General features: G+C 42.7%; 54 protein-coding genes, 10 tRNA genes and 2 pseudogenes. 47 read left to right on the forward strand and 19 right to left on the reverse strand.

All coding sequences use genetic code 11. The features are described from left to right. Positions 1-29 precede the first annotated feature (29 nt). From BTO30_RS12890 to BTO30_RS12960, 15 genes are all read left to right on the forward strand, one after another. Positions 30-105 (forward strand) — tRNA-Leu (locus BTO30_RS12890). A gap of 16 nt (positions 106-121) precedes the next feature. Then, positions 122-195: transfer RNA gene (locus tag BTO30_RS12895), tRNA-Gly, on the forward strand. Between the two features lie 11 nt (positions 196-206). Beyond that, positions 207-280, forward strand: a tRNA-Ile gene (locus BTO30_RS12900). Between the two features lie 28 nt (positions 281-308). Beyond that, a tRNA-Tyr gene (locus tag BTO30_RS12905) sits at positions 309-392 on the forward strand. A 6-nt stretch (positions 393-398) separates the two neighbouring features. Then, a tRNA-Trp gene (locus tag BTO30_RS12910) sits at positions 399-472 on the forward strand. A 19-nt stretch (positions 473-491) separates the two neighbouring features. Next, a tRNA-His gene (locus BTO30_RS12915) sits at positions 492-567 on the forward strand. Positions 568-584: 17 nt separating this feature from the next. Further along, positions 585-659: transfer RNA gene (locus BTO30_RS12920), tRNA-Gln, on the forward strand. Between the two features lie 8 nt (positions 660-667). Next, positions 668-749, forward strand: a tRNA-Leu gene (locus BTO30_RS12925). Positions 750-819: 70 nt separating this feature from the next. After that, a tRNA-Gly gene (locus BTO30_RS12930) sits at positions 820-894 on the forward strand. A 12-nt stretch (positions 895-906) separates the two neighbouring features. Continuing rightward, positions 907-990, forward strand: a tRNA-Leu gene (locus BTO30_RS12935). A gap of 697 nt (positions 991-1687) precedes the next feature. Further along, positions 1688-3355 carry a glycoside hydrolase family 13 protein gene (locus BTO30_RS12940; RefSeq protein ID WP_075399141.1) on the forward strand — a complete coding sequence of 556 codons (1668 nt, stop codon included), beginning with the start codon at positions 1688-1690 and terminating at the stop codon, positions 3353-3355. 154 nt (positions 3356-3509) lie between these two features. Beyond that, the gene (locus BTO30_RS12945) at positions 3510-4031 is read left to right on the forward strand and encodes a hypothetical protein (RefSeq protein WP_075399142.1); all 522 of its coding nucleotides are present in this window, start codon (positions 3510-3512) and stop codon (positions 4029-4031) included. A 144-nt stretch (positions 4032-4175) separates the two neighbouring features. Then, the gene (locus BTO30_RS12950) at positions 4176-5288 is read left to right on the forward strand and encodes a DUF2642 domain-containing protein (RefSeq protein WP_075399143.1); all 1113 of its coding nucleotides are present in this window, start codon (positions 4176-4178) and stop codon (positions 5286-5288) included. 89 nt (positions 5289-5377) lie between these two features. Beyond that, positions 5378-6052 carry a hypothetical protein gene (locus BTO30_RS12955; protein WP_075399144.1) on the forward strand — a complete coding sequence of 225 codons (675 nt, stop codon included), beginning with the start codon at positions 5378-5380 and terminating at the stop codon, positions 6050-6052. Positions 6053-6221: 169 nt separating this feature from the next. Further along, positions 6222-7403 (forward strand): MFS transporter, encoded by a 1182-nt coding sequence (locus BTO30_RS12960; protein ID WP_075399145.1) that lies wholly within the window; start codon positions 6222-6224, stop codon positions 7401-7403. 114 nt (positions 7404-7517) lie between these two features. Here BTO30_RS12960 and BTO30_RS12965 read toward each other — a convergent pair whose 3' ends face one another. Then, positions 7518-8660: a zinc-dependent alcohol dehydrogenase gene (locus BTO30_RS12965; RefSeq protein WP_075399146.1), complete on the reverse strand. Its 1143-nt coding sequence runs from the start codon at positions 8658-8660 to the stop codon at positions 7518-7520. 125 nt (positions 8661-8785) lie between these two features. On the opposite strand from BTO30_RS12965, the gene BTO30_RS18035 reads away from it, so the two are divergent. Continuing rightward, a complete protein-coding gene (locus tag BTO30_RS18035; protein ID WP_143331970.1) occupies positions 8786-8884 on the forward strand; it encodes a DinB family protein in 99 nt (32 codons plus the stop codon). Positions 8885-9092: 208 nt separating this feature from the next. Here BTO30_RS18035 and hxlB read toward each other — a convergent pair whose 3' ends face one another. The 3 genes from hxlB to BTO30_RS12980 form a co-directional block, all read right to left on the reverse strand. Then, positions 9093-9650 (reverse strand): 6-phospho-3-hexuloisomerase, encoded by a 558-nt coding sequence (hxlB, locus tag BTO30_RS12970; protein ID WP_075399147.1) that lies wholly within the window; start codon positions 9648-9650, stop codon positions 9093-9095. A 2-nt stretch (positions 9651-9652) separates the two neighbouring features. Further along, positions 9653-10294, reverse strand: coding sequence for a 3-hexulose-6-phosphate synthase (gene hxlA, locus BTO30_RS12975; RefSeq protein ID WP_075399148.1), 642 nt, complete (start codon positions 10292-10294; stop codon positions 9653-9655). A 162-nt stretch (positions 10295-10456) separates the two neighbouring features. Further along, the gene (locus tag BTO30_RS12980; protein WP_075399149.1) at positions 10457-10831 is read right to left on the reverse strand and encodes a winged helix-turn-helix transcriptional regulator; all 375 of its coding nucleotides are present in this window, start codon (positions 10829-10831) and stop codon (positions 10457-10459) included. A gap of 252 nt (positions 10832-11083) precedes the next feature. Here BTO30_RS12980 and zwf point away from each other — a divergent pair, with 252 nt between their 5' ends. The 3 genes from zwf (at position 11084) to BTO30_RS12995 (ending at position 14749) form a co-directional block, all read left to right on the forward strand. Next, positions 11084-12520, forward strand: a complete 1437-nt coding sequence (zwf, locus tag BTO30_RS12985; protein WP_075399190.1) for a glucose-6-phosphate dehydrogenase — start codon at positions 11084-11086, stop codon at positions 12518-12520. Positions 12521-12542: 22 nt separating this feature from the next. Beyond that, positions 12543-13439, forward strand: coding sequence for a phosphogluconate dehydrogenase (NAD(+)-dependent, decarboxylating) (gnd, locus tag BTO30_RS12990; RefSeq protein ID WP_075399191.1), 897 nt, complete (start codon positions 12543-12545; stop codon positions 13437-13439). A gap of 338 nt (positions 13440-13777) precedes the next feature. After that, on the forward strand, positions 13778-14749 hold the full coding sequence (locus BTO30_RS12995) for a Gfo/Idh/MocA family protein (RefSeq protein ID WP_075399150.1): 972 nt from the start codon (positions 13778-13780) through the stop codon (positions 14747-14749). Between the two features lie 10 nt (positions 14750-14759). On the opposite strand, the gene BTO30_RS13000 is transcribed toward BTO30_RS12995, so the two are convergent. The 3 genes from BTO30_RS13000 to corA all read right to left on the reverse strand — a co-directional run bounded on the left by BTO30_RS13000 (position 14760) and on the right by corA (position 17169). Further along, the gene (locus BTO30_RS13000; RefSeq protein ID WP_143331969.1) at positions 14760-15497 is read right to left on the reverse strand and encodes a YqjF family protein; all 738 of its coding nucleotides are present in this window, start codon (positions 15495-15497) and stop codon (positions 14760-14762) included. A gap of 74 nt (positions 15498-15571) precedes the next feature. Further along, positions 15572-16024 (reverse strand): hypothetical protein, encoded by a 453-nt coding sequence (locus tag BTO30_RS13005; RefSeq protein ID WP_075399151.1) that lies wholly within the window; start codon positions 16022-16024, stop codon positions 15572-15574. 194 nt (positions 16025-16218) lie between these two features. Further along, positions 16219-17169, reverse strand: coding sequence for a magnesium/cobalt transporter CorA (gene corA / locus BTO30_RS13010; RefSeq protein WP_075399152.1), 951 nt, complete (start codon positions 17167-17169; stop codon positions 16219-16221). Positions 17170-17450: 281 nt separating this feature from the next. Here corA and BTO30_RS13015 point away from each other — a divergent pair, with 281 nt between their 5' ends. The 8 genes and pseudogenes from BTO30_RS13015 (at position 17451) to BTO30_RS13050 (ending at position 25884) form a co-directional block, all read left to right on the forward strand. Beyond that, positions 17451-18362 carry a catalase family peroxidase gene (locus tag BTO30_RS13015; RefSeq protein ID WP_075399153.1) on the forward strand — a complete coding sequence of 304 codons (912 nt, stop codon included), beginning with the start codon at positions 17451-17453 and terminating at the stop codon, positions 18360-18362. A 104-nt stretch (positions 18363-18466) separates the two neighbouring features. Continuing rightward, positions 18467-19873 (forward strand): N-acetylmuramoyl-L-alanine amidase, encoded by a 1407-nt coding sequence (locus BTO30_RS13020; protein WP_245796458.1) that lies wholly within the window; start codon positions 18467-18469, stop codon positions 19871-19873. Positions 19874-19997: 124 nt separating this feature from the next. Continuing rightward, a complete protein-coding gene (locus tag BTO30_RS13025) occupies positions 19998-20705 on the forward strand; it encodes an MBL fold metallo-hydrolase (protein ID WP_075399154.1) in 708 nt (235 codons plus the stop codon). Further along, positions 20705-21283 (forward strand): TetR/AcrR family transcriptional regulator, encoded by a 579-nt coding sequence (locus BTO30_RS13030; protein ID WP_075399155.1) that lies wholly within the window; start codon positions 20705-20707, stop codon positions 21281-21283. Before BTO30_RS13025 ends, BTO30_RS13030 begins: the two co-directional genes overlap by 1 nt. 120 nt (positions 21284-21403) lie before the next feature. Next, the gene (locus BTO30_RS13035; protein ID WP_075399156.1) at positions 21404-23539 is read left to right on the forward strand and encodes a type IA DNA topoisomerase; all 2136 of its coding nucleotides are present in this window, start codon (positions 21404-21406) and stop codon (positions 23537-23539) included. A gap of 88 nt (positions 23540-23627) precedes the next feature. Next, positions 23628-24002, forward strand: a pseudogene (locus BTO30_RS17950) (TAXI family TRAP transporter solute-binding subunit); the annotation flags it as partial. 84 nt (positions 24003-24086) lie between these two features. Next, positions 24087-24497 (forward strand): FadR/GntR family transcriptional regulator, encoded by a 411-nt coding sequence (locus tag BTO30_RS17955; RefSeq protein ID WP_342743414.1) that lies wholly within the window; start codon positions 24087-24089, stop codon positions 24495-24497. A gap of 190 nt (positions 24498-24687) precedes the next feature. Further along, positions 24688-25884, forward strand: a complete 1197-nt coding sequence (locus BTO30_RS13050; protein WP_075399157.1) for a class I SAM-dependent rRNA methyltransferase — start codon at positions 24688-24690, stop codon at positions 25882-25884. 146 nt (positions 25885-26030) lie between these two features. Here BTO30_RS13050 and BTO30_RS13055 read toward each other — a convergent pair whose 3' ends face one another. Then, positions 26031-26261, reverse strand: a complete 231-nt coding sequence (locus BTO30_RS13055) for an AbrB/MazE/SpoVT family DNA-binding domain-containing protein (RefSeq protein ID WP_075399158.1) — start codon at positions 26259-26261, stop codon at positions 26031-26033. A gap of 166 nt (positions 26262-26427) precedes the next feature. Here BTO30_RS13055 and BTO30_RS13060 point away from each other — a divergent pair, with 166 nt between their 5' ends. Continuing rightward, positions 26428-27150 (forward strand): glycerophosphodiester phosphodiesterase, encoded by a 723-nt coding sequence (locus tag BTO30_RS13060; RefSeq protein WP_075399159.1) that lies wholly within the window; start codon positions 26428-26430, stop codon positions 27148-27150. Positions 27151-27244: 94 nt separating this feature from the next. After that, entirely contained in the window at positions 27245-27610 is a 366-nt protein-coding gene (locus BTO30_RS13065; protein ID WP_075399160.1) for a hypothetical protein, read from the forward strand. A 183-nt stretch (positions 27611-27793) separates the two neighbouring features. On the opposite strand, the gene katA is transcribed toward BTO30_RS13065, so the two are convergent. Next, on the reverse strand, positions 27794-29251 hold the full coding sequence (katA, locus tag BTO30_RS13070; protein WP_245796462.1) for a catalase KatA: 1458 nt from the start codon (positions 29249-29251) through the stop codon (positions 27794-27796). A gap of 365 nt (positions 29252-29616) precedes the next feature. Next, complete coding sequence (locus BTO30_RS13075; RefSeq protein WP_075399162.1) at positions 29617-30912, reverse strand: SLC13 family permease; 1296 nt, start codon at positions 30910-30912, stop codon at positions 29617-29619. A 497-nt stretch (positions 30913-31409) separates the two neighbouring features. Between BTO30_RS13075 and BTO30_RS13080 the strand changes: the two genes are divergently transcribed. From BTO30_RS13080 to BTO30_RS13100, 5 genes are all read left to right on the forward strand, one after another. After that, positions 31410-33392: a TRAP transporter permease gene (locus tag BTO30_RS13080; protein WP_075399163.1), complete on the forward strand. Its 1983-nt coding sequence runs from the start codon at positions 31410-31412 to the stop codon at positions 33390-33392. Positions 33393-33438: 46 nt separating this feature from the next. Further along, complete coding sequence (locus BTO30_RS13085) at positions 33439-34452, forward strand: TAXI family TRAP transporter solute-binding subunit (protein ID WP_075399164.1); 1014 nt, start codon at positions 33439-33441, stop codon at positions 34450-34452. 121 nt (positions 34453-34573) lie between these two features. Then, complete coding sequence (locus tag BTO30_RS13090; protein ID WP_075399165.1) at positions 34574-35512, forward strand: DMT family transporter; 939 nt, start codon at positions 34574-34576, stop codon at positions 35510-35512. A 41-nt stretch (positions 35513-35553) separates the two neighbouring features. Continuing rightward, entirely contained in the window at positions 35554-36495 is a 942-nt protein-coding gene (locus BTO30_RS13095) for a DMT family transporter (protein WP_075399166.1), read from the forward strand. Between the two features lie 108 nt (positions 36496-36603). Beyond that, complete coding sequence (locus tag BTO30_RS13100; protein WP_075399167.1) at positions 36604-37386, forward strand: IclR family transcriptional regulator; 783 nt, start codon at positions 36604-36606, stop codon at positions 37384-37386. A 73-nt stretch (positions 37387-37459) separates the two neighbouring features. Here the strand turns inward: BTO30_RS13100 and BTO30_RS13105 are convergent, their stop codons facing one another. The 7 genes from BTO30_RS13105 to BTO30_RS13135 are packed head-to-tail and all read right to left on the reverse strand — an operon-like array spanning position 37460 to position 43524. Beyond that, complete coding sequence (locus BTO30_RS13105; protein ID WP_075399168.1) at positions 37460-38272, reverse strand: DODA-type extradiol aromatic ring-opening family dioxygenase; 813 nt, start codon at positions 38270-38272, stop codon at positions 37460-37462. A gap of 20 nt (positions 38273-38292) precedes the next feature. Further along, complete coding sequence (locus tag BTO30_RS13110; protein WP_075399169.1) at positions 38293-38487, reverse strand: 4-oxalocrotonate tautomerase; 195 nt, start codon at positions 38485-38487, stop codon at positions 38293-38295. Positions 38488-38500: 13 nt separating this feature from the next. Continuing rightward, positions 38501-39286 (reverse strand): 2-keto-4-pentenoate hydratase, encoded by a 786-nt coding sequence (locus BTO30_RS13115; RefSeq protein WP_075399170.1) that lies wholly within the window; start codon positions 39284-39286, stop codon positions 38501-38503. A gap of 11 nt (positions 39287-39297) precedes the next feature. Beyond that, positions 39298-40326 carry a 4-hydroxy-2-oxovalerate aldolase gene (dmpG, locus tag BTO30_RS13120; RefSeq protein WP_075399171.1) on the reverse strand — a complete coding sequence of 343 codons (1029 nt, stop codon included), beginning with the start codon at positions 40324-40326 and terminating at the stop codon, positions 39298-39300. A 25-nt stretch (positions 40327-40351) separates the two neighbouring features. Next, complete coding sequence (locus BTO30_RS13125; RefSeq protein WP_075399172.1) at positions 40352-41233, reverse strand: acetaldehyde dehydrogenase (acetylating); 882 nt, start codon at positions 41231-41233, stop codon at positions 40352-40354. A gap of 13 nt (positions 41234-41246) precedes the next feature. After that, complete coding sequence (locus tag BTO30_RS13130; protein WP_075399173.1) at positions 41247-42026, reverse strand: 2-keto-4-pentenoate hydratase; 780 nt, start codon at positions 42024-42026, stop codon at positions 41247-41249. Positions 42027-42042: 16 nt separating this feature from the next. Next, on the reverse strand, positions 42043-43524 hold the full coding sequence (locus tag BTO30_RS13135) for an aldehyde dehydrogenase (protein WP_075399194.1): 1482 nt from the start codon (positions 43522-43524) through the stop codon (positions 42043-42045). 225 nt (positions 43525-43749) lie between these two features. On the opposite strand from BTO30_RS13135, the gene BTO30_RS13140 reads away from it, so the two are divergent. The 11 genes from BTO30_RS13140 to BTO30_RS13190 all read left to right on the forward strand — a co-directional run bounded on the left by BTO30_RS13140 (position 43750) and on the right by BTO30_RS13190 (position 53285). Then, on the forward strand, positions 43750-44550 hold the full coding sequence (locus BTO30_RS13140) for an IclR family transcriptional regulator (RefSeq protein WP_075399174.1): 801 nt from the start codon (positions 43750-43752) through the stop codon (positions 44548-44550). 36 nt (positions 44551-44586) lie between these two features. Further along, the gene (locus BTO30_RS13145) at positions 44587-45531 is read left to right on the forward strand and encodes an amidohydrolase family protein (protein ID WP_075399175.1); all 945 of its coding nucleotides are present in this window, start codon (positions 44587-44589) and stop codon (positions 45529-45531) included. A 245-nt stretch (positions 45532-45776) separates the two neighbouring features. Further along, positions 45777-47033 (forward strand): aromatic ring-hydroxylating dioxygenase subunit alpha, encoded by a 1257-nt coding sequence (locus tag BTO30_RS13150; protein ID WP_075399176.1) that lies wholly within the window; start codon positions 45777-45779, stop codon positions 47031-47033. A 66-nt stretch (positions 47034-47099) separates the two neighbouring features. After that, positions 47100-47300 (forward strand): hypothetical protein, encoded by a 201-nt coding sequence (locus BTO30_RS13155; protein ID WP_075399177.1) that lies wholly within the window; start codon positions 47100-47102, stop codon positions 47298-47300. Positions 47301-47316: 16 nt separating this feature from the next. Beyond that, on the forward strand, positions 47317-48045 hold the full coding sequence (phtC, locus tag BTO30_RS13160) for a 3,4-dihydroxyphthalate decarboxylase (protein ID WP_075399178.1): 729 nt from the start codon (positions 47317-47319) through the stop codon (positions 48043-48045). Positions 48046-48067: 22 nt separating this feature from the next. After that, positions 48068-49279, forward strand: coding sequence for a Gfo/Idh/MocA family protein (locus BTO30_RS13165; RefSeq protein ID WP_075399179.1), 1212 nt, complete (start codon positions 48068-48070; stop codon positions 49277-49279). Positions 49280-49315: 36 nt separating this feature from the next. Continuing rightward, entirely contained in the window at positions 49316-50335 is a 1020-nt protein-coding gene (locus BTO30_RS13170) for an NAD(P)/FAD-dependent oxidoreductase (protein ID WP_075399180.1), read from the forward strand. A gap of 36 nt (positions 50336-50371) precedes the next feature. After that, positions 50372-50617, forward strand: coding sequence for a ferredoxin (locus BTO30_RS13175; RefSeq protein WP_075399181.1), 246 nt, complete (start codon positions 50372-50374; stop codon positions 50615-50617). Positions 50618-50835: 218 nt separating this feature from the next. Then, entirely contained in the window at positions 50836-51495 is a 660-nt protein-coding gene (locus tag BTO30_RS13180) for an isochorismatase family protein (protein ID WP_075399182.1), read from the forward strand. A gap of 46 nt (positions 51496-51541) precedes the next feature. After that, a complete protein-coding gene (locus BTO30_RS13185; RefSeq protein ID WP_075399183.1) occupies positions 51542-52261 on the forward strand; it encodes a class II aldolase/adducin family protein in 720 nt (239 codons plus the stop codon). A 127-nt stretch (positions 52262-52388) separates the two neighbouring features. Then, positions 52389-53285: a polysaccharide deacetylase family protein gene (locus tag BTO30_RS13190; protein WP_075399184.1), complete on the forward strand. Its 897-nt coding sequence runs from the start codon at positions 52389-52391 to the stop codon at positions 53283-53285. A gap of 79 nt (positions 53286-53364) precedes the next feature. Here BTO30_RS13190 and BTO30_RS13195 read toward each other — a convergent pair whose 3' ends face one another. Continuing rightward, positions 53365-53607, reverse strand: a complete 243-nt coding sequence (locus BTO30_RS13195) for a Rossmann-fold NAD(P)-binding domain-containing protein (protein WP_075399185.1) — start codon at positions 53605-53607, stop codon at positions 53365-53367. Between the two features lie 253 nt (positions 53608-53860). Between BTO30_RS13195 and BTO30_RS13200 the strand changes: the two genes are divergently transcribed. Then, positions 53861-55141, forward strand: coding sequence for a Rieske 2Fe-2S domain-containing protein (locus BTO30_RS13200; protein ID WP_075399186.1), 1281 nt, complete (start codon positions 53861-53863; stop codon positions 55139-55141). Positions 55142-55191: 50 nt separating this feature from the next. Next, complete coding sequence (locus BTO30_RS13205) at positions 55192-56286, forward strand: zinc-dependent alcohol dehydrogenase (protein ID WP_075399187.1); 1095 nt, start codon at positions 55192-55194, stop codon at positions 56284-56286. A 569-nt stretch (positions 56287-56855) separates the two neighbouring features. Here the strand turns inward: BTO30_RS13205 and BTO30_RS13215 are convergent. Beyond that, a pseudogene (locus BTO30_RS13215) lies at positions 56856-57485 on the reverse strand (TRAP transporter large permease subunit); the annotation flags it as partial. Positions 57486-57671: the final 186 nt, after the last annotated feature.

Here is a 57671-nt window from a genome sequence, read left to right on the forward strand (position 1 = left end):
GCGTCCAGTCCGGACCGCCATTTTATGATGGCTCACTAGCTCAGTTGGTCGAGCAAAGCACTTAAACTCCTTGGGTCGGCGGTTCGCTCCCGTCCTGAGCCACCATTCATCAAACCGCTATGCGGGTGTAGTTTAATGGTAAAACCTCAGCCTTCCAAGCTGATGTCGTGGGTTCGATTCCCATCACCCGCTCCATTATACATAATGGGCCTGTAGCTCAGCTGGTTAGAGCGCACGCCTGATAAGCGTGAGGTCGATGGTTCGAGTCCATTCAGGCCCATTTTTTATTTAATTTACTATCTTAAGACGGAGGGGTAGCGAAGTGGCTAAACGCGGCGGACTGTAAATCCGCTCCTTCGGGTTCGGCAGTTCGAATCTGCCCCCCTCCACCATTTTAAAGGGGCATAGTTTAACGGTAGAACAGAGGTCTCCAAAACCTCCGGTGTGGGTTCGATTCCTACTGCCCCTGCCAATTGAATAATGCTATAATGGCGGTCGTGGCGAAGTGGTTAACGCATCGGATTGTGGCTCCGACACTCGTGGGTTCGATTCCCATCGATCGCCCCATATTTCTTAAAAAAGATTGGGCTATAGCCAAGCGGTAAGGCAACGGACTTTGACTCCGTCATGCGTTGGTTCGAATCCAACTAGCCCAGCCACTTATCTTGCGGGTGTGGCGGAATTGGCAGACGCACCAGACTTAGGATCTGGCGCCGCAAGGCGTGGGGGTTCAAGTCCCTTCACCCGCATTTTTTAGTTTTATACCAAGAACGGTCACATCCTGTGTCAAATACAGAAGCGAGAACATCGTGTTCAAATGCGGAAGTAGTTCAGTGGTAGAACATCACCTTGCCAAGGTGGGGGTCGCGGGTTCGAATCCCGTCTTCCGCTCCATGATAAATCAACGCCGGCGTGGCGGAATTGGCAGACGCGCTGGACTCAAAATCCAGTTCCTTCACGGGAGTGCCGGTTCGACCCCGGCCGCCGGTATCTTAAAACATGTGCTTATTAAAAGAAGCGTTCACCTAGTTTAACAGACTAAGTGAACGCTTCTTTTTTATAAAGAAAAAACTCGAGATTCCTGCTCTTGTTTAAATATAGGTGTTATTTCACAGCCAAAACCTTCTTAGTGACATACCTAGCATGGATGATTCGCGTACTCTTATATTGCAAAGAGTCCTCTCATTGATTTTAACTGCGTTTTTAGTTACATTTGTTTTCAAGACGGCTGCTGATTTCCTGTGCCTATTCAAGTAATTGTTTGGCCTTTAGACAGATGCACGATCTCGACAAACTGATCCCTGTCTGCTTGGAGGCATCCCCAATGTTAAAATTAGTAAGAGAAAGATCCAACGCAGTGCTGTTGGCAGGGTAATATTGGAAAAAACATCGATGAATACAATTGGAAAAGGGTGGTGAAGAATAAGGAAGAAGGGATACGCCGGAAGTTATAAACGGCAGAATCCGACTCCAAATCGGAAAATTAAACCAACGAAATGAACAAGGAGATGTCTCGATGAATGTTTCGGACATCTCCTTCTTCTATAAATGTCGTATGACCCGGAATCATATGAAACGCCTTTATTGTTTGGAAGAATTATCGTCTTGCTGCTAAAAATTCTTTTTCCGGCATACCGTGTTAAAATACTCATATGCAATCATCCAATAGAGGAGTGAGGTTGTTGAAATGAAAAAAGTATGGTGGAAAGAAGCGGTGGCGTATCAAATTTATCCGCGCAGCTTTATGGATTCAAACGGTGATGGGATCGGGGATATTCAAGGGATTATTTCTAAGCTTGATTATTTAAAAGATCTCGGCATTGATGTGATTTGGATTTGTCCGATGTTTGAATCGCCGAATGACGATAATGGCTATGATATCAGTGACTATAAAAAAGTGATGGATGAATTTGGAACGATGTCCGATTTTGATGAGCTGTTAAAAGAAGTCCATGAGCGGGATATGAAGCTTATTCTTGACCTTGTCATCAACCATACGAGCGATGAGCATCCGTGGTTTATGGAATCCCGTTCGTCGAAAGACAATCCGAAGCGTGATTGGTACATTTGGCGGGATGGGAAAAATGGTGCGGAGCCAAACAACTGGGAAAGTATTTTTGGCGGCTCCGCGTGGGAGTATGATCCGCTGACCGAACAATATTTCCTTCATCTTTTTTCAAAAAAACAGCCCGATTTGAACTGGGAAAATGCTGAAGTTCGTCAAGCGTTGTATGAAACCGTTACGTGGTGGCTGGATAAAGGCATAGACGGATTTCGTGTCGACGCGATCAGCCATATTAAGAAAATTGACGGCTTAATTGACATGCCGAATCCAAATGAACTGCAATATGTGCCGTCATTTGACCATCACATGAACGTGAAAGGCATTCAGCCGCTTTTACAGGAATTGAAAGAAGAAACATTTGCGAAGTATGACATTATGACCGTCGGTGAAGCCAACGGTGTCACGGCAGAGGATGTCGAAGAATGGGTAGATGAGGAAAAAGGAAAGTTCAATATGATTTTCCAATTTGAGCATTTAGAGCTTTGGAATTCCGAATCGAAAACAGGTCTAGATATTCAAGGCTACAAAAGGGTCATGACGAAATGGCAAAAAGCGCTTGAAGGAAAAGGCTGGAATGCGCTCTTTATTGAAAATCATGATAAAGCCCGCGTTGTGTCGACTTGGGGCAATGATAAAGAATATTGGTGTGAAAGTGCGACGGCATTTGCGGCGGTATACTTCCTTATGCAGGGGACACCGTTTATTTATCAAGGACAGGAAATCGGTATGACAAATGTGAAGTATGATTCGATTGATGACTATAACGACGTAAGAACGGTCAATATGTACCGTCTTGGAATTGGAGCGGGGATTCATCACGAAGAAATGATGGAAATAATTTGGAATTCTAGCCGTGATAACTCACGTACACCCATGCAATGGTCGGCGGGAAACAACGCTGGATTCACAACCGGGACGCCGTGGCTGAAAATAAATAAGAACTATAAAAAAATTAATGTCGAAGCACAGGTTCAAGAGGAAAGCTCGATTCTTCATTTTTATAAAAAAATGATTCAGCTTAAAAAACAGAACGAGATTTTCACATACGGTACGTACGATATGTTATTAGAAAAGGACACGCGTGTTTTTGCTTATACGCGTACGTTCAATGAAGAAAAAATCATCGTTATCGCGAACTTGTCCTGCCAGCCGGCACCCGTTCAAAAGATGGACGGCGTGTCCTATGAGTATGTACGTTTAATGTTGAACAACTATAAGGTGCCTGAAGAAAATCCGCCAGGTGAACTCATATTGAATCCATACGAAACGAGAGTATATAAGCTGTCTTAACAAAAGAGCCGCCCTGAAAGTCAATGGGCCGCTCTTTTTTATTTTTAAACGTCAGGATAAGCGCTGACAGAAGGAACGGGCGAATGAAGCAGTACACTCTCCCTCTTCATGCATATAATTACAATGACTTTCTAAAACAGGAGGAGAGAAACGAATGAATAAAGAAATACTGAGTTCTTTAGTCGGCAAAACAGTAAAGGTAAACCGCGGCGGCCATGATTCCAGAGTCGGACAGCTGCTGGCAGTGGAGGAAGATTATTTTGTATTGCTCACTAAAGAAGACGGTGTTCTTTATTATAAAGGCCACCATGTCAAGAGTTTGACGGACAATACGAAAAAAGGACTCGAGTTCGATCTTGTCATCCCGGAGGATTTTGAATATACACAGGGTCAAACCTTTAAAGATGTACTGCATAGTTTGAAATATCACTGGGTCACGATCAATCGTGGCGGACATGAAAAGTATGAAGGGGTAATGGACGAAATTACTGACGAATATATTACCATTGTTTATAACGAAGAGGTCATTCGCGTGGCGATGTTCCATATACGCAATATCAGCTATGACATGAAAGTGGAAGGTCCTAACGAAGAAAAAGAGGAAACAGAGGAGAAGAATGAAGAGAAAAATAAAAAAGACAAAGATGGCGGCAAAACGGAAGAAGCAAGCGAGTAATTATTGTCCGTTATTTTCAGTATGAAGTGCCAAGAAGCCACTTTTGAATGAGAGATAGAGACGATTTTGTTTCCTTTTCTCCGATTCAATAAAGGTGGCTCTTGCCATTTAGAAAAAAAGGATAAACATGTGAGGGGGTTAGACATGTCCGGCCCTTATTTTTCAGAGACACTTACAGCACTTATCGGTTATTCGATCGGTGTTTTTTCCGGCGACGGCATCATCCTGAAAGGCAGTCTGGTTGATGTCAAACAGGATTATCTGATTTTACAGAATGAAAAAGGAGACTATTTTTATCATCACCTTGATCAAATTAAATCCGTTTCGAAAAATGCAAAAGACAGACAAACAAAGAAAATCACCCGTGACTTTTTGCGTGCGGAGAATTTACATGACATCTTGGAACAGTGTAAGTACAGCTGGGTCACGATTAACTGTCATAACGATCAAATGCTGACAGGGTTTCTCAGCAGTGTTTTTGAAGATCATCTCATTTTAATAAGCGGCGAAGAAACGATTATTATGCAAACAGCCTATATCAACAATATTTTTCAGGGATTTTATGAACGAACGGATTCCGATGCAGCAAATAATTCGCATGAAAATAAGGAAGCCGCAGACAATGAAACAGAAGATACAAAGGAATTAAATGAAAAAAAAGAACGTTCAGCCAGCCAGCAAGACGAGGAAAAAGACGTTCAAAATGAGGATCATGAAGAGAAAGAAGAGGAAGGTAAGGAGGAATGGGAAGCTTCATCTGAAAAAAAGGAAGAAAGAACGGAAGAGAAGTGTGCCGTAACAGCGGACGTTTCTCCAGCGAACAAAACCATCAGGATGAAAAAAGAGACCCCGTTTGATTTCAAGCTGTCGGGCAGAAAGCTGCGGCTGAACATCACGAAAGGCAAAAAAACGGCAGCCTCGGATTCTAAACCTTCCCATACAGATGATAAAAAGACACAGAGCCGTTCAGCGGACTTATCTCCAGAAAAGGATGCCTGCGTTCAAAAAAGCCGTCCGGTTAAAAAAATGAAAATCAATAAAAAAGACAGAAGCCCGCAGACGGAAGAAAAACAAAGTGCCGCTCCAACAGTCTTACAGATAACGGAAAACATACATGGTTTTTTACAACCGTTGTTGACTCAGGAAGAAAAGGAAAGGATTCTCGAAGCTCAATATTATTCCTTAATGAAACAGGCGGAAAAAGATTACATGAAGCTGCGCAAGAAAAGACTGAACCGGGAAAAAATGAAGAAATAAAGGACTGTTCTTTTTTTAAATTGGTGCAGGAAGCTGTTTTACTTTAAATTATGGATCTTGGGCTTTATTTTAAGAGGGGAGGTAAGCTGATGAAACGCCTAAAAGAGTATGTTGGCGAGCCCATTCACCTGGATCTTACCGGAAAAAGAGAAGTGTCGGGAATTTTGATTGACTTTGGCAGCGATGTGCTGGTTCTTTGTAAACAAAACGAATTTCTTTATCTTCCATTATTTCATGTTCGGGAAATACGGCTTTTATCAAAAGAAGAAGCAGATTTCCTTACGCCGCCTGAAACGACGGACACACTGCCGCTTGCTGATAAGTTATCATTAAAAGAAGTACTGCAGACCGCCTCAAAAGGGAGCTTTGTTGAATTAAATATGACAGCCGGCCAGCCTGTCCACGGCTCTATAACCAATGTTATGGATGATTATGTCGTCTTTTTTTCGCCTGTTTATCAAATGATGCTGATGCCTATTCAGCATATAAAATGGCTGATTCCTTATCCGGCTTCTTCCCGTCCTTATGGATTTGATCACTCCCTGAGTTTAGTGTCGTCTTCTGCCCCTAAAGTGTACGCGGCCACTTTTGCCGATCAGATCGAAAATGTAAAAGGATCCTTCATTACGCTTAATATTGGGGAAAAAGAGTGTATTAGCGGAAAATTTCTCCATAAAGACGCACACTTTATTACGTTGATGACAGTGAAAGAACAGAAAATCCATCTAAATATAAACCATGTTAAAACAGTTGCTTTACTATAAAGCGGAGTGAACCGGTGCGTTTTTTGAACGTATTTTTTATGACAGAGGAATCGGATGCAGCGTGACGGAAACAACACCGCCAGACTGCATCCCGCCATTCCCCTTGAGTAGACTCTCTTATAAGGAAAAGCTTTTTCCTGTATGATAGAGAGGGTAAGGGGGCATGTAAATGAGAAAAGGAAGAAGATCGACAAAAAACGTTGTGTTTATATGTACAGCTTTATTTATGGTCGGTGTGGCGGGAAGCCGGCCGCTCATCCCTCTTTATGCAAATGATTTAGGTGCGGGCCATGCGGAAATTGGACTAATTGTGGCGTTGTTTTCTGTTTTGCCGCTCTTTTTATCCATTAAAACAGGAAGGGTGATTGATTGGATTGGAATAAAAAGTCCGTTAATAGCCAGTATTGGTCTTGGCGCATTGTCCATGATCGTGCTTGCTTTTTATGGAACGCTTGCCGGTGTTTATCTTTCGCAGGTGTTAGCCGGTTTTTCGCAATTAGTTTTTGTTTTATCCATGCAGGCGTATTCCGGCCAATTTTCGAAAAGCAAATTAAGGGAATATTTTATCGCAGTTTTTAGTATTGCGGTTGCGGCAGGAAGTTTCGCCGGTCCATTAGCAGCCGGATTTTTATCGGATTCGTTTAGTTATGGAACCGCTTTTTTAACGCTTGGCCTTGTTTTGGCGGGCATGCTTCCGTTGTCGTTGTTCTTTAGCAGTGAAAAAGACAAAGAAGCTGATGAGGCACCGAAAAAGAAAGAAGGAAATGCCTTTCAATTGCTGCGCATGTCGGATTTGCGCAAAGCTGTGCTGGTCAGTTCTATAGGACTGCTGGCGAAAGATACATACATCGCTTTTTTCCCGCTGCTTGCAGCTGACAAAGGTCTATCGGCGTCTATGATCGGGGTTATTGTCGCCTTGAACGCTGGAGCCGGCATGTTTATACGGACCTTTCTGCCATGGATTTCGCAGCATTTGAAACGAGACCGGATTATTACCATTTCTATTCTTATCGCCGGTTTGATGTACATGCTTAATCCGGTATCCGATCATCTGATCTGGCTAAGCGCATTGTCATTGATCCTTGGCTTTTGCACAGGCATTTGTCAGCCGCTCACCATTTTTGCGACGATCATTGCGCTGCCAAAAGAACGTGTGGCGGAAGGTCTCGGGCTTCGTTTAACGTTTAATAAATTAACACAAATTTTAGGACCGCTGTCACTCGGTTCTCTGTCCGGTGCAGTGGGCATGTCCGGCGTTTTTTACGCGTGCGGCGCGCTCATTATAGCAGGATCTGTTCATCCAGACCGGTATCTTTTCTTAATGAAAAAGAAAAAGGTAATTTCTCATTAAGAAACAAAGGAGATATCCCACAACTTCATCGAGACATCTCCTTCTTATTTCCATCGCCGGATTCTTAGTGAATTCGGCCGTCCAACTGCAGTTTATTGGACAGCCTTTTGTCAGTTATGGTTTCAACACAAATTTAATGCATTCATCTTCATGATCATTAAACATTTTATACGATTCACTCGCTTGATCGAGCGGTACTTTATGTGTAACAATTTCAGATGGGTCAAATTCACCGGCTGTGATTTTCTTAAATAATTCAGGCATATAATGGATGACCGGAGCCTGCCCCATTTTCAGGGTGATATTTCGTTCAAAAAAGCTGCCGAGCGGGAACATATTGTAAACGGAGCCGTATACACCGGTCAGCTGTACGGTCCCGAATTTGCGGACTGCTTTCGTGGCAATTTGAATCGCACTGAGTGTGCCGCCTTGCAGCTTCAGCTTTTGCTCAATCGCTTCAATCGCGGACTTTTTGCCATCCATTCCAACGCAGTCGATCACGACGTCCGCACCACCGTTTGTGATTTCTTTTAAATGACTGCCCATATCTTTATATTCTGCAAAATTAAAGGTTTCAACGTTGTTCATTCTTTTTGCATGCTGCAGGCGATACGGTAAATGATCGACGGCAATAACACGTTTCGCGCCTTTCATCCAAGCAAATTTTTGCGTCATTAAACCAATCGGTCCTGAACCAAGCACAATGACGGTGTCACCAGATTTTACGCCTGAATTCTCCACGCTCCAGTAAGCGGTTGGGAGCACGTCTGATAAAAACAAAAGAGATTCATCTTCGAGTTCACACGACTCCGGAATGACAAAGGGCATGAAGTTTCCATACGGTACGCGTAAAAATTCGGCCTGCCCTCCCGGAAAATTTCCATACCGCTCTGTGAAGCCGAAATAACCGCCTGTATCTAAATGGGGATTTGCATTCGAGTTGTCGCACTGGCTCTCTAAGTCGTGCTGACAGTAAAAACAGTGGCCGCAGGAAACGTTAAACGGCAATACAACCCTGTCGCCTTTTTTCACTTTTGTGACTTCCGAACCGACCTCTTCGACAATCCCCATTGGCTCGTGGCCGATGACATAATCTTCTTCTGCCGGCGGTAAAACACCTTGATAAATATGGAGATCGGAGCCGCAAATAGCCGTTGAGGTAATGCGGACGATAATGTCTTCCTTCTTTTGAATAGTCGGGTCAGCTACATTTTTCACTTGAATGTTTTTCGCCCCTTGGTACGTTACAGCTTTCATGAACACCCTCCTAATTTTGGAATATTCTACTTTTCCCTTTTGAGACGGTAATTATTCCAAAAAAGGGTCAGTCTTTCTGCTCATTTTTGACTGATTAACTAATGAAGCCTCTATAATAAGGAGAAATACAAGGTACCTCACATCGGGGAAATGTGGCGGTTATGCTGCGGGAAGCCGGTTTAAAAAGCTGTCCGACAGATTTTATTTATTTTTTACGGAAATAAATAATACGCTCCAAATAAAAAAGCACAGCCGCCATATGGGCAGCCGTGCTTTTTATTTGCGGTGCTTCAGGTTTTTAAGCACCGTATAAGCGAATAGTACGATAACGATTCCGACAATGATAAGCAGTAGACCTCTCATCTGTACACATCCTTTCAAACATACAAGTACAGATTATATAGCCGTTCGGATGTCGTTTGAAACGTGGTCCTATTCTAAATTCGCATGCCGTCCGTACATTTTGTTAGAGTCCATGCCTTTTTTCTCCATGAACCGCAAAATAACGGAATCGTAAATCAGCAAAAGGCTTTGTTCAAATAGGGAGCCCATTGGCTGAATTGTTTTGTTGCCTGTATCTTCACCGGATTTTGTTTGGGCCGGAATTTCGACAACAATATCAGCGAGCCTTCCAATAGAGGAGTCGGGAACTATCGTTACAGCTGCAACAGTTGCGCCGATTGCTTTCGCTTTTTCCGCCATCGCAACTAAGCTTTTCGTTTCACCGGAACCGGAGCCGACGATAAAAATATCGCCTTCCTCCAGGTTAGGTGTGACGGTTTCGCCGACGACGTATGGATCAAGTCCGACATGCATCATGCGCATCGCGAATGATTTCGCCATGAACCCCGATCGGCCTGCTCCCGCCACGAATACTTTTTTTGCTTCCAAAATACCGTTGACAAGCTGCTCTGCCTGCTCATCACTGATTAAATCAGCTGTACGCTGGAGCTCTTTTAAAATCTCCGCCGTGTATTGAGTCGTTTGCATTGTTACTTAGCAACGGCTTCTTTGATTAATTTTTGCATTTCAGCAGCTGCCGCTTTTTTGTCGTCCTTGCTTGTGATACCGCCGCCAACGATGACAAGGTCCGGCTGTTCTTTAATGACTTCAGGAAGTGTTTCAAGCTTAATGCCGCCAGCGATAGCTGTTTTTGCGTTTTTCACGACGCTTTTAATTGTGTGCAAGTCCTCGAATGAGTTTTTACCGACTGCCTGCAAATCATAGCCAGTATGAACACAAATGTAGTCAACGCCAAGTGCATCCAGTTCTTGCGCACGTGTTTTAATGTCTTTTACCGCAATCATATCGACAAGGATTTGCTTCCCTTGTTTTTTCGCTTCTTCTACAGCGCCTTTGATGGATGCATCTTCAGCTGCGCCAAGGATTGTCACGATGTCAGCTCCTGCTTCAGCCGCTTTCATGACTTCGTAGCCAGCTGCGTCCATAATTTTAAGATCCGCAAGAACCTCCAAGTTCGGAAATGCTTCTTTCATTGCTTTTACAGCGTGAAGGCCTTCGTTAATGACAACCGGTGTGCCGATTTCAACAACATCAATGTGTTCCTGTACTTCTTTTACAAGCTCAATGCCTTCTGGAATGTTAACTAAGTCAAGTGCTAATTGTAATTTCATTTTTTTCTCTCCCTTTTCTTTTTAGTATTTTCAGTCTAACTGCTCGTTCGCAAAAAAAGAAGTACGCACTTTAAAATCATATAGTGCTAAAAAGTATACTGTGATTTGCGGAGAAGTGAATAAAAAACCCGCAGAATGTATTCTGCGGGTTTGACAAGAAACTTATTCATCCGAACCGGTTTTTGCATCACAGTCGTCCCAGTTCTCTTCGATAAACACTTTGTAATTTTTTCCCCAATCGTACATGGATTCAAGAATCGGCATTAATGTTTTCCCTTGTTCCGTTAGTGAATATTCCACTTTTGGCGGAACAACCGGATAGACCTCGCGGTGAACGATAAAATCTGATTCAAGTTCACGCAGCTGGTTCACAAGCATCCGCTGTGTAATGCCTGGCATCAGCGATTTTAATTCATTAAATCGCTTCGTTCCTTCCTTTCCTAAGTGCCATAAAATCAGCATTTTCCATTTACCGCCGATAACGGCCAGTGTCAGTTCTTTTTCACAATTAAAATCTTTTGCACAAACGTGGCCCATACTTTTGCCTCCAATTTATGGTTTATACAGTATACTTTTAGGCACTATATGAAATATAAGTGCGTACTTACTTTTAAACATTATACAAAATATAATCATGAATGTACAGACGGTGACCAATACTATAGGTATTCCAATTTATATAACTGATAAAAGGAAGAGGAGGACGAAATGAATAAAGTAATGATTCCGCACGATCATAATGAAGTTGAACAGAGTGCAGGTTTGTTTGATACGGTGAAGGTAAGTCCGATGACGTTTGTTTTATTCGGTGCGACCGGGGATTTGGCGAAAAGAAAAATTTTCCCTGCTTTATACAATCTGTTTATGGATGGAAAAATGCCCGATTCGTTTTCCATTGTTGGGGTGGGGAGAAGAGAATGGTCTGATCAGACATTTCAGTCCCATGTTGAAGAATCCGTTCATACCTTTTCCAGACGTATCATCAATGATGCGTCAAACATGAAAACATTTCTTCAAGCGTTTCGCTACAGTCCGCTTGATGTAACGAAAAGCGACGAGTATCAATCACTTCTTGAAACGGTTCAACAGCAGGAAAAGAATTTAAGTATTCCGGAAAACCGTCTGTTTTATTTGTCGGTGTCTCCTGAATTTGTTGATGCCATTACGTCCAACATTAAGCAAAGTGGATTGGGAACGGTGAAAGGATGGAAGCGGCTGATCGTTGAAAAACCGTTTGGACATGATTTGACGTCAGCCCGTGAGTTAAATGAAAAATTGAGCAGAACATTTGAAGAAGAAGAAATGTATCGCATTGATCATTATCTTGGAAAACCGATGGTACAGAATTTAGAGTCACTCGTTTATACGAATCCGCTTCTCCGGGCTATATGGAACAAGGACCATATTGTCAATGTGCAAATTACGGCCAGTGAGGTTGTTGGGGTGGAAGAAAGAGCCGGTTATTATGACCGGGCCGGAGCCATCCGGGATATGGTGCAAAATCATATGCTGCAAATGGTGATGATGACAGCTATGCAGATCAGCAAAAAAGGCGCAGAAGAAGTGAACGATGAGAAGCGGAAAGTGATGGAGTCTCTCCGGCCGCTGCAAAAAGAAGATGTAGCAGCGAACGTGATTCGCGGCCAGTACGGTCCCGGGGAAATTAAAGGTGAGCCGGTTACTGCCTATGAAAATGAACCAGGCGTGAGTCCGTCTTCCAAAAACGACACATTTATTGCGGCCCGTTTGTGGATTGATAATGACTTCTGGGCGGGAGTTCCGTTTTATATTCGGACAGGAAAAAGAATGCAGGAGAAATCGACACGTATTGTTGTGGAGTTCAAAAACCCATTAAGCGCAGAAACAGCACCAAATCGTTTAACAATTGACATTAGTCCAAGCGAAGGGGTTTCTCTGCAATTGAATATGAAGAATCCTTTAAATAATCAAATCGAGCCGGTTTCGATCGATTTTTCAGCAAATGCAAAAGATGTGCCGGAAGCGTATGAATTGCTGCTGTTTGGTGCTTTACGGGGAGATCCGACATTCTTTGCGCACTGGAAGGAAGTTGAATTGTCCTGGGAATGGGTGCAGCCTATTTTAGACGCGTTTGAAGAGGATCTTGTTCCACTTCATCTTTACCGCTCAGGATCGATGGGACCGGAAGCTTCTTATCAATTATTGCAGGAAGATGGGTTTAAGTGGCTGGATCACGAACAAAAATAAACAGACAGGAGTATATAAAAACATGAAGATCGGTTTAATCGGTTTAGGAAAAATGGGATTGAATCTTGGTCAAAATCTCATTGACCAAAAGTATGAAGTAGCCGCATTCGATTTAAATGCACAAGCCGTTGAGGAAATGAGAAAATACGGGGCGGAAGGTGTATCCAGTTTATCAGAACTCGTACAGTCATTGCCGAAGCCGAGAATTCTCTGGATCATGGTGCCGCATTCGGTTGTTGACTCTGTTCTCAGCGAAATCACACCGTTGTTAAGTAGTGGAGATATTGTCATTGAAGCCGGAAATTCTCATTATAAAGAATCGATTCGCCGTTATGATCAATTAAAAGAGGCCGGCATACATTTTATGGATGTCGGAACGTCAGGCGGTATGGAGGGAGCTCGCCATGGCGCTTGTTATATGGTAGGCGGAGATGCGGAAGCCTGGAACACGGTGGAGCCCATTTTCCGGGATACAGCGGTGGAAAAAGGCTATTTGTACGCAGGCAAAGCAGGAAGCGGCCACTTTTTAAAAATGGTCCATAACGGCATCGAGTATGGGATGATGGCGGCCATTGGTGAAGGCTTTGAAGTGCTGGAGAAAAGTGAGTTCGACTTCGATTATGAAAAAGTGGCCGGAGTTTGGAATAACGGCTCCGTTATTCGTTCCTGGCTGATGGAACTAACAGAAAATGCCTTCTCCAAAGATGAAAAGCTGGAGGGAATTAAAGGCGTTATGCATTCTTCCGGAGAAGGAAAATGGACGGTTGAAACAGCCCTTGATTTACAGGCTGCTGTGCCTGTTATTGCGATGTCTTTATTAATGCGGTACCGTTCGATGGAAACGGACACGTTTACTGGAAAAGTGGTGGCCGCTCTTCGAAATGAGTTTGGCGGACACAGTGTAGAAAAAGCGGAATAATAAAGATGGATGGAGCTGTCCCATAAGTGCGGATGGAAGGCCGGATTTTGTACTATTTAGGCCGATTTGTTGATATTACAGGCGGATCCTGCTTCATGAAGGCCGAATTTATGGGAAATCCGGTAATAGAAATGAGGAAGGGGTTGTCTCAATAAACGTTTGAGACACCCCTTTTTGTCATTATGATCCACTTCTGCGAAACGGTTTAAACACCACACTGATAATGGTAAAATAGGAACGGGCTGCACAGACCAGCCGATTGTATACTTCAATCGACATGGTAAATCCTTTATGAGGGAGCATTCACTCAACTTTTGCATAAAGAGAGGACTAGTCACATGAATATAGCAACCATTGGAACGAGTACAATTACGGTACGCTTTGTGGAGGCCGTACGAAAAAGCGGGAAACTGACACTTGCCGGCGCGTATTCCCGCTCAGCCGAAAAAGCAAATAAGCTCGGAGCGCCGCGTGTGTTTACCGATTTGGAAGAATTGGCGGGAAGCAAAGAAATCGATGTTGTCTACATTGCGTCACCAAACTCGCTGCATTTTGAGCAGGCGCTCCTTTTAATGAAAAAGAAGAAGCACATTATTTGCGAAAAGCCAATGTTTTCGACGGCAAAAGAGCTTGAGGAAGCCTTTAAAACAGCGGATGAAAATGGCGTCTTTTTGTTCGAAGCCTTCCGCAATCTGTATACGCTAAACCATGATCGTTTAAAAGAAGCGGTTGAAAAAGTCGGTACCGTCCGCCATTCCTTTTTGCAGTACATGAAATATTCATCGCGTTACGACAATGTGCTCGCCGGCGAAGAACCGAATATCTTCTCCCCGAAATTTTCAGGCGGTGCACTTGTCGATCTGGGTGTTTATCCGATCAGCCTGGCTGTGTCGTTGTTTGGAAAACCGAAAAATGTATCCTGTCATGTAACGATGCTGCCGACGGGCGTCGACGGCAGCGGTTCTGTCATCCTCGATTACGGAACGCATACGTGTACAGCGATGTTTTCAAAAATAACGGATTCCTATTTGCCCGGTGAAATTAGCGGGGAAGACGGCACAATCGTGATCGATCATGTTGCGCCCATTTCGACTATCGAATTTACAAACCGCCGTACAGGCGATCAGGAACAATTGGCTGTGCAGGAAGAAGAAAACGATATGATATACGAAGCAGAGGCCATGGCCGCGATCATTGAATCAAATGATCAGGAGAAATATGCTCATTTCCGCAGCGTAAGCGAGATTGTCATTCACATTACGGAAGAAGCGCGCAGACAGGCCGGCATTGTATTTGAGGTAGAGAAGTAAAAACAGGTGTTTATTTGACCTTTTGCAGAGGCCAGATAAACACCTTTTTATTTCCTGAAAAATGAAGAACGGGTTTTGTTTTAAAGTAATAACGCGGCAAAAAAGAAGCCATTGTATGATGGTGCAGCGATGCCTTTGCTTCGGTGATTCTCCAGCGGTCATGATGAATGTCGCCTCGAAAGAGAACATTGTCTTTTGTCGTCCATAAGCAGTAGCGCTCCAGCAGCCAGTATTCAAGGCTTTCTTTCGCCGGCGAGTAGATGTTGGTTGACTGTTTATAACTTGCTTGAAAGGACTCGTTCGGCTTATCCTTCCGCCGGCTTGTGAAATGTACGACCGGCTCTGTGATCACCATTTTCATATGAGCACGTCGATAAGGAAGCGAGGTTGCCATTTTTGCTCCCATGACAACCGGCCGTTTGTCCACATCCAGACTGAAAAAGTAAATGCCCGGAATGCCTTTATAGGTGACGTATGTGCGGACATTCAGTTCCAGATAAGAATGAAAGAATGGAAATTTTGGCAGGCCGTGAAGTCTTGTATTGTGCGCTTTAAATGAAATGACACCGATCCACGCTGTTCCGTCAAATGTGTCGATTTCAAGCTGTTCGGGGAGATAGGCTTTTAAAAAAATGTCGGAAACCGGCCAATGAGCAAAAAGCATATTATGCCATGTCTGCTGCATGAGCCACGGCGTGGAAGGCAATGGATAAGGGCGCTGTTCCACCTCCATAAAATCTGTACGCAAAGATAACAGTCCTTTCAATTGGATCATGATTTCCCGGGGAATAATGGAACAAATAAATCAGGAAGCCAGCTTGATTATATTCCGTTTTCTTTTCTTTTTGGCGTCTCTGCTTTTTCAAGAAAATCGGTTAGTTTAGCCGTTGTATCATCAATGAGGGACTTTATTTTTTCCCTATCCGGCTGTGCTTTTTTTGTTTCATTAATAAGCGGATACAGGCTCTTTTCAATATTCTCATAATCATCTGGATACTGCTCTTCTATTTGGCTTTCAATGACGTCCCAATGTTCCTCAAGCTGCTTGCCGGTCGATTGTATCTTTTCGCCTTCATCCGGTGTTTCCGCATTTGCTTTCAATTCTTGTAACGTACCAAGCACATTGTCCAGCGCATTAGGCATGTCTCTCCATTCTTCCTCTGTTGGATCGGTTTGATTGTCTCTCACCGGCTGCTCGCTTTCATCCACTCCGCATCCGGCTGCCATCAACACAGTCAGCGTCATCGCGGCTGTCATATAATAAAATTTTTTCATCGTATTCTCCTCCTAGGGTGTTCATCTACATTATTGACAAAATCCTTGTTTATAAACCTCTAAACTCAGTCTTCTGTTTTATTTTTCAGTCTGACGGGTAGAAAAAGCGAAAAGGAGATATTTACGATGGCGTTGGATTATTCTTTCGATTTTGATCACATTGATTTCCGGAAAAAACCTCAGAAAAAATACGGCTAATCGTCGTTTTTAAACCAGCCTTTTCGGCGGAAAAAGGCAAACATGGACAGGGCAATTCCTGCCATGATACCGAGCACGATAAAGTAGCCGTAACGCCATGTCAGCTCGGGCATATAACTGAAATTCATTCCGTAAATGCCCGCGATAAAGGTGAGCGGCATGAAAATCGTTGTAATGACGGTCAATGTCATCATAATGCTGTTCATTCGGTTCGAATTGACGGACAAATAACTGTCGCGCATATCTTTTGTCAATTCGCGGTTGGACTCCACAATCTCTGTCAGCATCAATAAATGATCGTAAATATCTTTAAAATACACTTTATCTTTTTTAGACATTTGTACGCGTTCTGAATTCAGCACACGATACAAAAGCTCTCTCATTGGAAAAATAATGCGGCGCAGCTTTAATAATTCTTTTCGAATGTCAAACAAATCGTCCGTTTTATAGTGGTCCGTATCTTCAGCTTCTAATTGAATCAAGCTGTCTTCAATTTGATATACACTTGGGAAAAAATAATCGACGACTTTGTCCAAGAGATGATACAAAATCTGAACCGGGTTCAAATTCTTTCTTTTTTTCGCATCAAGCAGGCGCTCCCATACTGTATCGACTTCGACGGATGGCTTCCGATGAAATGTGACAATGTAATTTGAACACCAAAAAATATCTATTTCTTCGGGTGACAGCGATTTTTGATTGATCGCCTGAATAATCATAAAATTGTGATCGTCGTAATAATCAAGCTTCGGCCGCTGAATAAATTGCAGGCAGTCTTCAATGGCGAGCGGGTGAAAAGCAAAAAAGTCATGTAAAATATGTGTTTCTTCTTCAGTTGGTCCATTCAAGTCGACCCAATACCACTGTATTTGTTCTCCGCGCAGTTCCTCAAGCGGCACATCGCGCAAAATGGTCTGGTCAATCGTCATGGCAGCAGTTCGGATCATGGAATCACCTTCTCTATGGTTTCAAGTCTTTTCCATTATAAACAATATAACCATTAAACGTGAATGAAAACAAAGAGGTGAAGAGAGATCTTTTTTAAAAAATAATGCTCTAACTTAGATGTTTTCCTTTGTTCATCATCGGGAAGATAAAGAAAAATTGGTACCAGAATGAAGGAATGTCTTAAACTATGTATCCTTTAATGTATGTTTGAATAATAGAAGCCTTGATTGATCATAACTGGATCAACCAAGGCTTTTTCACTGAAAAAGGAGGAATAAAGATGGAACAGAATAAGCCGGAATTAGCAAAAAAGGCAATTGATTTGATTGAACATATCGCAGGCACCCATCCGGGCTATCGCCGCGCTCATGCGAAAGGAATATACTGCGAGGCGGTTTTTACACCCAATGGACATGCCTCGCCGTATACAACGGCCGCTCATTTGCAAAAGGAAAAAGTGAAAGCGATTGTCCGTTTTTCCGATAGCTCACCGAACCCGAACATGGTGGACATGTTTTCTCCTGTAAAAGGGATGTCCGTGCAGTTTCAATTGCCGGACGGGAAAGCGGCAAATCTTGTCGGTGTTACCGTACCTGTATTTATCACGAAAACGCCGGAAGCATTTGTGGAAATACTCAGTGTGATGGAAAAGAAACCGGGACCGCGTGACCTTTTAAGAATGTTTATTCAATATCCGGAAAGCAGAGCGGCTTTTCGCATTATAAAAAATACCCGCCCTTTTATCAGCTATTCGACAAGCCGCTATTATCCCATTCATACTTTTTATTTCGTCAATGAAGCTGGGGAAAAACAACCGGTAAAATACGAGTGGGAACCGGATGACACATGGAATTGTGCAGCAAAGAGAGAAGCGGCTGTCCATCCAGCTGATTATTTAGAGGCCGAATTAACGAGGCGTTTTTTAAAAGGGCCGATTGATTTTAACTTGACGGTTATCCTTGGAGAAGAAAGCGATCCGGTTGATGATTCGACAGCAGCATGGCCAAAAGAACGCCAAAAAATAACGATCGGACATTTGTCTATCATGAGAAAATTAGATTATATGGAAGAAAATATTGTATTCGATCCAACCGTTGTGCCGCAAGGGATTATGTGCACGGATGACCCGGTTCTGCGCTTTCGCAGTGAAGCCTATGCCGTTTCATTTGAGCGCCGTTTAAAAGGACAATAAATGAAATTATGCCAGTTAATCGAAAAAAGAATAAAAAAATGTAGTAAATTCATATATACTATAAAATAGATAAAATCGTATATTTCCCGGATGGAGGCGGAAGTGTGAAAAGAATTTCGATAGTTGTGCTGGCATTTGTCATGATTGTGTCCCTGTTTGGAATGAATAGACAGGTGCAGGCGGCTGGTTTCGTCGATGTGCCTGCCCGTGCATTAAATGAAGTAAATTATTTAGTAGAAGGCAAAATTGTTAATGGTTCTTCACCGACGACATTTACTCCGGATAAAGTGATTACAAAAGCAGAAGCAGCTGTTTTTATTGGACGTGCCCTCCAGCTTAATGGTACACAGCGGGCAACAGGCTTCCCGGATGTTGGTATGAGCAACTTTGCATCGGGTTACATTCAATCGGCCGTAGATAAAGGAATTGTATCAGGCGATAAAGCGGGCAATTTTCTTCCTTATAAAGAAGTAACACGGGGGGAAATGGCCGTCATGCTGGCGAACGCGTTCGGCTATTCATATAACAACACCGTATCAGGTGCTGAAAAAGCATTGATGACACTTGGAATTGCGAGCGGTCTTTCAAATGGGACATTCGGAACGGACCTTCCTATTAAACGGGCTGATTTCGCCGTATTTATGGCGCGGGCGATCAACCCGGCATTTCGTTTAAAAACATCGGTCAATTTTACAAAACCATTATGGTCAACGACCGGAAATCTTAACATTCGCACGGGTCCGTCAACGGAGTATTCATCGGTAGGAACGATTGCAGCCAATACACAAGTGACCGGCGCCCATTCCGTCGGCGGGTGGACGTATGTGAAGATGGGCAGCAAGACGGGCTTTATCAGCAATTATTATTTACGCAGTGCTTCTTCAGACGGTGCAGCGAAGCCACCCGCAACAGATAGCAGTGACTCAAAACTTTCCAGCCAAACAATCATTCTTGACCCCGGTCATGGCGGCAAAGATTCGGGAGCAGTAGGAAATAACTTGAGAGAAAAAGATGTCGTGCTAAAGGCGGGGCTTCAAGTGAACAATCTGTTGAAAAAAACGCCGTTTAATGTGAAAATGACACGTTCTACGGATACATTTATCGAGTTGAAAGACCGTTCTGCTTTTGCGAAAGACAATGGCGGTGACATTTTCGTCAGCATTCATGCCAATTCTGCATCATCAGCCGCTGCAACCGGTACAGAAACATATTATTATGCAGCAGCTAATCCGCATGCGGCAGACAGCAAACTGCTCTCGTCGAAAATTCAAGCGCGTATGCTGGACGCATGGAACTTGAGAGATCGCGGCGTGAAGCCGGGGAACTTCTCGGTTCTTCGCGAAAATAACATGCCTGCAGCGCTTGTGGAGATGGGCTTCATTTCAAATGCCGGAGATGCGTCCAAAATGGCTTCAGATTACTGGATGAATATCATGTCAATTGCGATTTACAATGGGATACTCGACTACTATAAAGCGAAAGGCTATAACGTCAATTCGCTTTACAAATAAATCAATTGCATAAAAAACGTCTCCTTGGGCAATCGAATAGACGGATGGAGACGTTTTTTTTTGTTGTGAAAACTAATATAATTAGTTATTATATTAAGTAAATTAGTTAAAGGGGCGATCAAGGATGCGTATTGAAAAAATAGGTTCGATTTATCAGCTGTCTTTTATGCCGCGGTTTTTTCCTGTGAATTGTTACATTGTTGAAGAAGAAACTTCTCTGACACTTGTGGATGCGGCGCTGCCTTACAGTGTAAAAGGAATTATGAGTATGATGAAAAAACTAGAAAAACCAATTGAACATATTGTGCTGACCCATGCACATAAAGATCACATCGGCGCGGTCGATCGGCTGAAAAGCTTTTTGCCGGATGTGCCGGTTTTAATATCTTCACGTGATGCAAGACTGCTGGACGGAAACGTGACCATTGATCCAGGTGAAGCGCAAAGTCCGATAAAAGGCGGAATACCGAAAAAGATGAAAACAAGACCGGATGTGTTATTTGAAGAAGGAGATCAGATTGGATCGCTTGTAGCAATTTTTACACCGGGTCACACACCGGGTTCGATGTCATTTCTCGACATGCGAAACAAAAGTATCATTGCGGGTGATGCGTTTCAGACGAGAGGCGGGATTGCTGTAAGCGGTACAGTAAAGGCGTTGTTTCCATTTCCGGCGCTCGCGACATGGGATAAGCAAACTGCGATTGACAGTGCGAAAAAACTGCGTACATTCAATCCGTCTTTACTTGCGGTCGGGCATGGAAATATGCTGGAACAGCCGGCAAGCGCAATAGAGCGGGCGATCAGAGAAGCAGAAGGGGGAAGAACGTAATGTCACCGAGAGCGGGGATAGATGCATCGTCTGTTTTGCAAAAAGCAGCCGAAATGATTGACAGGGACGGATATGATGCGTTAACGATCGGTCAACTGGCGAAAGAGCTGTCGATAAAGCCGCCATCGATTTATAATCACGTCGGTAGTTTGACAGAATTAAAACAGGCGCTTGCTTTGTATGGATCGGCCAAATTGTATGAACAGATGATGGATGCGGCGGTCGGTCTTTCCGGCGATAAGGCCGTGTACGCGCTTGGAAATGCCTATGTTGAATTTGCGCGAAAACAGCCGGGTTTATATGAAGCAGCTTTCCGTGCGCCGGATCTTGACGCCCCTGACTTAAAAGAAACGCAGGGAAAAGTGGTGCGGCTCGTTGTGAAAGTGATGACCGTCTATAATCTCGATGAGGAAACAACACTTCATATGGTACGGGGGCTGCGCAGTATGCTGCACGGTTTTACATCGATTGAACAGTCGGGCGGCTTCGGTTTGCCGCTTCATCTCAATGAAAGTTTTCATGTGATGATGGAAACATTTCTTGCGGGACTCCATGTGAAAAGCGCCACGATGCGTTAATCCGGACTTTTTTTCGAAAGGGTGATCCTTCAGTTGGATAAAAGAATCTTTTCAAAACACACGTGATTGATTATAATAAAAAATCGAACGTGTGTTTTATTTGGGCGGGGAGGGAGATAAATGCAGGCGATTGTTGCGGAAAAAGCATTGCAGGCTCAGGCATTGGCAGCGCCATTTCGTCACGTAAAGAAGCGTACGCATATAGAAATAGCGCCGTGTGAAACATTCCGAAACGGAGCCCTTCTTACGTGGTGCAGCGGACATTTATTTGAAATTGCTCCGCCGCATGAAATGAATCCTCTGCTTAAAAAGTGGCAGCTTGAGACACTGCCTATGATTCCGGAATCATTTAAATATAAAGTCATTCCATCAAAAGCGAGCCGCTTTAAAGCGGTGAAAGAAATACTCAGGAATCCGGATGTGACGGAAATTATTGCAGCGGGTGACCCGGCCCGCGAAGGCGAACTGATCGTGCAGCTCGTTGTCCGTATGTCAGGGGTGAAAAAACCGATGAAGCGGCTCTGGGTAAGCAGCCTGACACCAAAAGCCGTCGAACAGGCCTTTTCAAACTTGCTTGATATTGAACAGACAAAGCCGCTTTATCACGAAGCGATGGCGCGAAGCTATGCCGACTGGCTGATCGGCATGAATGCGAGCCGCGTTTATACCCTTCTCATTCAGTCAAAAGGGGTGGAGCGGTCAGTTTATTCAGTCGGCCGCGTGCAGACGCCAACGCTTGCGCTCGTTGTGAAACGTGAGCGGGAAATTTTACAATTTGTCTCTAAGCCGTTTTATGAAGTGATCGCCCGGTTTAATATGGATGGAGCCACATACGAAGGAAAGTATACGATGGAAAGCGGCACACACTTTGAAAAAAAAGAGGAGGCTATGGCCATTCAAGAACAGTGCCTCGGAAAAACAGCGGTCGTTCAGAAAGTGAAAACCGAGAATAAAAGTGTTCCGCCCCCTGCGCTGCATAGCTTATCGACATTGCAGGCATTGGCGAACAAGCGGTTTAAGTTTTCGCCGAAAAAAACATTGGAACTGACGCAGTCACTCTATGAAAAATCATTTGTGACGTATCCAAGGACCGACAGCAATCATGTGACGGCTGATGAAGCGGCAGCATTTCCAGATATTTTAATGAAGTTATCAGCACTTGCACCTTATAAGACACTGGCTGCCCAAACGACGCGGAACATTATGTCGGACAAGCGATACGTGAATGAGAAATTAGTCAGTGATCATTACGCGATCATTCCGACTGAAAAGGTGCCATCTTTGCAATCACTAAGCGGAGATGAACAGAAAATCTATGATATAATCGCCCGCTCGCTGATTGCCGCTCACTATGATCCTGCCGTTTTTGCTCATTCGAGTATCCAGACGAACATTGAATCACATGTGTTCATGATGAACGGGAAACAGCTCCTTTTCCAGGGCTGGCGTCCGGTGTTGTTTGAATCTGAGAAAGAGGATGTGCTGCTTCCTTCTGTGATAGAAGGGCAGCAAGGTGCGGCGGAAGATGTGAAGGTGACAAAAGGGCAGACAATGCCTCCTAAACGGTATACGGAGGGTGAATTGATCACGGCAATGAAAAATGTCGGCCAGTCTCTTGACGATAAGGAACTCGTTCAAGTATTGAAGTCTGTCTCAGGGCTTGGCGAAGAGAGTACACGTTCAAACATTATTGAACGGCTGAAACAGCTTCAATATATGGAGGTTGAGCAGCATCGCGTGGCACCTACGCAAAAGGCATTTATTTTAATGGATGCGGTCGAGAATACGCTGCTCGCATCGCCGGAGCTGACAGGCCGATGGGAGCAGCGTTTAAAAGAAATCGGCAAAGGTGAAGCGCCGGCAAATGTATTTATTGACCAGTCGAAAAGACTGGCGGAGAAAATGGTTCAGGATGCGATCAATCATTCGGCTTCGTGGCAGTTTGAATCATATGCGAAGCAGAGGACCGAAGAAAAATCGCTTGGGTTCTGTCCAAAGTGCGGCGGCTCCGTTGTTGATAAAGGGACGTTTTACGGCTGTGGATCGTACATGATAAACAAGTGCAGTTTTAGGCTAAGTAAAAAAATGCTTGGGAAGACAATCAGTGCGGCAAATGTAAAAAAGCTGCTTGAAGGCGGAAAAACAAACTTTATAAAAGGATTTAAAGGGAAGCGTTCTTTTGACGCGTACATTGTTTGGAAAGAGAAAAAAGAAGGCACGATACAGTTTGAATTTCAAAACAAAAAATCAACGTAAATCAAGAAAAAGAGGCTTTTGCATGAAAATGCAAAAACCTCTTTTAAAAGATGAAAACATTCGAGCGAGCGGCTAGTCATCTGCCAGTTCAATTGAAAATATTGATCTTCTTAGAAAAGGAGAGGCACAGCTTGCCATTTTACAAGGATTAATTGCGGTTGATGCTTATACGGGAAAAGGAAGTTTTGAAGGTAATCAATATGAAGGTCTGCGTACAATTTCGATGTTATGGCCGAACGTGGAACATTTTGTCTTAATGGATAAGGATATTAAAACAGGCACTATTTCAGATATTGAAGAAACCCGTTTTTCAGTAGGACCGCAAGCAAGCGGAACCGAGCAGTCCACTGTGGTCATGATGGAAGGTATTGGTTTGACAAAGAAAAACATCGGTCCTGAATATTTAGGATATGATGATACCATTTCTTCCATGAGGGACGGCCGATTGGACGGCGGCAGTTTTGTCAAAGATGTCATTCTGGCGACTAAGTTGGAGCCGGTTACATTTGAAATGATTGAAATTGAACAAGTATATGAATTGCTGGAAATGCGCTCCATCATTGAAACAGAAGCGGCTTTCTTAGCCGCCTCCCGCCGGAGTGAAGAGGAACTGGAAAATATCCACAAAGCATTGAAGCAATTTGAAAACACTGTAACGGACGAAAAGGTAATTGGCTATGAAGCGGATTACAATTTTCATCATCAAATTGTAAGGACCTCTGATAATCGTTTTCTTATCGGTGTGATGGAAAATTTATCAGATTTGTATCACGGCGCTTTAGTTTACTCCTTGACCAAAAATATTGGGCTGCCTGAAAAACGGGAACAGGTGTATAAAGAGCATTTTCTGATTTACGAAGCAATTCAAAATAAAGATTCAGAAGCGGCGGCCCAATATATGAAGCAGCATATTTCAAATGCGAGACGTAAGCTTGGTGATACGAGGTTAAATCAATAGGAAAATAATGAAAAACATTTAGTTGCAAATGGAAAGGGACATTGCCTGAAATGGCGGATGTCTCTTTTTTGGGGGGGGGGGGGAAAATCCCCCCCCCCCCCAAAGATGCGTTGCGCTTTTTATAGTCAGAATAGATGCCTTTTTTGTATCGATTTTGATAAGATAAAGAAAAAAAGCTTTCGGGGGCAAAATGAAAACAATCGTAAATGTGAAAGTGAGTAAAAAGGCAGCGGCGAAGTTGAAAAAAGGATACCCGCTTATTGAAAAAGAAGCGGTGGACAATAAGAAAGTACTCAAAGAAGAAGGAGCGATTGTCCGTGTCCTCGATGATAAGAAAAATTACATCGGTACGGGCTATTATGGCATACAGAATAAAGGAGTAGGGTGGATTGTTACCCGTGAACCGGAAGAGTATATAGACACCGCTTTTTTTGCAAAAAGATTGAAAACGGCGCTGCATCACCGCCAGCATTTATTTGACGATCCTGATACAACAGCGTTTCGCGTTTTTAACGGGGAAGGTGACGGTATCGGAGGGCTGATTGTGGATTATTATGAAGGCTTTTACGTCATTCACTGGTACAGCCTTGGTATTTATTCGTTCCGCGATGAAATTCTGGCGGCGATGAATGAAACGTTCACGTATAAAGGCATTTACGAGAAAAAGCGCTTTGACCAAAAAGGGCAATACATCGAAGACGATGATTTTGTGGCAGGAGAACGCGGGGAGTTTCCGATTGTGGTAAAAGAAAACGGTGTGAAGTTTGCTGTCGACTTAAATGATGGGGCCATGACCGGCCTATTTCTTGATCAGCGGAACGTGCGAAAAGCGATTCGTGAACGGTACTCAAAAGGTGCTGATATGCTGAATATGTTTTCTTATACGGGTGCCTTTTCTGTATGTGCCGCTCTTGGCGGCGCGGAAAAGACGACGAGCGTCGACGTCGCCAACAGAAGCCGGACAAAGACAATTCAGCAGTTCGAAGTAAATGGAATCGACGCTTCTCAGCATGAACTTGTGGTCGATGATGTGTTTCAATACTTTAAATATGCAGCACGTAAAAAGCGGAAGTTTGACCTTGTTGTGGTCGATCCGCCCAGTTTTGCAAAAACGAAAAAACGGACGTTCAGTGCGGCGAAAGATTACACGAAGCTGATGAAAGAGACGATTGATTTGACAAAAAATAATGGTGTCATTGTCGCTTCTACGAACAGCAGCACATTTGATCTAAAAAAATTCACAAGCTTTATTAAAACCGCATGCAAGGAAAAGAATGTATCGTATTCGATTTTGGAGCAATACACACTGCCGGATGATTTTCGGTCAATAGATGAATTTCCGGAAGGTAATTACTTGAAAGTGCTATTTATTAAGATAAAAAAATAAGCTGGAATGCAAAAAGTGCCTGCTCGAAAATCGAGACAGGCACTTTGTTTAGTTCTGTCGAAATCATTTGTTCAATTTTGAGCTTGTTTCGGTACTTTCCATTTGAAAATTTTATTGAGCAGATGATAAATCTTTCCGGATTCTTTTTATTCCTTGCTGTCCAAATGAATTTTTGCCTTATGAATAAGCGATTTGAACGCTTCGTCAGTTAAAATATCCTGCAAATCATGAAGCTTCTGCAGGTTGGCTTTTGTCATAATAACCAGGCCATCCTCTTCAATAAACGCAAGCCGATCCCCCTCCTGGACATTTAACACGGTGCGTATATGTTTTGGAATGGTTATTTGTCCTTTTGAGGTCAACTTTGCTATTTCCATGGTCTATCCACCTTCCTTTCCTTACTTCCTTACATTTATAATAACAAATTCTTATCTATTTTTCAATTATTAAGTATATTATCTTTATGATTTAATAAAATAAAAAGGCTTTTTTCGATATGGTAAAATGTGATTGCATATAATCTTAAAAAGGGGAGGGGACGAAATGGGGCAGCATCCAATCATATTTGCTCACCGCGGTGCAAGTGGAACACATCCGGAGAATACGATGGCGGCGTTTAGAGCGGCGGAGAGACTCGGCGCTGATGGAATTGAGCTTGATGTGCAAATGACGAAAGATGGAGAGATTGTCATTATTCATGATGAAACGGTCAATCGAACGACAAACGGCAAAGGCTTTATTGAGCAGATGACGTATGATGAAATGGCCTCCCTTGATGCGGGGAGCTGGTTTGGTCCAGCGTTTAAAGGCGAAAAGATTCCGACACTGGCCGAATTTTTCACATGGGCATCAGGGAACGAGCTGCAAATAAATATTGAACTGAAAACGAATAAAATACCATACTACGGAATTGAACAAAAAGTATTGGAACTTGTTAACAAATATGAGATGAGAGGAAGGGTGATCATTTCCTCCTTTAATCCGGACAGTGTTCGGCGTGTAATAGAGCTGGATCCATATATAGCCGTCGCGGGACTTGTATGGCGTATTCCGCGCGATACTCTATTCATCGCAAAAAAACTTGGCCTGTCTGCACTGCATACGCAAGTTTCGTTTGCGCTCAGTGAATACGGGAAACAGGCGGTTGAAAGCGGCATTCTGCTGCGTCTTTATACGATTAATGATGTGAGAGAGTGGCATCGTGTAAAAGAGAGAGGTATTCCGATTGAAGCAATCATTACCGATTTTCCGGAACGTTTTTCATAAACCCCTTTCCGATTCATTACCTTTGAACTATAATTAAGGTACTATGACGGACGTGATATTTACTTGATAATTATGGTAAGGAGAGATGGATTGGATGGAATTTGAAGAACTAGTTCAAAAGATTAACAAGCACGTTGAGGAATTAGATTATTTTTCGGCGAGAAAATACATTGAGCAAAATATTAACGAACTGCAGAAGAAAAAACATTTATTAAACAGCAATGCGAGAGAAATTTTGCTGTTTTTAGTTGAGCAATTAAATTCAGGGAATGTTTCGCTTAAAAGACAAGAAATCTCCACTATCAATGCTATTAATGAGTATGCCTATAAGTTTGATTTAAGAGGCATTAAGATGATCATTAAAAATCAGGCGGCGTTATTTATGCGTGAAGATATCTCCGTTTACTTAAATAAAGATGCGAAGGAAATTCTCACCGGCATGGGTGTGTTAAAAAAATGATTATTTTTTTGACTTCACAAAGGTCGTCAGTTTGATCCCGCAGGCACAAATGGTGCTGTGCTTCAGTTTTTTGAGTGTTGTCTGACAGACAGGACAAATATTTTTATTATTCATAATGTAGGCTCCTTTTTATTATGAGGTAAAAGAGGTATCCGGCTGCGGCCGGATACCTCTTTATTTATGTTAGTTTTGAACTGGTACAGAAAGACCTAAACCTTCTGCAACATGTGTTCCGTATTCCGGATCTGCTTTGTAGAAGTGACCGATTTGACGGAGCTTAATATCTTCTCTTTCAACTGGCTTCATTGCACCGACGATATTATTCACAAGGCGGGTACGCTCGTCTTCTGACAACAAACGGTACAAGTCGCCCGCTTGCGTGTAATGATCATCGTGGCTGTAAGAATGTTCGCCGGCTTGTCCGGAGACTTCATATGGTGTTACCTTGTTTTCTGGTGTTTCTTTCGGGCCGTCAAAGCTGTTCGGCTCGTAATATACGGACCCCCCGCCGTTGCCGTCAAAGCGCATTTGTCCATCGCGTTGATAGTTGTTTACTTCCACTTTCGGACGGTTGATTGGCAAGTGTTGATGGTTCGCACCGACACGGTAACGGGCTGCATCAGAGTAGGCGAACAAACGGCCTTGAAGCATTTTGTCCGGTGATGGCTCAATGCCCGGTACGAGTGTGCCAGGTGAGAATGTTGCCTGCTCTACTTCCGCGAAATAGTTTTCAGGATTGCGGTCAAGCACCATACGGCCAACTTCGATTAATGGATAATCTTTTTGTGACCAAACTTTTGTCACATCGAACGGATCCCATTTATAGGTGTCCGCATCTTCAAGCGGCATAATTTGGACGCACAATTTCCACGCAGGGAAGTCGCCATTCTCAATTGCGTTGAATAAATCTTCTGTATGATAATCCGGGTTCTCACCGGCAAGTTTTGCTGCTAAATTCACATCGAGGTTTTTAATCCCTTGCTCTGTTTTAAAGTGATATTTCACCCAGACACCTTCGCCTTTTTCATTTACCCATTTAAATGTGTGGCTGCCGAATCCATGCTGGTGGCGAAGTGTGGCCGGAATACCGCGGTCGGACATCAAAATGGTTACTTGATGAAGTGATTCAGGTGACAATGACCAGAAATCCCATACCGCTGTCGGGTTTTTTAAATGTGTCTTAGGATCACGTTTTTGTGTATGAATGAAGTCAGGGAATTTAATCGCATCGCGGATAAAGAACACCGGTGTGTTATTTCCGACCAAATCATAGTTGCCCTCTTCTGTGTAAAACTTGACAGCGAACCCACGCGGATCCCTTACTGTATCAGATGATCCACTTTCACCTGCCACCGTTGAGAAACGAATGAACATTGGCGTGCGTTTTCCAACTTCAGATAAGAAATCCGCTTTTGTATATTTCGCAATCTCGCCGTTCGTTACTTCGAAGTAACCGTGTGCGCCCGCACCTTTCGCATGTACAACGCGCTCAGGTACACGTTCGCGGTTAAAGTGCGCCAGTTTTTCAAGTAAATGAACGTCTTGGATTAAAGTCGGGCCGCGCTGGCCTGCAGTTTGAGAGTTTTGGTTGTCGCCGACCGGGGCTCCCCAGCCAGTCGTCAAACGATTGTTTTTTTCGATCAAATCAATCACCTCATAAGTTAATATTTTTGCTGATAATGTAATGATAACACTTCTCATGCGAAAGTCAATATTTATTTATAATAATTATAAATAAATATATTTTCTAAAATAATATCAATAATAAAATCTGATTTCTTATCAAACTTTAAACATTCTCTTAAGGTGTATTGGGAATCATTAGCTACTGTAATCGTAAAGATATAATCACAGTAAGAAAAACTAATATGTTCAATTTTTATGCTGTCTGACTTCCCATTATAATTAAGAATTCAAAAAAGGTTAAATAGGATCACTGTTCAGGAATCCTATTTAACCTTTAATCATTTATACTCTGAGGACAAACTCAAAAGACACTGCTCGAATTACCACGGCATTCCAATAACAATAAACAGCAGCCACGCAAACCCGGGACCAAATAAGATGAAAACGCCGGTTGTGATCAAAAGCTGTCTGAAAAACACTCTTTCTTTTATACCTTGAACATTTGCCAGCAGCAATGCGCCGGCGGAAGAAAGAGGACTTAAATCAACGATACTGGAAGAGGCAGAAATCGCTGAAATAACATTGATGGATGAAAGACTTGGATCTTGCAAAAGTGGCGTTCCAATCGGAATAATGGATGCCAAAAATCCTGTCGTTGACGCGAAAGCGGATACAAATCCGCCTACATATGAAACGGTAAGAGTGGCTAATAATGGATTGTTCATATCCGCGATTAATCCGGTTACATAAGCCATAACGCCCATTTTCTCCATTACTCCGACGTATGTCACGATCCCCATCACAAGAAAAATGACGCCCCATGGCATGTCTTTTAAAACGCTTCCCTGTTTAGAAGGAGCTAATAAAGCAAGTACTAGCCCAACAATAATAGCGGCAAAACCAATGTTAACGTTAAATCCAAGAGATAAAACCCCTAAGACGACAATCGCTGCAAGACAGGCAATTTTATATAAATCCAATTTATGTTTTCTTTTTTCTGACGGGTCATTTCCATTTGATTGGATGAGCTCCGCAGAAGATGCGATAAAGCCAAGAGTAGCCGGTTGATTTTTTAGAAGACGATGTCCTCCAAACATGACATAGGCGATCATGGCAATTAATCCAAAATAGATAAAGCAATTCACTAAAAGTAAAGCAGGAGAGTGCTCTAAATCCCTGGCTTGCATCCCGCCGTTGACAATAATTCCGAACACATTTAATGGAGAAAAGGAACCCGCCTGCATGCCCATAATAATCATAATGCTCATCATGAGCGGACTGATGTTATGTTTATGGGCTATTTTTAGTGCAATTGGAGCCAGCAGTGATACAACAGCAATTCCATACGTTCCTACAGCAGCTAAAACTAAACTTAAAGTAAATATAAGCCATGGTACAAGCCCAAGATTCCCATTCACTAACCGCAATCCTCCGTCAGCAATTAAATCGACGACGCCGCTTTTTTGAATGATGGCAAATAAATAAGTAATCCCCGCAATAAAGATAAACAATTCTACAGGAAATGCGCCATAAATCTCATCAATGCTCAGCCCGCTTACAAACGTGCCGACTAGAAATGCTGCAACAAACCCTAAAACGCCAATGTTGATTGGCAAAGTAGCACCAACAACAAAAATAATCAGAAGTACTAAAATTGCAATAATTTCAATGCTCATGTATATCCTCCCCAATTAAGAAATTGAACTTTGATGCTGGACATTAAGCGCTTTCATATTTCATTTCATAAATTAAATAATTGCGTGATGAAATGAAATCTTTTTAGGTTTCTTTGAAAAGTAGATAGCGCTTTCAAACGTGAGAATGCTGCCAGGAATTTAGGTTATTTATAAATTAATGGATATTTGTCTTTTATACAACACCAACATTCTTATATATGCAACAAGTAAAAATCTTTAAAATTTTTTGATTAATAAGTCTACTTTTTTCTTATAAAAATAACATTCCACAAATCTATTAATCTTCCTTTATTCATCTATAAAAATATAAGAAGCGGACGATAGAGACTGTTAAAAAGAAAAACAGAAAAAATGAGAAAAAATATTTTTGTTGCTTATAGAAGAACCGAGGAGTTGTATAGTGAATTTTTTTGCTTTATCATGAATTTCGAATAGTTTAAAAATTCTATTTTTTGAAAAGGAGGAGAACTTAATCGATGAAATTTACGTCTATCTTGGGAGCTTTGTTTAGTACCGGTGCCATTCGAGAACCTGAAGGATTGATTAAGAAGTTAATCATTTCTCTCGTTATCGGGATTACCATTTTTCAATTTTATGTTGTATTGTTTTCATCCATGGATCCGTTTTTACACAATGCCATTTTCATTACCTTTATGTTAGCGATTACCTTTATCGTGTTTTCATTTAATGCAAGCCAAAAAAATAATAAAATTCCTTTTTACGATATAGCCATCTCGTTAACCTTATTAGGTATCGGTATTTTTATGATCGTTAACTCTGAGCGGTTCCTTACCCGCTGGCCTTTAGCGGATCCATTAAGTACAACGGAATTAATCGTAGGAACAATCTTATTATTAATTGTTTTTGAAGTGACAAGAAGAACATTGGGAGCCGGAATGCTTGTTATTGTAAGCGCTTTAATGGCTTATGCGTTTTTCGGCCATCTCATCTCCGGTCCTTTCGGTCATGAGCAGTATAACCTCATGCAAATTGTTGACCAAATGGCTTATACGGTAAATGGAGTATTTGGCTCCATTGCAACGGTAGCAGCAACGTATGTTTTCTTCTTTGTTTTATTCGGTAATTTATTTAATGCATCAGGCGGGGGAGACTTTTTTTACGCTTTGTCCAAAGCCGTGACAGGACGGGTGGCAGGCGGACCCGCAAAAGTAGCGGTCATTTCCAGCGGATTATACGGTTCCATTTCAGGAAGTCCTACAGCAGATGTCGCCACTACAGGCTCATTTACCATTCCTTCAATGAAAAAAGTAGGTTATTCCGGTACCTATGCCGGAGCGATTGAGGCAACGGCGGCTACCGGAGGCAGTATCCTTCCGCCGGTTATGGGATCAGCCGCATTTCTTATGGCGGAAATGACAGGCATTTCATATACTTCGATCGCCCTTGCCGCTTTAATTCCAGGGCTATTGTATTACTTAGCCATTTTTAGTCAGGTGCATTTTCAAGCTAAAAAATTAAAGATGGCTGGTTATGATGACGAAACGCTTCCTACTGTAAGAGGCGTTATGAAATCAATGGGTCAATTTATGATCCCGATTGTTGTGCTGATTGTTTTCCTTGAACAAGGTTTTACACCAGTTCTCGGCGCTATCGCTGCTTCCATTGCAACGATTATCGTCAGTTATTTTAAAAAGGAAACGAGATTAACGCCTCGAAAATTGTTTGATACGATGGTTGAAACAACAACGCGTATTTCTCCATTAGTAGCTGTCTGTGCCGCAGCGGGGGTAGTTGCCGGTATTATTCAAGTGACAGGTCTCGGTGGAAAGTTTTCGAGTCTCATTCATGCGGCCTCCGGAGGAAGCGTTTTCATGACGATGGTGGTGACGATGCTTGTTTGTATTATTTTTGGAATGGGCATGCCAACACCTGCCGCGTATATTTTAACAGCCGTTTTAGCAGCGCCTATTATGATTGAAGTCGGTATTGATGTCATGCAGGCACATATGTTTATTCTTTACTACGCTTGTTTATCAGCAATCACACCGCCAGTGGCCGTAGCGGCTTATGCGGCAGCAGCCATAGCGGATGCCAACCCGATGAAGATAGGATTTTTAGCCTGCCGCTTAGGACTGGTAGCCTTTATCATTCCATACATGTTTGTCTATGATCCTTCTTTATTACTGATCGGTTCCACTCTCAATATTGTGATAGCGGTCCTGACGGCAATCGTTGGTGTTATTTCGTTAGCTGCCGGCTTGGAAGGATGGTTCGGAAAAACACTTCATGGTTGGGAAAGAGCAATAGTGGCAGTATGCGGGATCCTCATGATTTATCCGGAATATATAAGCAGCATTATCGGCTTAATAGGGGTGTCTCTAATACTTGGGACAAAATTCCCTGCGCTTGTGAAGGATTTCAAAGAAGCCGGAAAAGCGAACACAGTAAGTGAAGTTGCCGTAGATGACACCACAGGCGGTCAGAAAATTTCGAGTTAAAAGTGATCACACGAAAAAATTAAATTTTAGAATAGGGGGAGTTAAGATGAAAAAAAGATTTCTAAAAAGCATGGTTGCGCTTATGTCTTCTGCAGTGATTTTGGCGGGCTGCAGCAGCAGCACGGAGGAAGGGACAGCTGAATCATCAAATGGCAGCGAAAATCTGAAAGTTACGATCGCGGGTGGATCTGCAGGCGGCTTGTGGAGTACAATCGGTGAAGGAATCGGAGAAACGATCAAACGTACACATGATGGAGCTACTTTTACGTATCAGCCTGGCCAAGATGGAGCTAATATTATAACTGTCGACTCCAAACAGGCGGACTTTGGCATTGTCAGCTCTGCCGCTGTAAAATGGGCATATGAAGGAGAAGCGCCTTATCCAAAAAAGGTTGATAAACTGCGCACTGTTGCTTTTCTGCATGCCATGCCGTATCACTTCATTGTGAGTGAAGCATCAGGTATAAATTCCATCGAGCAAATTACGGAAGAAAAAATCCCGTTTGACGCGGCTGTCAATACGAAAGATTCCCCGATGGAAATGTCCAACCGTATTGTATTTGAAAGCTATGGTACAAGCTACGAGGACATTGAAAAAAATGGCGGGAAAATTCAGTTCATCGCTCCAAGTAAATCAAATGACCAAATTAAAGACAAAAAATTGGATGGAACCATTTCTCCATTGCCAACGCCGGCCGGCAATCTTGTGGAATTGAGTACGAATACACCGATTAAACTTTTGCCTATTTCAGATAAAGCCGTGAAGGAAGCGGAAGAAAAGCTGGCGGCCAAACCATACACAATTAAAGCCGGCACTTACTCATTTGTTACAGAAGATATTCCTACTTTTACAATCGACACGGTTTTAGTGACGAGTACAGACGTTTCTGAGGAAGTTGTATATGAAGTCACGAAGTCGATGTACGAACAATTAGATTATTTATACTCTGTCCATCAATCATTTAAAGACATTACAAAAGAAACGATTACAGACGTCACAGGTGCCCCTTTGCATCCGGGAGCAGAAAAATTTTATAAAGAGATTGGGATTTTAGAATAATATCATCGAGACCTCCTTTTGTCTGAAGCCCTTCACATGCTGATCGGCTTCAGACAAGCTTTATAAATGTAATGACAGATCAGGGCGTTTTACATAGTTTCTTAACAGAAGGAGGGGAAGGATGAAAAAACTGCAAAATAATGCCTATATTCTATTGATTTTCAGTACTTTATTTTGGGGTGGAAATGCCGTAGCGGGAAAATATTTAGCAGGCTCAATTCCGCCAGTGACCATTTCATTTATCCGTTTGGCGATTTCTTTATTGATCGTATTGCCGTTTATCTTTCCTTTATTAAAAAGGGAAGCATCCGCAGCGCGAAAAAATGTAAAGGTATTATTCATTTTGTCGATTACAGGTGTAATCGGCTATAATTTATTAAGTTACTGGGCGCTGAATTACACCACTGCGATCAACAGCAGTTTGCTGAACAGCACAAGTCCGCTGTTCATCTTTTTATTATCGTACCTCTTGATCGGTGAAAAAATAACCTGGAAATATACATTATCTATTATTCTTTCTATGACAGGCGTTATGATTGTGATTACACGGGGTTCAATTGAACGGCTTCTTTCTCTCCAATTTAATGCGGGGGATCTGATTATGCTGCTTGCCGTCACGATGTGGGCTTTTTATTCTATCCTGGTAAGGGATGCATCAAAAAAAATGTCTTCTCTCGGCATTTTTGGCTATAGCCTTTTAATTGGTTTTATTTTAATGATTCCGGCTTCCATTATTGAATTATCCTTCGTTCCAATGGACAGGATTGGATTAACAGAATGGACTGCACTTTTTTATTTAGGTATTTTTCCTTCCATTTGTTCTTTCTTATTATGGAATCGTGCCGTTGCTTTAATCGGCCCATCAAGGTCATCTATTTTTATGAACTTAACACCTGTTTTTGGCGCGTTGATTGCCTTCTTTGTTTTGGGAGAAAGAATCACCGTTCCGCAAATCATTGGCGGTGCTTTGGTCTTCATCGGCGTTCTTTATTCATCTTTAAAGAGAAAGGAATTTACGCCGAAAAACATTATGGTTGAAAATCAGGTGAATTCGAAGTAATCCATTGTTTTATTAATATAGAAGAGAAAGGAGAATGAAAGATGGGAGAAATGCTGGCGCTGCTGTCAATGGTGTTGTTTTCTGCCAATATTATATTGACAAAAGTAGCAATTGCCCGATTGGATTTAAATCTGGGGTTTCTTATCTCAGTAGGTGTGAATGTTTTATTTGCTTTTTTTCTTTTTTTCATTCAAGTTCTCTTTTTTGAAGCGGGAGATTTAGCCTGGCATACGAAAGGCTTTTTTTTATTTTTGCTGGCCGGATTATTTGGCACCTATTTAGGAAGATGGTTTTTCTTTGAAACAATAGCGAAGCTGGGGCCAACAAGAGCCAGTGCCTTTCAGGTGACAAACCCGATATTCACAACGATCATTGCCTGGATATTCCTCAACGAGCAATTAAGTGCAGGAGACTTATCTTCTATTGTACTGATCCTTTTTGGCTTATTTCTGGTCTCATACATTCCACAGCGTTCGCTGAAAAAGGAAATAACACAACGAAATAAAATGTTACGCTTTCAAACCTTTCCCGACTTATCACTTAAAGGACTGGTTCAATCAGGTGTCCTTGTCGCGCTGCTTAGTTCGTTTTCTTATGCGATTGGCAATGTGATTAGAGGGGCCGCTATTATTAACTGGGACCAGCCTATTTTAGGAGGAGCACTCGGCGCGCTGCTTGGCTTTATACTGCATGCGGCTTCAAGCAAGAATAAACGTCATTTTTGGCGCCAGGTAAAAGCCGCTGACAGAAGCGGTGTATGGATGTACGTAATTAGTGGAATTATCACTATTTCCGCTCAAATTTCTGTTATTGCCTCTATGCGCTATATTCCTATTTCTGTCGCCAATCTTATTACACTGTCTACACCGATTCTCGTAACGCCGGTCAGTTATTTCCTTTTTAAAAACCAAGAGGGGATTACTTTTAAAACATTAATGGGAATCGCTTTCGTGTTGAGTGGATTAGTCATTATTGTCTTATAAAGCAGTTTCATAAGCAAATTACTGTATGCAGAATGCCGTTTCATGTAAAATGTTTTATATAGAGGACTATAGTTCTTTAATGAGCAACCAATGGAGGGGAGGGGCATTATGGGGAACGAAATCAATCAAAACTACCTGCTTTCTTCTGTGAAGAATGCACTTCTGATTATGCGCAGCTTTACGATTGATGAGCCCGAAAAAAAAGTAACCGATTTAGCTAATTCATTGAATTTAGGGAAAAGTACCGTCAGCCGTTTATTGTCTACGCTGGCCAGTGAAGGTTTTGTCGTAAAAAACCCTGAAACAAATAAATATCGCTTAGGCTTGACGATTTTGAATTTAAATACGATTGTGACCACCAATCTTGAAATTAATCGGGAATCACAGCCTATTTTGAAAGAACTGGTAAATGATATAGGGGAAACAGCACATGTTGCTGTTTTGGAAGAGAATGAAGTTGTTTATTTGTATAAAGTCGATTGTAAGCATCCGGTGCAAATTTTAACCCATATCGGGAAAAGGAATCCGGTTCATGCGACCAGTTCGGGGAAAGTTCTTTTAGCACATCAATCAGAGGATACGATTCGTAAGTACATAGAGAACGGTTTGTACGGCTACAAAGCCAATACTATTACGGACCCGGATAAGCTGCGGGATACGTTAAACCTCGTCAAAAAACAAGGATATGCGACCAGCTCGGAGGAACTTCTTGAAAGCGTCGCCTCTGTAGCAGCGCCAATACGTGATTATACAGGTAAAGTGGTATACTCCGTTTCCGTTACGGGACCTGTGCATCGTATGAATCCAAAAAACCCCGCGCTGATTAACAGAGTCATAAAAGCGGCAAAGGAAATTTCTGAAAACCTGGGCTGCTGGAATTATGACCGTTGAAGAATGAATTCATCAAGCACTAAAAAAACGTTACCGCCCTTCTAAAGAAGGAAGCGGTAACGTTTTTTATCTATTATATGGCTTGTTTTTGCTCGAAGGTAATCACAGCGTTCCAGCTTCCGGAAGACTGTCCGGCAGCTCCAATCGTCGCTTCATCGTTTTGATCGATCATGCCGAGCAGCATAGCCAGATGGCGTCCGCCTGATTCTACACCTGCAAGACGGGCATATTGCGGCAGCATATTGTAAGCAGAATCATAGTCTTTATTGGCAATGAACTGTAAAAATTCTTTATCCAATGCGTGTTCAGAGAAAGTTGGCTTATTTTCACGGCCTCTCACAAGGTTGTGGGAAAGAGCGCCGCTGGAAACAAATACGATGTTTTTCGGACTTTCATCCAATACCTTTTTAATCGTTTTGCCCCATTCATATGTTTCCTGTAAAGATGCAGCAAGCGTAACCGATAAATTAATGACCGGAATATCTTCATCCGGAACAAGATAGCGCAATGGAACAACACTTCCGTAGTCCCAAACATAGTATGGATCATTAACGGAAACCGCTTTAATGCCGCTTTGCTCTCCCGCTGCCACGAGTTGTGCGGCAAGATCCGCATCTCCCGGCCAGAAGTAAGGGACGTCTTTAATTAAATCAGGACATTCAAATGCAGTCAGCACTCCTTTATGCTCCGGTGTTGCATCCACGTAATGAAAGAAGGTAGACGGCCAATGACAGGAAACAAGCACGATGACGTCGGGTTTCAGCGATTTGATTTTATTCGCTGTTTTTTTCATGTCCTCCACCATTTCCTGCTGGAAGCTTGGTGCATTTTCTTCATGACAGATGCTTGGCACATGTGGTGCCAGCATGCTAAATAAAATCGGCATTTTTATCCCTCCTGAGCAAATTATTTATTGACTATTTTCGACATCGGGACACCAGCCCGGCCCCAATGCGTTTTTGGGATTTCCGTTACAACCACACGAACGGATTCGTGTGGTGCTTCAAGTGTGGCGGCAACGGTATCAGTCATATTTTTAATTAGATCTTCCACTTTCTCGGGCGGTCTGCCTTCGAGAATTTGTATATTCACAATCGGCATTGTTTTTTCTCCTTTATGCTTCTACTTTAAATGTAACATCTTGAAAACCATCGAATTTGCCGATTACTTGATCTCCTTCGGCAAGCATGACAGCTCCGGTAATTCCACCGGATAAAATGACGTCACCTTCACGAATTTTTTCACCTTTTTTGGAGAGCATATTCGCAAGCATCGCAATGGAATTAGCAGGGTGTCCCAATACGGCAGCACCTGCACCAAGCTCTTTGATCTCCCCATTAATGGACATCGTGACACCAACTAAATCAAGATCAAGAGCGGTAGGTTTTTTTAATGAATTTCCTAAAACAACTCTGGATGTCGACGCGTTATCTGCAACAACATCCGGAAGTGTAAAGTTGAAGTTTTCATAACGGCTGTCGATGATTTCAAGAGCCGGCACGACATATTCCGTCGCTGCAAGCACTTGGGCACCGGTAATACCAGGGCCTTCGATATCTTTTCCGATCACAAATGCAATTTCAGCTTCCACTTTTGGATGGATAAGGTCACGCAAATGGACTGTTCCGCCATCCTCGATCAGCATATAATCAAAAACGTATCCATAAATAGGCTCATCCACATTCATCTGCGTCATTTTTGCCCGGCTTGTGAGGCCCATTTTCGGGCCAATGATTTTTCGTCCTTCTGCTTGCTTGATTTTGACAATTTCTTCTTGAACAAGATATCCTTCTTCGACGGTAAGATCATTTTTGAGTGTTGCTGTCACTCTTGGTGTTTCATACTTTTCTATTTCGGCTTTCACGAGGTATTCAGCTATTTCTTTATACGTTGCTGGCATAATGGCTCCTCCTATTTAGCAATCAAGCTGTTCTTTTGTTTGGCAAGTTCGGCTGCGACATCAAAAATCATATCTTCCTGTCCGCCGACCACTTTTTGTTTTCCGAGTTCAATCAAAATGTCACGTGAATCAACTCCAAATTGCTGAGCAGCCCGCTCGGAGTGGAGTAAAAAGCTTGAATATACGCCTGCATAGCCGAGCACGAGAGATCCTTTTGTGATCTCCTGCGGTTTTTCTAAGATCGGTGCCACCAAATCTTCGGCAATATCCATCATTTTATAAAGGTCAATTCCTGTTTGAATGCCCATGCGTTCAAGAACCGCGACAAGCACTTCTGTTTGTGTGTTGCCTGCTCCGGCTCCGAGACAGCGGATACTGCCATCAATCCGGTCGGCGCCTTCTTGAATAGCGGCAAGTGTATTCGCCATCGCAAGTGATAAGTTGTTGTGGGCGTGGAAGCCAATATTCACAGATAACTCACTTTTCAGTCTGCGGATACGTTCTGCTGTTTCATGAGGAAGCAATGCACCGGCTGAATCCACAATGTAGACTGTATCGGCGCCGTAGCTTTCCATTAATTTCGCCTGCTCTGTCAGTTTTTCCGGAGACGCCATATGAGACATCATCAGAAAACCGACTGTTTCCATTCCTAATTCTTTTGCACGTGAAATATGCTGCGGCGCAACGTCTGCTTCGGTCACATGAGTAGCCACACGAGCCATTTTCGCTCCCAGTGAGGCTGCTTCATTTAGATCGCTCACCGTACCGATTCCAGGGATCAGCAATACAGCGATTTTCGCTTGATCAACAGCTGAAACAGCCGCTTCAATAAGCTCCATTTCATTTGTTTTGGATAATCCATATTGGAGAGAGGACCCGCCTAGGCCGTCCCCATGTGACACTTCAATGTAAGGAACACCGGCTTTATCCAGCGCGCCGGCAACAGAGGCAACCTGCTCTGTCGTATATTGATGACGAATCGCGTGGCTTCCATCACGCAGCGCCACTTCGGTAATCGTTACTTTTTTATTTGTCTCCATTGTATTCTCTCCTTTCTATTTGTCGTTACACAATGGCCTTAATTTTATGTTTCGCTAATTCTTCTGCTACTTTTACTGCAGCAGCCGTCATAATATCGAGATTACCAGAGTAAGCAGGCAAGTAGTCACCCGCACCTTCCACTTCAATGAAAACGGTTACCTTGTTATCCTCGAAAATTGGTTCCTGTTTCAAACGATAACCCGGCACATACGATTGGACTTCTTTTTCCATCTTTTTAATGGAGCGGATAATATCATCTTTTTTTACATTATTTCCATCTACCAGTGCATGAACCGTATCACGCATCATAATAGGGGGTTCAGCGGGATTTAAAATGATAATGGCTTTTCCTTTTTCTGCTCCGCCGATTTTTTCGATTCCGCCTGCCGTTGTTTTTGTAAATTCATCGATATTTGCACGCGTTCCAGGACCCGCACTGTCACTTGAAATGGTAGCAACAATTTCTGCGTAAGTTACGGATTGAACACGGTCAATGGCATGTACCATAGGAATCGTCGCCTGTCCGCCGCATGTAATTAAATTGATATTGTCTGCCTGCAAATGTTCCGTTATATTAACCGGCGGCACAACGAGAGGACCCACTGCAGCAGGTGTAAGATCCAATACTTGTTTGCCCGCAGCTTTCAATTTTTTCGCATGGCGGATATGTGCTTTCGCGGAAGTCGCATCAAAAACAATGTCCGCAAGTTCCGGGCGCTCCAAAAATCCGTCAATGCCGTTATCAATTGTTTCATAACCGAGTGCTCTTGCTTTTCTCAATCCATCGGAGTTCGGATCGATACCGATGACCGTTGTCAGTTCGAGTACCTCAGAACGTCCCAGCTTGATCATTAAGTCCGTTCCGATATTACCGGAACCGAGTACAGCAACTTTTATTTTATCCATAAAGAAACCCCTTTCATTCTGTGAAATGAACACTTACTTGTCCAATATGAGCAAATCTAGCAGTGAATACATCGCCGGCTTTCGCGTCAATCGCCGCTGAGAGGGCGCCTGACAAAATAACTTCTCCGGCTTCAAGCGCGATATCAAATTCCGCCAGTTTATTGGCAAGCCATGCGACACAGGATACAGGATTGCCCAGTGCTGCGGCGCCAACTCCTGTGTTGACAACTTCTCCATTTTTCTCAAATACGACGCCAATCATCTCAAGGTCGATTTCCGCCGGATCTGCCGGTTTTCCGCCGAGAATATAAAGTCCTGAAGAAGCGTTGTCGGCGACCGTATCTGCCAGTTTAATTTTCCAATCGCGGATGCGGCTGTCCACAACTTCCAGTGATGGAACGATATATTCTGTTGCTTTGATGACATCAATCGGCGTGATGCCCGGACCTTTAAGCGTTTTCTTTAATACGAAGGCAATTTCCGCTTCTACCTTTGGCTGAAGCAGCCGCTGGACTGAAATGGCCCCGCCGTTCTCGACAACCATATCATCGAGAAGGTGACCATAATCCGGCTCATCTACACCAAGAAGATTCTGCATCGCTTTTGATGTAAGGCCAATTTTTTTGCCGGTTATTTTCCGTCCGGCTTTCACTTTTTCAGCAATCGTTTCAAGCTGTACGTAATAAGCATTTTTTACATCAAAATCATTGATCACTTCTGTAAGAGGGTTTGTGCCGTTTCTTGTTTCTTCAGCTTCTAATAGAAGGTTTGAATATTCTTTAATTTGTGTCATTGGATGACCATCCTTTTTACAATTTAATCGTAATATTTGACAGTTCAGAATAGAAATCAAGGCTGTGCATGCCGCCAGTTCGGCCGATTCCGCTGTGTTTCATGCCGCCAAATGGTGTGCGCAGGTCACGCAGGAACCATGTATTTACCCAGACAATTCCAGCTTCTACTGCGTGGGAAACGCGGTGGGCACGACGCAGATCATTCGTCCAGATGGTAGCGCTTAAACCATAATGCGTGTCGTTTGCCTGAGCGATGACTTCTTCTTCTGTATCAAACGGCAGGACCGTTACGACCGGGCCGAAAATTTCTTCTCTTACACATCTTGAATTTCGGTCAAGTCCCGTTAAAATCGTCGGCTCAAGGAAGTAGCCTTTTTCTAAGCCTTCCGGACGGCCTCCGCCAGTTAAAATATTGGCGCCGTCTTCACGGGCAATATCAATGTAGCTGTTTACGCGATCATAGTGCTCTTTGCCGACAAGTGCGCCGACATTTGTCTCTGATTCAAGAGGATGGCCCACTTTTAATTTGCGTGTCTCTTCTGTGAATTTCTCAAGGAATTTTTCATAGGCTGGACGCTCGACATAAATACGGGAGCCGCATAAGCATACTTCACCTTGATTGATAAAGCTTGAGCGGATCGTTGTTTCCACGACTTCATCCAAATTCGCATCCGCAAAAATAATATTCGGGTTTTTACCGCCCAATTCAAATGATAATTTTTTCAAGGAAGGAGCAGAGGCCTTCATGATAGCTGAGCCTGTGCCCGGCTCTCCAATAAATGAAATCGCATCAACATCCGGATGCTCTGAAATCGCACCGCCGGCTGAGTTTGGCCCGAATCCGTGAACAAGGTTCACAACGCCGTCCGGAACGCCCGCTTCTTTACAAATTTCCATCAATACTGTCGCTGTCATTGGTGTCCATTCTGCTGGTTTAATAACCGCTGTATTTCCCATGCCGAGACAAGGCGCCAGCTTCCATGTTAAAAGAAGGAGAGGTAAATTCCACGGTTTAATAATGCCGACAACACCAACCGGGCGTCGGTATGAGTAATGAATCGCCTGATCATCCTGCTGCTGCGCTTCATTATTGATTGAAATAATATAATCGGCAAAGAAATGAAAATTGTACGCCGCACGTGGAACATCAATTTTGTTGGCAAGAGAAAGCGGCTTTCCTGTGTCATAGGATTCTAAATGAGCCAGTTCGTCTTGTCGTTCCAAAATCAAATCGCCGATTCGACGAAGAATTTTTGAACGCTCCGTTAACGTCATTTTTTTCCACGGACCGTCAAGCGCCCGCCGTGCTGCCGCAACTGCAAGATCCACTTCTTCTTTTCCGCCTTCTGCAACAGTGCCCAACACTTCTTCTGTAGCCGGGTTAATGTTTTCAAATGTTTTTTTATTAAGCGAGTTGGTGAATTGTCCATTAATAAAATGCAAGCAATTAATTGGCTCTGTTCTTCCTGTACCTGTTGTTGAACCGTTATTTTTCAATGAAGGTGTTGACACGTTTATCCCATCCTTTATTCTGAATTTTTCAACTTCTTAATCTATGTTAATCAATAAAATTTCGCTATACAACACTCAAGTTCTTCTATGTGCAACAAATGACAAAAAAATAAAATATTCAATATTTTCTTTTCATCATCCGTTGAATTTGATATATTTTCTCCCATAAACGTTTGAAAATTGCTGAATGTGAAACTAGGGGGTGAAAAAATGAGTGAAGAACAACTTCTTTCATCAGTAAAAAATGCGCTCCGTATTTTACGAAGCTTTTCCATGGAAGAACCTGAGAAAAAGGTCAATGAATTGGCGGAATCACTCGGAATGAATAAAAGTACGGTCAGTCGGATGATGACAACACTGGCCAGTGAAGGTTTTGTTTATAAGGATCAAAAAACGAAAAAGTACAGGCTTGGCATTTCAGCTTTAGCGTTAAGCGGCATTGCAAGCAGTCAACTTGATATATCCCGTGAATCTCAATCTGTTTTAAAAGAACTCGTTGAGACAATTGAAGAAACCGTTCATTTATCCGTTCTTGATCAACTGGAAGTGATGTATTTGGAAAAAGTTGAATGTCAGCAGCCGGTTCGCGTCTTAACGTATGTAGGCGGCCGAAACCCTGCCTACTGTACAAGTGCGGGGAAAGTCATCCTGGCTTTTTCGGAAAAAAGTCTTACGGAAAAAGTAATCGCTGACGGGCTGAAGTCGTATACCGAATACACGATAACGGACCCGGCGGATCTGTATGAGCATCTTGAGCAAATTCGTGAGAGCGGTTATGCATACAGCATTGAAGAGCTTCAAGAAGGTGTCACCTCTGTGGCGGCTCCTGTATTTGACCATACAGGCTCGATTGTTGCAGCGCTGTCGGTAGTGGGTCCAAAGCAGCGCATTCAACCGCATAAAATTCCCGTTTTTGCAAAAAGAATTTCCATTGCCGCCGTGGAAATTTCCGCCCGATTAGGGTATCGCTGCACGGTTGATCATGAGGAAACGATGAATAATATGTTTTAAAAAATAAAACAAACGAACTGAGGAGGAAATAACGTTATGCATGATTTTCACACACATTTTATACCAGAAGAGGTTTCGAAATGGCTTCAAGAACAAAAAGAAAGCGTGAAAGCGGAGTGGAAAAACACAGACAATCATAAAACATTTCTGACGGTGAATGGAAAATGGGGATTTGAACTGAAGGATACATTTACTGATTATAAGCGGTATAAAGAAGAGCAAGAAAAAGCGGGTGTCACTCATCCGGTTATTTCCCCGGTTCCGCAATTATTTTTATATGAACTCCCAACAGACATCACGGCAGAATTAGTCACGGTATACAACCAGTCGCTTGCAGGGCTTGTTCAGGCAGAGCAAAACCAATTATCCGCATTCGCTACTGTCTCTCTGTCCAGTCCGGAACTCGCGGCTGAGCAATTGCGAAGCGCAATGAACAATGGATTGATTGGCGCAATTATCGGTCCGAATGCGGATGGACGAATGCTGACGGACCCTTATTTCACTCCTTTCTTTGAAGAAGCAGACCGGCTTGGGGCCATTCTCTTTATTCATCCGCTTCTTTGTGAAGATCCCCGGCTGAAGAAAAGAAAAATGCCGAATCTGATTGGTGTACCGTGGGAAACAACAGTTTGCGCCACAGATTTGCTGCTGGGCGGAATGCTGGACAAATACATGAACATCAAATTTTTATTGGCTCATGGCGGCGGGTTTTTACCGTATCAAATCGGGCGTTTAAATAAAGGCGCCTCGCAATGGCCGGATGTTTCAGGCGTTTTGGAGGCTGCTCCCGAAGAATATTTAAAGCGTTTTTGGTTTGATTCTGTTCTCTGGCATCCCGAAGCACTGAATTTTCTGATTCAAACAGTGGGAGAGGAGCACGTAGTTCCCGGATCTGATTTTCCTTTTGACCTATGCGTCTGGCCGCCGGAAGCAAAAACAGATAAAGGATCCGCCATCCTTTTACGCGAGCCTGGAAAATAAAAATAGAGAAAAAAGAAAAATAAAGCCATTTTGTTGCATATAAAAGAACTAGGTGGTTGTATATAGAACACTTTCTGTTTTAGAATGAAATTACACAAAATAAAATAGAGGTGATCAAGCGGAAATTTTAAAATCTGATTATTGTAAATATTCTTTAAAATGGAAGCGTATACAGATGGTTGTTACATGAATGAAAAGGCTGAATAAAGCGTTGGAAAAAATTTGACCAAAAGGAGAGCTGAACCATGTTAAGCAAAGAACAAAACAAAGCTTTGACTCAAGTTGGATCCGGAGAGCCGATGGGGGAGCTTTTAAGAAGATATTGGCACCCAATTGCCGCAAGTACGGAAGTTGAAAAAATCGGTACAATCAAAAAATTGAAAATCCTGGGTGAAGATCTTGTATTATATCGTGATAAGTCAAACAACCTTGGTTTAGTGGCAGACCGTTGTGCCCATCGGGGTGTATCTCTTGAATATGCGATTCCGGAAGAATGCGGATTGCGCTGTCAATATCATGGCTGGTTATATGATAAAACCGGTCAGTGTGTAGAACAGCCAAATGAACCGGAAGACAGCACATTTAAAAACCGGATTAAAATTTCAGGATATGAAGTGCAGGAATTGGGCGGTTTGGTGTTTGCTTATATGGGTCCTGCCCCTGCTCCTGAATTGCCAAAATGGGATTTGTTTGTTCAAGACAACGTAATTCGTACTATCGGATATGCGGTAATCCCATGCAATTGGGTGCAAATTATGGAAAACTCGTTGGATCCAACGCATTTGGAATGGCTGCATGGGCACTATTTTGAACATATTTTCGAACAGCAAGGCCGCCCGCAGGACGAATGGCCGATTACAAAGCATCATTTGAAGATTGGATTTGATGAGTTTGAGTATGGAATTATTAAACGCCGCGTGCTGGAAGGGCAGACAGAAGAAAATGAAGATTGGGCAGTCGGTCATCCAATTGTTTTTCCAAACTACTTAAGGGTCGGAGACAGCGGAGCTCACTCTTTCCAAATTCGGGTTCCAATTGATGAAACCCATACATTGCATTTCTGGTATACATGCTTTGTACCGGCAGAAGGGGTTAAAGTGCCGGAAAATTACCCGATTACGTTCTATGAATGCCCGATTTATGATGAGAACGGAAAGTTTGTAACAGATTATATCGATGGACAGGACATGATGGCGTGGATCACACAGGGGCCTATTGCGGATCGCTCTGTAGAACGTCTTGGCACGTCGGATAAAGGGATTATCATGTACCGTCAAATGCTCAAGAGAGAGCTGAAGAAGATGGAAAACGGGGAAGATCCTAAATGTACGATTCGTGACCCGAAAGAAAATACGTATATTGAATTGCCGCAGGAAGAAGATAAATTCAGTGAAGGCGGTTTATTGTCAGGGGTAGCCGTTCACTGGAATACAAGATATGCACCGAACCTGACGGAAATTATTGAAATTTGTAAAGGCGGAACTGTTACGTCAAATGTATAACATTCTATGAAGGAGCCTCTCTTATGAAGGGAGGCTGCTTCTCCCCTTATTCAGGAGGTTTTTAAAATGGCGGAGAAGAACAATTACGAAATGAAATTAAAATACTGCCCGAACTGCGGAGAGTCTCTTTTAAAACCAAACAGTCTTTTAAATGAATATTGGATTTCAGAAGACACGGCCTACTTTTGCTGGTGCGAAGTGTGTTCGTGGAGAGGCGAAATTATTGAAATAAAGCGTGTGACGGCTCCAGAATTAGCTACATCATAATAAAGGTGTGAAATGAATGAATAACGCATTGGAAGAGCTTAGAGAAAAAGTCGCTTTATCATGCCGGATTTTAGCGATGGAAGGTTTAGTAGATGAAACGTTGGGTCATGTCAGCGCCCGTATTCCGGGAGCGGATGAAATGTTTATCCGCTGCCGCGGCGAATCGGAAAAAGGAGTCAGATACACGGCCGTTGACGCGATTAGACGCGTGGATTTCGATGGTCACGGTGAAGATTTGCAAGGTGTATATCATGTGCCGAAAGAGCTTTCCATACATGGTGAAATCATGAAATCACGTCCGGAAGTCGGCTGCGTTATTCATGCCCATCCGCCGGCTGCGCTTATTTGCGGGATAACGGATCTGGAATTTCAGCCGATCTTCGGCGCATTTAATATACCCGCAATGCGAATGGCGCTTGAGGGTGTTCCTGTTTTCCCGAGATCCTATTTAGTGACACGGCCGGAATTGGCAGCACCTATGATTGAAACGATGGGGAATAAAGACGTTTGTTTAATGAAAGGGCACGGAATTACGGCTGTAGGCGCTACGGTGGAAGAAGCCACAATCAATGCCTTGAATTTTAATACATTGGCAAAAGTGACAATGGAAGTGGAAAAAATGGGCAAAAAAGCTCAGCCGATTTCAGAAGAAGATATTGCGGAATTACCGGATTTAGGGACAAAGTTTAATGCGAAATGGGTCTGGCAGTACTATGTGAAAAAATTACATGAACAAGAAAAATAATTTGCAGGAGAGGAGCCGAATTATGCCTTCAGAGAAAAAAAGTTTAAATATAGGTATTGTAGGATTAGGAATTGCCGGTGCATCCATGATTCCGGCTGTTCTGGCTCATCCCCATGTCAACTTAGCTGCAGCGGCCACAAGAAATCAAGAACGTCTTGATAAATTTGCCAAAGATTATAACGCAAAAACATACTATACAATTGATGAATTATGCAAGGATCCGGAAATCGATGCGGTCTATATCGCGACACCGACAGAGCTCCATACGGAACATGTGCGGATTGCAGCCGAAGCGAAAAAACATATTATTGTTGAAAAACCGTTGGCTGTTACTTTGGAAGAAGCAGAAAACATGATTGACCTGGCAGACAAAAACGGTGTTTATCTGATCGTTGGACATTCCCACAGCTTTGAACCGCCAATTCAAAAAATGAAGGAAATTATCGACAGCGGAAAGCTTGGAAAAGTGCTAATGATCCATAACTGGTACTACAATGACTGGATTTACCGCCCGAGAACGCCGGAAGAGTTGAAAACGGAGCTTGGTGGAGGCGTTACATATCGGCAGGGATCGCATCAATTTGATATTATCCGCCTTTTAGGAGGAGGGGAGGTCCGAAGTATTCGTGCTGTGACCAATATTTCAGATCCATCCAGACCGACAGAAGGAAATCACACTGTCTTTTTAGAATTCGAAAATGGCATCCCGGCAACGGCTGTGTACAATGGATATGATCATTTCCATACAACGGAACTGACATATAACATCGGAGAAGGCGGCCCGTTATCAAATTCAGGTGTATATGCGCAAGCCCGCAGAACAATAAAAGAAACAAGTTCGCCGGAAGATGAAGTAGCGTTAAAAGTAGCTGCCGGTTACGGCGGTAGCCGTTCTAAAAATTACCAAGACGCAGAAAAGCATCATCCGTTTTTCGGTTTAACGATTGTGAGCTGTGAAAAAGGGGATATTAGACAAAGCCCGGAAGGTTTAACGGTTTATGGAGAAGACGAAAAATATACCGTGACCATTCCTATGGAAGAAACCGGAAGGCTTAATGTCATGAACGAATTATACGAAGCGGTTGTCAAAGGGATAAAGCCGATCCATGATGGACGGTGGGCTAGAGCCAATCTGGAAGTATGTATAAAAGCCATTCAATCATCAAAGGAAAGAAAAGAACTATATTTAAACTATCAAGTTCCGGTCAAAGAGCCAGTTGAAAGTGAATTGTAATGGTTTCATCAGAATATAAATCAGGGGTGAACAGGAATGCAGGAAAATGAAAAAGTATTTGATATTACGATTATTGGCGGCGGACCGGTTGGCATGTTTACGGCTTTTTATGCGGGAATGCGGCAGGCGACCGTTAAAATTATTGAAAGTCTGCCACAATTGGGCGGCCAGCTTTCTGCTTTATATCCTGAGAAATATATTTATGATATCGCGGGATTTCCAAAGGTTCGTGCCCAGGAGCTCATCGATAACTTAAACGAGCAAATGAATCTTTTTAAAGACAATACGACTCTTTGCCTTGGACAGTCGGTCCAGCATATTGAGAAAAAAGATGGTATTTTCACCCTCAAAACAGAAGATGAAACACATTATTCGAAATCTATTATTATTACGGCTGGAAATGGCGCGTTTCAGGCAAGAAAGCTGCCAATCGAAGTGCCGGAAAAGCTGGAAAGTGCCAATGTGCATTATTTTGTAAATGATTTAAATCGCTTTGCCGGCAAGAAAGTCGTTGTATTTGGCGGCGGAGATTCGGCTGTTGATTGGGCATTAATGCTGGAGCCAATTGCTGAAAAAGTAACGCTTGTCCATCGGCGCGACAAATTCCGCGCGCATGAACATAGTGTCACCCTGCTGGAACAATCGAAAGTAGAGATTGTCACGCCGTATGTACCGGTCCGCTTAGAAGGCGAGAATGCCGTGGAAAAAGTGATCCTCGAAGAAGCGAAAGGAAATGGCGGGAAAGAGATTGAAGTGGATGATGTGCTTGTCAACTACGGCTTTGTTTCGTCATTGGGGCCAATTAAAGGCTGGGATCTTGCTATTGAAAGCAATTCCCTTGTCGTGAACTCCAGAATGGAAACCAATATTGAAGGCATTTATGCTGCCGGCGATATTTGTACGTATGAAGGAAAAATTAAACTGATTGCAACAGGTTTTGGAGAGGCTGCAACGGCCGTAAGTAACGCCAAAGTGTATATCGAGCCATCAGCAAAAGTACAGCCATTGCACAGCACAAGTTTAATGGAAAAAAAACAAGATAAAACATTGGTTTAACATCCGATTCAACTATCAATACAGGAGGTCATAATGATGTCAAAATTTACGTGGGTAGATCAAGATACGTGTATTGCTTGCGGAGCGTGCGGAGCAGCTGCTCCAGAGATTTATGATTATAATGACGAAGGAATTGCATATGTTATTTTGGACGATAACCAAGGTACTTGTGAAGTTCCGGATGAATTATTGGACGAAATGGATGACGCACTGGAAGGCTGCCCGACTGAATCCATTAAAGTAGCGGATCATGCCTTTACAGAAGAAATGAAAATCGGGTAAACACGAACTCAGCTTTTCCTGTCAATTCATTTTTATTGCAGCTTGATCTTAAAAGCAGGCTTATTTCGGAATCATTTGAACGGCGGCTGCATTTTCCATCAAAGAATAAATACAACAAGACAGCAACGATAATTTAGTTATTTTTGCTGTCTTGTTTATTTTTCTTCATATAAATAATTATGGTTTTAAATAAAGCTTCCAATAAGGAGTGGTAAAATATGATCGATCATGAAGAAAAAAAATTCTTTGAAAAACAGGGGTTTGGCAAGGAGATGGGCTTCGGTCAGCGGCCGGCTATTCTCGTCATCGATTTCATTAATGCCTTTACGAATTATCAAGACTCTGACATGGTCTTAGCTGCCAATTTGGAAAAACAACTAATTGAAACAAATCGTTTGTTGGATGCTTCTCGGCCGCTGGGCATTCCGGTCATTTATACAACGGTCAGTTATGATGATAACTTTAAAGATACAGGCATATGGTCTTTGAAGCAAAGCGGTCTTATGACACTGCGGGCAAATACGGAAGCGGTCAAAATAGACGCAAGGCTTCATTCGCAGGAAAAAGATACGTTACTGACAAAAAAATATGCCTCATCCTTTTTTGGCACCGATTTAACTTCACGGCTGACGTCCCAGCAAGTCGATACACTTATCATTACGGGCTGTACAACAAGCGGCTGCGTTCGTGCAAGTGTAGTGGATGCCGTATCTTATGGATTCAGACCGATCGTTGTGGAAGAAGCGGTAGGCGATCGTTCAGTAGCGGCCCACAATCAAAGCTTATTTGATATACAGGCGAAGTATGGAGATGTCGTTTCAGTAGAAACTGTTTTATCTTATTTTGAAGAAATGAAAAAGAAAGCGCTATCACATTAAGAAGAAATTCACCTTCATTTTATAAAAAACATTGGGGGAAAGAAAAATGGGCGAACTGAGAGAACAGGCAATTCAGGAATTGGTGAAGGCAAATAAAATTCTTTATAGCGAAAAAGTATTATTTGAGGCATTTGGCCATATTAGCGTGAGAAATCCGGAGAATCCGAATGAATTCTTTCTATCAAGATCATTAGCGCCAATGTCTGTTGAGCAGGATGATATCTTTACGTATGATCTGGAAGGGAACTGCTTAACAGAGTCGGAAAAAAAATCATATGCGGAACGGGTCATTCATTCGGAAATATATAAACATAATCCAGATGTTCATTCAGTCTGCCACAATCACGCCCAAGCGCTGATGCCTTTTACTGTCCTGGACATCCCGTATAAACCGTTATCCCACTATGGTGCCATGTTTTATGAAGGTGTTCCGGTTTATGACGATTATGATGTGTCTGACGGGATGCTGATTCGGAATAAAGAGGAAGGAGAAAGAGTGGCCAGATGTTTGGGACAAAAAAGAGCGATCCTCCTTAGAGGCCACGGCGTCATTGTGACGGGAGAGTCCTTGAGAAAATGTGTAATGAATTCTATTTTTATGGTTATTGATGCTGAAAATCAATACAACGCATTAAAGCTGGGCCAGCCGAAATACTTGAGCTATGAAGAAGCGAGAACCTGTGATAAAAAAACATGGAACATGGATATTTCCCAGGAAAGAGCATGGAATTTTTGGTGTTCTAAATTAGAGTTAAATAAAAAATGACAATTAATCATGAAAATTAGTCCGCCAGCATATAGTAAAGATAGAGAGTTAGATGGTTTCCTATTTATTGTTTTTCAGATCATGATCAAAGTGCACGGTGCGGTGCATTAAAAAAGGAGAGTTCATAATGAATCATAATCGTTTTGACTTTTCACCTATTGTGACAAGAAAACCTGTCAAACTTCCTGATGGAGCGCGAGTGGCTCTTTGGGTCATTCCAAATTTAGAGCACTTTCATTTTGATCAGCCATCTACCTCTATTTACGGAGGGACTGCCGGATTAAAGCCTGATATCTTAAATTATTCCTGGCGTGATTATGGAGTGCGAGTTGGTGTTTGGAGAATGATTGAGATTATGAAAAAGTACAACATCAGGGGCACAGCTGCGCTTAATTCAGAAGTATGCGCAGGGTACCCGGAAATCATAGAGGCCGGACAAGAATTAGGATGGGAATGGATGGGGCATGGCAGTACGAATTCCAGGCTGATTACGAATATGGATGAAGCAGAAGAGCATCGGTTAATCAAAGACGTACTGGATACGATTCAAGCAAGCACTGGCACGCGGCCAAAAGGATGGCTGAGCCCCGCATTAACGGAAACGGTTCATACACCGGATTTATTAAGAGAAGAAGGAATAGAATATTTGGCGGATTGGGTCAATGATGACCAGCCCTATGCAATGAAAGTCAGAAATGGGGACTCATTATATTCGATTCCTTACTCTATTGAAATCAATGATATTACTTCATTCCTAAGCTTTGGTCATACGCCGGAACAGTTTTATCAAATGATCATTGATCAATTTGATGTTCTTTATGCTGAAGGAGAAACAAATGCGAGGGTTATGTCGATTTGTCTGCATCCGTTTCTGATCGGCCATCCGTTCAGAAGCAAGTATCTTGAAAAAGCTTTTTCATATATCACTGCTCATGAAGGCGTCTGGCTGGCGACAGGAAATGAAATCATTACTCATTTTAAAACGGCCCATCAAGAAGAAATCTATAATCAAATTACCAATTAAAAACGTTTATAAAAAATGGCTCGCAAAAAGTTGCGGGCCATTTTTTTATGTTTACTTCATATCATGTTGTGCGGTTCTCTTACCAAACTTGAGCGACTTCAGCTCTCAAGGCAGCCTCCCAGACAGGTAAAACGGTAAAACCGTCTTTTTGGGCAAGCTCCCAATTTTCATCACCTAAGCGAAGGCCGATCACGACATCGATTCCATGATTTCTAAGAAAGTTTGCCCGCTGCTGGCCGCCGTTATCCTGATAACCAAGAATAGCAACCGTCTTATTGCTGTAGCATTTAATAATCATTTGCTCAAATTCTTTATCGTTCATTCTATTGCCCTTCTTTCCCTTTTTATTTATTTAGAAAAGTATAAAGTGTTCTTTTTCTTCTTATTGTACACATGCCTTCTAAGCAAAACAAATTGAGTCTTTTAATCACGCCTATTAAGAACTTTAATGTTTTTGAAAGGGGAAAAGCTATTATCTTCTTCTATAGCACAGATAAAAAGAATCAATTTGAAAACGCTTTATATTTGTATGAAAATAGAAAGAGAAGATAAACATCAAGGGGAGGAAATAACATATGCTATCTATTAACGATAATCATTTATTAACACAAACAGGTCCGGACACAACAATGGGCAATGTCTTAAGACAATATTGGATTCCGGCATTTTTAGCAGAGGAACTTCCGGAACCGGATTGCCCGCCTGTACGAGTAAAACTGTTAGGTGAAGAATTAATCGGTTTCCGTAATACAAAAGGGGAAATCGGATTAGTGGATGAATTCTGTCCGCACCGCAAAGTTTCTCTCTTTTATGGACGCAATGAAGACTGCGGACTTCGATGCGCTTATCATGGGTGGAAATTTGATACGGAAGGAAACTGTGTGGATCTTCCTTCCGAGCCGGCGGAAAGCAAATTTAAGAATAAAGTGAAAATTAAGTCGTATCCATGTGAAGAACGCGGCGGCGTGATTTGGACGTATATGGGACCTCCTGAATCCAAACCGGAACTTCCGGAACAAGAATGGATGATGGTATCAGACAAGCAGCGCCACCTTTCAAAGAAAATTCAAGAATGCAATTACTTTCAAGCTTTAGAAGGCGGAATTGATTCCAGCCATGTATCCATTCTTCATTCAGGATCGGTCGGCGGATTAGGCGTTTCTAAAAAAAGCAGCAGTACGTCATTGTTAGCCAGAGATACAGCGCCGCGATTTGAAGTTGTGGATACGGATTACGGACTTTTAATCGGCGCAAGAAGAGAAGCGGATGAAGAAAACTTTTATTGGAGAATTACACAGTTCTTAATGCCTTGGTACACAATGATTCCTCCATTCGGCGGCGCTCCGCGCGGCGGTCATGCATGGGTGCCGATCGACGATGAACATTGCTGGGTATGGAGCTGGAGCTGGACACCGGACCGCGATTTAACAGAAGAAGAAATTGCGCAAATGAAATCCGGAGCGGGCATTCATCCGTCATTAATACCGGGTACATTCCGTACAAAAGCCAATAAATCCAATGATTTCCTGATTGACCGTGACATGCAAAAAAGAGGGGAATCGTTCGCAGGCATTTTCGGAGTTGGTATGGAAGACCACGCCGTTCAAGTAAGTGCCGGGTCTATCGTTGACCGGTCACAGGAAAAGTTAGGAACAAGTGACACGGCGATTATTAAAGCGCGTCAATGTTTATTAAAAGCAGCGAAATTGCTTGAAGAAGGAAAAAGACTGCCGGCACTGGATCCGGAAACACATCGAATCCGCTCTGCATCTGTTTTACTTCCGAAAGGTGTTCCGTTCCAGGAAGGCGCGAAGGAAGCGCTGGCACTTACAGAAAAAGATTTCGAAGCGGTATAATCAGACATTCATATTCAGCAAATACAACGGAATAGGGTGAGTGGATTCTTATGACGGAAAAAACATTAGCGGCAGTCGCCACGGGTACGAAACAGACCGAAATAAAAGAAGTGGCTTTACCGGATATCGAATCTGCGGCCGGCATTTTAAAAGTTGAAATTGTCGGGGTCTGTGGAACCGATGTTTCCTACTATAATGATCTAAAAGCACCGATGATCTTAGGCCATCATGTTGTGGGGCATATTCACAAAATTGGTGAAGCAGCCTCTAAACGATGGGGCGTTCAAGAAGGGGACCGTATTGTGATGGAAGAATACATCCCATGCGGTCAATGCGAACTGTGCAGAACGGGATTATACCGTTTATGTCCGGATACAAATCCAAAAGTAGATGGGATCCGATATGGCGCTACTCCAATTGATATTGAACCCTCTCTTTATGGCGGGTTTAGCCAATACATGTATCTCCATCCAAATGCGGTCATTCATAAATTGCCGGACCATGTACCGGCAGTGGAAGCGGCCCTGGCACTGCCGCTTTCAAATGGATTTGAATGGATGCGGATTATCGGAGGAGTCGGGCCTGGGTCTATCGTTGTCATTCAAGGACCGGGTCAACAAGGGCTTGCCTGTGCTTTAGCGGCTAAAGCAGCGGGGGCGGAGACCGTCATTATGACAGGCCGTCAAAGCAGCTTGGAGCGGTTGAATCTGGCTCTGGAATTAGGAGCTGATTACATTGTGAATGTTAGTTCGGAAAATTTGGCTGAAAGAGTAAAAGAAATAACAAATGGAAAAATGGCTGACTTGGTCATTGATGTAACGAGCGGAGGAACGGATCCTGTTGTATCTTCATTGGAATCAGCGAAAACAGGCGGCCTGGTGTTATTAGGCGCTTTAAAAGGCAAACGCTTTAATGACTTTGACCTCGATATTATTTATAACAAGAGTTTAACGATAAAGGGAGTGCGCGGACACAGCTACAAGTCCGTCCAGATGGCTGTCGAATTTATCTCTTCGGGTAAATTCCCGCTCGCGAAAATGAATTCTCACAATTATCCCTTAAATGAAACAGACCTGGCTTTAAGAACAGCGGCCGGTGAAATGGATCCATCTCGTCTATTGGTTACTGTTTCACCGTGGCAATAAAATTGTATTGGCAAGTAGAAGTATCTGGTTCAAAACGCTAAAAAGGAACAGTTGCATCACGCTGTCCGGCGCGAATTGCAGGATAAAAACGAATAAAGCGGCGCAATTCACCTGAAATAATAGGTGTTGCGCCGCTTTTTCATTTCATTGCGCTAAAAAGAAATTACTCATTTTGTCAGCGGAAAAAATGCAGAGATTGCCCTGTAAGCTCGTCCATCATTACTTATGGGGATTTTACCCTGCTTGTTTTAAAAGCTCTTATGGCAGTGCTTAAAGGCTCAATAAAGAGAGGTGTGAAACGGGTACCTTAGGAACCCAGTACCAGCAGACCGCTTTTAATGCAATCAGGTCTGTTCACAAGTGTTCGCCTTCTCCTTAGTATTGCGGCGGCGTTATTAACACGTCGTTTGAATCACATAATTGAAGCTGCTGATAATAGGTTCCCCGTCATTGACGCGCTGGATGCTTTGAAAAGATTCATTGCGAATAGGATAGCAGAAAACAAAAAAATGTCTCTGCTTTTCAGGTATTCCTGATCGTAGAGACATTTTCATTTAACTCTTTTAGAATTAAGAGAATATCGATGGTATCCATAAGACGATCGCCGGGAAGTAAGTGACGATAAAGAGAACAATCACAGAAACGCCAAGGAAAGGCCATACCTGTTTAATTAAAGACTCCAGCTTGACCCCGCCTACACTGGAGGCGACGAATAAACCAGCTCCCACAGGAGGTGTTAAACTGCCGATAACTGTATTAATACCTATAATGCCCCCAAGGTGAATTAAATCAATTTCAAACATTTTAGCAATCGGAACTAAAATAGGCACGAGAATATCGATTGAAGCAATCCCATCCATTACCATTCCGACAAGAAGTAAAAAGATATTCAAGATTAATAGGAAAATAAGAGGGTTTTCCGAAATAGTACCCATCCATGCAGCAAGAACCTGCGGAATCCGCTCAAATGTGAGAACAAGACCGAATAAATTGGCCATAGCCAGTAACATTGTAACGGTAGCTGTAGACAATGCTGTATTAATAAAGACAGTTGGAATGTCTTTAAACTTCAATTCGCGGTAAAAAAAGATCCCTACTATAATGGCAAGAGCGCAGGCAATGGCTGCGGATTCAGTGGCAGTAAATATACCCAATATAATGCCCAAAATAATAACTGCGGGCACAACCAGCGAGGACCACTTTTCTGTGAATTTGTGTGTGGTAACTTAATTCTACCAGAAAAGGTATTCTTTTTTCTGTTTATTTACAAAAGATATTTTACGCTCTCCGGACTATTAATTTTATCTATTGGTCGGATAAAATTAATCAATTTGAAAATGTTGTCTCTTTAATTAATAATTTAAATAGAACAACCCGCGTGTTGA

The sequence above is a fragment of the Domibacillus antri genome, assembly GCF_001936625.1.
Classification (GTDB): Bacteria; Bacillota; Bacilli; order Bacillales; family Domibacillaceae; genus Domibacillus; species Domibacillus antri.

Excerpts from the sequence above, each read along its gene's own strand:
- BTO30_RS13055 (WP_075399158.1), bottom strand. The coding sequence starts at position 26,261 with ATGGAAATAGCAAAGTTGACCTCAAAAGGACAAATAACCATTCCAAAA.
- BTO30_RS13090 (WP_075399165.1), top strand. The coding sequence starts at position 34,574 with ATGAAAAAACTGCAAAATAATGCCTATATTCTATTGATTTTCAGTACT.
- BTO30_RS12955 (WP_075399144.1), top strand. The coding sequence starts at position 5,378 with ATGAAACGCCTAAAAGAGTATGTTGGCGAGCCCATTCACCTGGATCTT.
- BTO30_RS12980 (WP_075399149.1), bottom strand. The coding sequence starts at position 10,831 with ATGGGCCACGTTTGTGCAAAAGATTTTAATTGTGAAAAAGAACTGACA.
- BTO30_RS12950 (WP_075399143.1), top strand. The coding sequence starts at position 4,176 with ATGTCCGGCCCTTATTTTTCAGAGACACTTACAGCACTTATCGGTTAT.
- hxlA (WP_075399148.1), bottom strand. The coding sequence starts at position 10,294 with ATGAAATTACAATTAGCACTTGACTTAGTTAACATTCCAGAAGGCATT.
- hxlB (WP_075399147.1), bottom strand. The coding sequence starts at position 9,650 with ATGCAAACGACTCAATACACGGCGGAGATTTTAAAAGAGCTCCAGCGT.
- BTO30_RS13050 (WP_075399157.1), top strand. The coding sequence starts at position 24,688 with ATGAAAACAATCGTAAATGTGAAAGTGAGTAAAAAGGCAGCGGCGAAG.
- BTO30_RS13095 (WP_075399166.1), top strand. The coding sequence starts at position 35,554 with ATGGGAGAAATGCTGGCGCTGCTGTCAATGGTGTTGTTTTCTGCCAAT.
- BTO30_RS13065 (WP_075399160.1), top strand. The coding sequence starts at position 27,245 with ATGGAATTTGAAGAACTAGTTCAAAAGATTAACAAGCACGTTGAGGAA.
- BTO30_RS13195 (WP_075399185.1), bottom strand. The coding sequence starts at position 53,607 with ATGAACGATAAAGAATTTGAGCAAATGATTATTAAATGCTACAGCAAT.
- BTO30_RS13165 (WP_075399179.1), top strand. The coding sequence starts at position 48,068 with ATGCCTTCAGAGAAAAAAAGTTTAAATATAGGTATTGTAGGATTAGGA.
- BTO30_RS13130 (WP_075399173.1), bottom strand. The coding sequence starts at position 42,026 with ATGACACAAATTAAAGAATATTCAAACCTTCTATTAGAAGCTGAAGAA.
- BTO30_RS13150 (WP_075399176.1), top strand. The coding sequence starts at position 45,777 with ATGTTAAGCAAAGAACAAAACAAAGCTTTGACTCAAGTTGGATCCGGA.
- BTO30_RS13175 (WP_075399181.1), top strand. The coding sequence starts at position 50,372 with ATGTCAAAATTTACGTGGGTAGATCAAGATACGTGTATTGCTTGCGGA.
- BTO30_RS13030 (WP_075399155.1), top strand. The coding sequence starts at position 20,705 with ATGTCACCGAGAGCGGGGATAGATGCATCGTCTGTTTTGCAAAAAGCA.
- BTO30_RS13180 (WP_075399182.1), top strand. The coding sequence starts at position 50,836 with ATGATCGATCATGAAGAAAAAAAATTCTTTGAAAAACAGGGGTTTGGC.
- BTO30_RS13105 (WP_075399168.1), bottom strand. The coding sequence starts at position 38,272 with ATGCCGATTTTATTTAGCATGCTGGCACCACATGTGCCAAGCATCTGT.
- BTO30_RS13075 (WP_075399162.1), bottom strand. The coding sequence starts at position 30,912 with ATGAGCATTGAAATTATTGCAATTTTAGTACTTCTGATTATTTTTGTT.
- BTO30_RS13085 (WP_075399164.1), top strand. The coding sequence starts at position 33,439 with ATGAAAAAAAGATTTCTAAAAAGCATGGTTGCGCTTATGTCTTCTGCA.
- BTO30_RS13100 (WP_075399167.1), top strand. The coding sequence starts at position 36,604 with ATGGGGAACGAAATCAATCAAAACTACCTGCTTTCTTCTGTGAAGAAT.
- BTO30_RS13015 (WP_075399153.1), top strand. The coding sequence starts at position 17,451 with ATGGAACAGAATAAGCCGGAATTAGCAAAAAAGGCAATTGATTTGATT.
- BTO30_RS13200 (WP_075399186.1), top strand. The coding sequence starts at position 53,861 with ATGCTATCTATTAACGATAATCATTTATTAACACAAACAGGTCCGGAC.
- BTO30_RS13110 (WP_075399169.1), bottom strand. The coding sequence starts at position 38,487 with ATGCCGATTGTGAATATACAAATTCTCGAAGGCAGACCGCCCGAGAAA.
- BTO30_RS12960 (WP_075399145.1), top strand. The coding sequence starts at position 6,222 with ATGAGAAAAGGAAGAAGATCGACAAAAAACGTTGTGTTTATATGTACA.
- BTO30_RS13125 (WP_075399172.1), bottom strand. The coding sequence starts at position 41,233 with ATGGATAAAATAAAAGTTGCTGTACTCGGTTCCGGTAATATCGGAACG.
- BTO30_RS13140 (WP_075399174.1), top strand. The coding sequence starts at position 43,750 with ATGAGTGAAGAACAACTTCTTTCATCAGTAAAAAATGCGCTCCGTATT.
- BTO30_RS13145 (WP_075399175.1), top strand. The coding sequence starts at position 44,587 with ATGCATGATTTTCACACACATTTTATACCAGAAGAGGTTTCGAAATGG.
- BTO30_RS12940 (WP_075399141.1), top strand. The coding sequence starts at position 1,688 with ATGAAAAAAGTATGGTGGAAAGAAGCGGTGGCGTATCAAATTTATCCG.
- corA (WP_075399152.1), bottom strand. The coding sequence starts at position 17,169 with ATGATCCGAACTGCTGCCATGACGATTGACCAGACCATTTTGCGCGAT.
- BTO30_RS13205 (WP_075399187.1), top strand. The coding sequence starts at position 55,192 with ATGACGGAAAAAACATTAGCGGCAGTCGCCACGGGTACGAAACAGACC.
- BTO30_RS13155 (WP_075399177.1), top strand. The coding sequence starts at position 47,100 with ATGGCGGAGAAGAACAATTACGAAATGAAATTAAAATACTGCCCGAAC.
- BTO30_RS17955 (WP_342743414.1), top strand. The coding sequence starts at position 24,087 with ATGCGCTCCATCATTGAAACAGAAGCGGCTTTCTTAGCCGCCTCCCGC.
- BTO30_RS12965 (WP_075399146.1), bottom strand. The coding sequence starts at position 8,660 with ATGAAAGCTGTAACGTACCAAGGGGCGAAAAACATTCAAGTGAAAAAT.
- BTO30_RS13190 (WP_075399184.1), top strand. The coding sequence starts at position 52,389 with ATGAATCATAATCGTTTTGACTTTTCACCTATTGTGACAAGAAAACCT.
- zwf (WP_075399190.1), top strand. The coding sequence starts at position 11,084 with ATGACGTTTGTTTTATTCGGTGCGACCGGGGATTTGGCGAAAAGAAAA.
- BTO30_RS12945 (WP_075399142.1), top strand. The coding sequence starts at position 3,510 with ATGAATAAAGAAATACTGAGTTCTTTAGTCGGCAAAACAGTAAAGGTA.
- BTO30_RS13185 (WP_075399183.1), top strand. The coding sequence starts at position 51,542 with ATGGGCGAACTGAGAGAACAGGCAATTCAGGAATTGGTGAAGGCAAAT.
- phtC (WP_075399178.1), top strand. The coding sequence starts at position 47,317 with ATGAATAACGCATTGGAAGAGCTTAGAGAAAAAGTCGCTTTATCATGC.
- gnd (WP_075399191.1), top strand. The coding sequence starts at position 12,543 with ATGAAGATCGGTTTAATCGGTTTAGGAAAAATGGGATTGAATCTTGGT.
- BTO30_RS13025 (WP_075399154.1), top strand. The coding sequence starts at position 19,998 with ATGCGTATTGAAAAAATAGGTTCGATTTATCAGCTGTCTTTTATGCCG.
- BTO30_RS13060 (WP_075399159.1), top strand. The coding sequence starts at position 26,428 with ATGGGGCAGCATCCAATCATATTTGCTCACCGCGGTGCAAGTGGAACA.
- BTO30_RS13115 (WP_075399170.1), bottom strand. The coding sequence starts at position 39,286 with ATGCCAGCAACGTATAAAGAAATAGCTGAATACCTCGTGAAAGCCGAA.
- BTO30_RS13005 (WP_075399151.1), bottom strand. The coding sequence starts at position 16,024 with ATGAAAAAATTTTATTATATGACAGCCGCGATGACGCTGACTGTGTTG.
- BTO30_RS12995 (WP_075399150.1), top strand. The coding sequence starts at position 13,778 with ATGAATATAGCAACCATTGGAACGAGTACAATTACGGTACGCTTTGTG.
- BTO30_RS13170 (WP_075399180.1), top strand. The coding sequence starts at position 49,316 with ATGCAGGAAAATGAAAAAGTATTTGATATTACGATTATTGGCGGCGGA.
- BTO30_RS13035 (WP_075399156.1), top strand. The coding sequence starts at position 21,404 with ATGCAGGCGATTGTTGCGGAAAAAGCATTGCAGGCTCAGGCATTGGCA.
- BTO30_RS13080 (WP_075399163.1), top strand. The coding sequence starts at position 31,410 with ATGAAATTTACGTCTATCTTGGGAGCTTTGTTTAGTACCGGTGCCATT.
- dmpG (WP_075399171.1), bottom strand. The coding sequence starts at position 40,326 with ATGGAGACAAATAAAAAAGTAACGATTACCGAAGTGGCGCTGCGTGAT.